Origin of the sequence: Paraburkholderia fungorum (genome assembly GCF_046026025.1) — a bacterium.
Taxonomy (GTDB): domain Bacteria; phylum Pseudomonadota; class Gammaproteobacteria; order Burkholderiales; family Burkholderiaceae; genus Paraburkholderia; species Paraburkholderia fungorum_E.
On sequence record NZ_JAQQFL010000017.1, the window covers coordinates 1 to 56051 of the forward strand.

General features: G+C 59.9%; 61 protein-coding genes and 4 tRNA genes (1 of these 65 running past the window's edge). 60 read left to right on the top strand and 5 right to left on the bottom strand.

Features of this window, described 5'->3' with window-relative positions; all coding sequences use genetic code 11:
• Positions 1-102: 102 nt before the first annotated feature.
• The 49 genes from PQR67_RS19270 to dsbD all read left to right on the top strand — a co-directional run bounded on the left by PQR67_RS19270 (position 103) and on the right by dsbD (position 38125).
• Positions 103-188, top strand: a tRNA-Tyr gene (locus PQR67_RS19270).
• A 47-nt stretch (positions 189-235) separates the two neighbouring features.
• A tRNA-Gly gene (locus tag PQR67_RS19275) sits at positions 236-309 on the top strand.
• Between the two features lie 16 nt (positions 310-325).
• Positions 326-400 (top strand) — tRNA-Thr (locus tag PQR67_RS19280).
• 63 nt (positions 401-463) lie between these two features.
• Positions 464-1654 (top strand): elongation factor Tu, encoded by a 1191-nt coding sequence (gene tuf / locus PQR67_RS19285; RefSeq protein WP_063497539.1) that lies wholly within the window; start codon positions 464-466, stop codon positions 1652-1654.
• Positions 1655-1719: 65 nt separating this feature from the next.
• A tRNA-Trp gene (locus tag PQR67_RS19290) sits at positions 1720-1795 on the top strand.
• Positions 1796-1831: 36 nt separating this feature from the next.
• Entirely contained in the window at positions 1832-2212 is a 381-nt protein-coding gene (gene secE, locus PQR67_RS19295; protein WP_046567533.1) for a preprotein translocase subunit SecE, read from the top strand.
• 1 nt (position 2213) lies between these two features.
• Positions 2214-2771: a transcription termination/antitermination protein NusG gene (nusG, locus tag PQR67_RS19300; protein ID WP_007180147.1), complete on the top strand. Its 558-nt coding sequence runs from the start codon at positions 2214-2216 to the stop codon at positions 2769-2771.
• Between the two features lie 166 nt (positions 2772-2937).
• Positions 2938-3369 carry a 50S ribosomal protein L11 gene (gene rplK / locus PQR67_RS19305; protein ID WP_120348451.1) on the top strand — a complete coding sequence of 144 codons (432 nt, stop codon included), beginning with the start codon at positions 2938-2940 and terminating at the stop codon, positions 3367-3369.
• Positions 3370-4068 (top strand): 50S ribosomal protein L1, encoded by a 699-nt coding sequence (gene rplA / locus PQR67_RS19310; protein WP_408462570.1) that lies wholly within the window; start codon positions 3370-3372, stop codon positions 4066-4068.
• A 302-nt stretch (positions 4069-4370) separates the two neighbouring features.
• Complete coding sequence (gene rplJ, locus PQR67_RS19315; protein ID WP_408462573.1) at positions 4371-4874, top strand: 50S ribosomal protein L10; 504 nt, start codon at positions 4371-4373, stop codon at positions 4872-4874.
• Between the two features lie 63 nt (positions 4875-4937).
• Complete coding sequence (gene rplL / locus PQR67_RS19320; protein WP_054043372.1) at positions 4938-5312, top strand: 50S ribosomal protein L7/L12; 375 nt, start codon at positions 4938-4940, stop codon at positions 5310-5312.
• 370 nt (positions 5313-5682) lie between these two features.
• Complete coding sequence (gene rpoB, locus PQR67_RS19325) at positions 5683-9789, top strand: DNA-directed RNA polymerase subunit beta (protein WP_408462576.1); 4107 nt, start codon at positions 5683-5685, stop codon at positions 9787-9789.
• A gap of 21 nt (positions 9790-9810) precedes the next feature.
• Positions 9811-14049 carry a DNA-directed RNA polymerase subunit beta' gene (gene rpoC / locus PQR67_RS19330; RefSeq protein WP_408462579.1) on the top strand — a complete coding sequence of 1413 codons (4239 nt, stop codon included), beginning with the start codon at positions 9811-9813 and terminating at the stop codon, positions 14047-14049.
• A gap of 255 nt (positions 14050-14304) precedes the next feature.
• Positions 14305-16152: a DNA helicase RecQ gene (gene recQ / locus PQR67_RS19335; RefSeq protein WP_408462582.1), complete on the top strand. Its 1848-nt coding sequence runs from the start codon at positions 14305-14307 to the stop codon at positions 16150-16152.
• A 221-nt stretch (positions 16153-16373) separates the two neighbouring features.
• Positions 16374-16754: a 30S ribosomal protein S12 gene (gene rpsL, locus PQR67_RS19340; RefSeq protein ID WP_035935550.1), complete on the top strand. Its 381-nt coding sequence runs from the start codon at positions 16374-16376 to the stop codon at positions 16752-16754.
• Between the two features lie 180 nt (positions 16755-16934).
• Complete coding sequence (gene rpsG / locus PQR67_RS19345) at positions 16935-17405, top strand: 30S ribosomal protein S7 (protein ID WP_006053291.1); 471 nt, start codon at positions 16935-16937, stop codon at positions 17403-17405.
• A 134-nt stretch (positions 17406-17539) separates the two neighbouring features.
• A complete protein-coding gene (gene fusA / locus PQR67_RS19350) occupies positions 17540-19642 on the top strand; it encodes an elongation factor G (RefSeq protein ID WP_408462585.1) in 2103 nt (700 codons plus the stop codon).
• A 47-nt stretch (positions 19643-19689) separates the two neighbouring features.
• Positions 19690-20880 carry an elongation factor Tu gene (tuf, locus tag PQR67_RS19355; protein ID WP_063497539.1) on the top strand — a complete coding sequence of 397 codons (1191 nt, stop codon included), beginning with the start codon at positions 19690-19692 and terminating at the stop codon, positions 20878-20880.
• Between the two features lie 166 nt (positions 20881-21046).
• Positions 21047-21358 carry a 30S ribosomal protein S10 gene (rpsJ, locus tag PQR67_RS19360; RefSeq protein WP_006998489.1) on the top strand — a complete coding sequence of 104 codons (312 nt, stop codon included), beginning with the start codon at positions 21047-21049 and terminating at the stop codon, positions 21356-21358.
• 201 nt (positions 21359-21559) lie between these two features.
• A complete protein-coding gene (rplC, locus tag PQR67_RS19365) occupies positions 21560-22219 on the top strand; it encodes a 50S ribosomal protein L3 (RefSeq protein ID WP_007180137.1) in 660 nt (219 codons plus the stop codon).
• A complete protein-coding gene (rplD, locus tag PQR67_RS19370; RefSeq protein WP_007180136.1) occupies positions 22219-22839 on the top strand; it encodes a 50S ribosomal protein L4 in 621 nt (206 codons plus the stop codon). Before rplC ends, rplD begins: the two co-directional genes overlap by 1 nt.
• A complete protein-coding gene (gene rplW / locus PQR67_RS19375; RefSeq protein WP_007180135.1) occupies positions 22836-23150 on the top strand; it encodes a 50S ribosomal protein L23 in 315 nt (104 codons plus the stop codon). Before rplD ends, rplW begins: the two co-directional genes overlap by 4 nt.
• A 2-nt stretch (positions 23151-23152) precedes the next feature.
• Complete coding sequence (gene rplB / locus PQR67_RS19380; RefSeq protein ID WP_063497538.1) at positions 23153-23980, top strand: 50S ribosomal protein L2; 828 nt, start codon at positions 23153-23155, stop codon at positions 23978-23980.
• A gap of 10 nt (positions 23981-23990) precedes the next feature.
• Positions 23991-24266 carry a 30S ribosomal protein S19 gene (gene rpsS / locus PQR67_RS19385; protein WP_054036552.1) on the top strand — a complete coding sequence of 92 codons (276 nt, stop codon included), beginning with the start codon at positions 23991-23993 and terminating at the stop codon, positions 24264-24266.
• A 7-nt stretch (positions 24267-24273) separates the two neighbouring features.
• Positions 24274-24606: a 50S ribosomal protein L22 gene (rplV, locus tag PQR67_RS19390; protein WP_197070230.1), complete on the top strand. Its 333-nt coding sequence runs from the start codon at positions 24274-24276 to the stop codon at positions 24604-24606.
• Between the two features lie 11 nt (positions 24607-24617).
• On the top strand, positions 24618-25424 hold the full coding sequence (rpsC, locus tag PQR67_RS19395) for a 30S ribosomal protein S3 (protein WP_011490053.1): 807 nt from the start codon (positions 24618-24620) through the stop codon (positions 25422-25424).
• A 2-nt stretch (positions 25425-25426) separates the two neighbouring features.
• Positions 25427-25843 carry a 50S ribosomal protein L16 gene (gene rplP / locus PQR67_RS19400; protein WP_007180131.1) on the top strand — a complete coding sequence of 139 codons (417 nt, stop codon included), beginning with the start codon at positions 25427-25429 and terminating at the stop codon, positions 25841-25843.
• Positions 25844-25853: 10 nt separating this feature from the next.
• Positions 25854-26048, top strand: a complete 195-nt coding sequence (gene rpmC / locus PQR67_RS19405) for a 50S ribosomal protein L29 (RefSeq protein ID WP_007180130.1) — start codon at positions 25854-25856, stop codon at positions 26046-26048.
• Positions 26045-26317 (top strand): 30S ribosomal protein S17, encoded by a 273-nt coding sequence (rpsQ, locus tag PQR67_RS19410; RefSeq protein ID WP_007180129.1) that lies wholly within the window; start codon positions 26045-26047, stop codon positions 26315-26317. The genes rpmC and rpsQ overlap by 4 nt, the downstream gene beginning before the upstream one ends.
• Positions 26318-26606: 289 nt before the next feature.
• Positions 26607-26975: a 50S ribosomal protein L14 gene (rplN, locus tag PQR67_RS19415; protein WP_006052212.1), complete on the top strand. Its 369-nt coding sequence runs from the start codon at positions 26607-26609 to the stop codon at positions 26973-26975.
• A gap of 9 nt (positions 26976-26984) precedes the next feature.
• Entirely contained in the window at positions 26985-27293 is a 309-nt protein-coding gene (gene rplX / locus PQR67_RS19420) for a 50S ribosomal protein L24 (RefSeq protein WP_028199569.1), read from the top strand.
• A 17-nt stretch (positions 27294-27310) separates the two neighbouring features.
• On the top strand, positions 27311-27850 hold the full coding sequence (gene rplE, locus PQR67_RS19425; protein WP_006052214.1) for a 50S ribosomal protein L5: 540 nt from the start codon (positions 27311-27313) through the stop codon (positions 27848-27850).
• A 7-nt stretch (positions 27851-27857) separates the two neighbouring features.
• Positions 27858-28163 carry a 30S ribosomal protein S14 gene (rpsN, locus tag PQR67_RS19430; RefSeq protein WP_120289167.1) on the top strand — a complete coding sequence of 102 codons (306 nt, stop codon included), beginning with the start codon at positions 27858-27860 and terminating at the stop codon, positions 28161-28163.
• A 14-nt stretch (positions 28164-28177) separates the two neighbouring features.
• On the top strand, positions 28178-28573 hold the full coding sequence (gene rpsH, locus PQR67_RS19435; protein ID WP_006052216.1) for a 30S ribosomal protein S8: 396 nt from the start codon (positions 28178-28180) through the stop codon (positions 28571-28573).
• 18 nt (positions 28574-28591) lie between these two features.
• On the top strand, positions 28592-29122 hold the full coding sequence (rplF, locus tag PQR67_RS19440; RefSeq protein WP_370711630.1) for a 50S ribosomal protein L6: 531 nt from the start codon (positions 28592-28594) through the stop codon (positions 29120-29122).
• A 12-nt stretch (positions 29123-29134) separates the two neighbouring features.
• A complete protein-coding gene (gene rplR, locus PQR67_RS19445; protein ID WP_006052218.1) occupies positions 29135-29500 on the top strand; it encodes a 50S ribosomal protein L18 in 366 nt (121 codons plus the stop codon).
• Between the two features lie 14 nt (positions 29501-29514).
• The gene (gene rpsE, locus PQR67_RS19450) at positions 29515-30033 is read left to right on the top strand and encodes a 30S ribosomal protein S5 (RefSeq protein WP_006052219.1); all 519 of its coding nucleotides are present in this window, start codon (positions 29515-29517) and stop codon (positions 30031-30033) included.
• A 10-nt stretch (positions 30034-30043) separates the two neighbouring features.
• The gene (gene rpmD / locus PQR67_RS19455) at positions 30044-30226 is read left to right on the top strand and encodes a 50S ribosomal protein L30 (RefSeq protein ID WP_028199571.1); all 183 of its coding nucleotides are present in this window, start codon (positions 30044-30046) and stop codon (positions 30224-30226) included.
• 29 nt (positions 30227-30255) lie between these two features.
• The gene (gene rplO, locus PQR67_RS19460; protein ID WP_370711629.1) at positions 30256-30690 is read left to right on the top strand and encodes a 50S ribosomal protein L15; all 435 of its coding nucleotides are present in this window, start codon (positions 30256-30258) and stop codon (positions 30688-30690) included.
• A gap of 46 nt (positions 30691-30736) precedes the next feature.
• Complete coding sequence (gene secY, locus PQR67_RS19465) at positions 30737-32083, top strand: preprotein translocase subunit SecY (protein WP_408462589.1); 1347 nt, start codon at positions 30737-30739, stop codon at positions 32081-32083.
• A gap of 8 nt (positions 32084-32091) precedes the next feature.
• Positions 32092-32310 carry a translation initiation factor IF-1 gene (gene infA / locus PQR67_RS19470; protein WP_004521905.1) on the top strand — a complete coding sequence of 73 codons (219 nt, stop codon included), beginning with the start codon at positions 32092-32094 and terminating at the stop codon, positions 32308-32310.
• A 20-nt stretch (positions 32311-32330) separates the two neighbouring features.
• Complete coding sequence (rpmJ, locus tag PQR67_RS19475) at positions 32331-32447, top strand: 50S ribosomal protein L36 (protein ID WP_004199844.1); 117 nt, start codon at positions 32331-32333, stop codon at positions 32445-32447.
• A gap of 41 nt (positions 32448-32488) precedes the next feature.
• A complete protein-coding gene (gene rpsM, locus PQR67_RS19480) occupies positions 32489-32854 on the top strand; it encodes a 30S ribosomal protein S13 (RefSeq protein WP_012434566.1) in 366 nt (121 codons plus the stop codon).
• 28 nt (positions 32855-32882) lie between these two features.
• A complete protein-coding gene (gene rpsK, locus PQR67_RS19485) occupies positions 32883-33287 on the top strand; it encodes a 30S ribosomal protein S11 (protein ID WP_006052224.1) in 405 nt (134 codons plus the stop codon).
• A 154-nt stretch (positions 33288-33441) separates the two neighbouring features.
• The gene (gene rpsD / locus PQR67_RS19490) at positions 33442-34065 is read left to right on the top strand and encodes a 30S ribosomal protein S4 (RefSeq protein WP_027800372.1); all 624 of its coding nucleotides are present in this window, start codon (positions 33442-33444) and stop codon (positions 34063-34065) included.
• Between the two features lie 124 nt (positions 34066-34189).
• On the top strand, positions 34190-35167 hold the full coding sequence (locus tag PQR67_RS19495) for a DNA-directed RNA polymerase subunit alpha (RefSeq protein ID WP_006052226.1): 978 nt from the start codon (positions 34190-34192) through the stop codon (positions 35165-35167).
• 181 nt (positions 35168-35348) lie between these two features.
• Positions 35349-35741, top strand: a complete 393-nt coding sequence (rplQ, locus tag PQR67_RS19500) for a 50S ribosomal protein L17 (RefSeq protein ID WP_006052227.1) — start codon at positions 35349-35351, stop codon at positions 35739-35741.
• Between the two features lie 184 nt (positions 35742-35925).
• Positions 35926-36258 (top strand): divalent-cation tolerance protein CutA, encoded by a 333-nt coding sequence (cutA, locus tag PQR67_RS19505; RefSeq protein WP_408462592.1) that lies wholly within the window; start codon positions 35926-35928, stop codon positions 36256-36258.
• Positions 36251-38125 (top strand): protein-disulfide reductase DsbD, encoded by a 1875-nt coding sequence (dsbD, locus tag PQR67_RS19510; RefSeq protein WP_408462595.1) that lies wholly within the window; start codon positions 36251-36253, stop codon positions 38123-38125. The genes cutA and dsbD overlap by 8 nt, the downstream gene beginning before the upstream one ends.
• A 125-nt stretch (positions 38126-38250) precedes the next feature.
• On the opposite strand, the gene hemB is transcribed toward dsbD, so the two are convergent.
• Positions 38251-39249, bottom strand: coding sequence for a porphobilinogen synthase (gene hemB / locus PQR67_RS19515; protein ID WP_408462598.1), 999 nt, complete (start codon positions 39247-39249; stop codon positions 38251-38253).
• 250 nt (positions 39250-39499) lie between these two features.
• Positions 39500-40153 carry a ribosome biogenesis GTP-binding protein YihA/YsxC gene (gene yihA / locus PQR67_RS19520; RefSeq protein WP_120345288.1) on the bottom strand — a complete coding sequence of 218 codons (654 nt, stop codon included), beginning with the start codon at positions 40151-40153 and terminating at the stop codon, positions 39500-39502.
• A gap of 217 nt (positions 40154-40370) precedes the next feature.
• Between yihA and PQR67_RS19525 the strand changes: the two genes are divergently transcribed.
• From PQR67_RS19525 to msrQ, 5 genes are all read left to right on the top strand, one after another.
• Positions 40371-41024 (top strand): c-type cytochrome, encoded by a 654-nt coding sequence (locus PQR67_RS19525; protein ID WP_408462601.1) that lies wholly within the window; start codon positions 40371-40373, stop codon positions 41022-41024.
• 116 nt (positions 41025-41140) lie between these two features.
• Positions 41141-43345 (top strand): cytochrome c biogenesis protein ResB, encoded by a 2205-nt coding sequence (locus PQR67_RS19530; RefSeq protein ID WP_408462604.1) that lies wholly within the window; start codon positions 41141-41143, stop codon positions 43343-43345.
• A 4-nt stretch (positions 43346-43349) separates the two neighbouring features.
• On the top strand, positions 43350-44561 hold the full coding sequence (gene ccsB / locus PQR67_RS19535) for a c-type cytochrome biogenesis protein CcsB (protein WP_408462607.1): 1212 nt from the start codon (positions 43350-43352) through the stop codon (positions 44559-44561).
• Between the two features lie 196 nt (positions 44562-44757).
• The gene (gene msrP / locus PQR67_RS19540) at positions 44758-45753 is read left to right on the top strand and encodes a protein-methionine-sulfoxide reductase catalytic subunit MsrP (RefSeq protein ID WP_408462610.1); all 996 of its coding nucleotides are present in this window, start codon (positions 44758-44760) and stop codon (positions 45751-45753) included.
• 11 nt (positions 45754-45764) lie between these two features.
• Positions 45765-46466: a protein-methionine-sulfoxide reductase heme-binding subunit MsrQ gene (gene msrQ / locus PQR67_RS19545; RefSeq protein WP_408462897.1), complete on the top strand. Its 702-nt coding sequence runs from the start codon at positions 45765-45767 to the stop codon at positions 46464-46466.
• 78 nt (positions 46467-46544) lie between these two features.
• Here the strand turns inward: msrQ and lysA are convergent, their stop codons facing one another.
• Together lysA and lptM are read right to left on the bottom strand one after the other, a co-directional pair.
• A complete protein-coding gene (lysA, locus tag PQR67_RS19550) occupies positions 46545-47807 on the bottom strand; it encodes a diaminopimelate decarboxylase (RefSeq protein ID WP_408462613.1) in 1263 nt (420 codons plus the stop codon).
• A gap of 9 nt (positions 47808-47816) precedes the next feature.
• Positions 47817-48170, bottom strand: a complete 354-nt coding sequence (gene lptM, locus PQR67_RS19555) for an LPS translocon maturation chaperone LptM (protein ID WP_408462616.1) — start codon at positions 48168-48170, stop codon at positions 47817-47819.
• 35 nt (positions 48171-48205) lie between these two features.
• Here lptM and cyaY point away from each other — a divergent pair, with 35 nt between their 5' ends.
• Entirely contained in the window at positions 48206-48523 is a 318-nt protein-coding gene (gene cyaY / locus PQR67_RS19560) for an iron donor protein CyaY (RefSeq protein ID WP_211633109.1), read from the top strand.
• Between the two features lie 204 nt (positions 48524-48727).
• On the opposite strand, the gene PQR67_RS19565 is transcribed toward cyaY, so the two are convergent.
• The gene (locus PQR67_RS19565; RefSeq protein WP_408462619.1) at positions 48728-51130 is read right to left on the bottom strand and encodes a penicillin-binding protein 1A; all 2403 of its coding nucleotides are present in this window, start codon (positions 51128-51130) and stop codon (positions 48728-48730) included.
• Positions 51131-51383: 253 nt separating this feature from the next.
• On the opposite strand from PQR67_RS19565, the gene pilM reads away from it, so the two are divergent.
• The 5 genes from pilM to PQR67_RS19590 form a co-directional block, all read left to right on the top strand.
• The gene (gene pilM / locus PQR67_RS19570) at positions 51384-52376 is read left to right on the top strand and encodes a type IV pilus biogenesis protein PilM (protein ID WP_408462622.1); all 993 of its coding nucleotides are present in this window, start codon (positions 51384-51386) and stop codon (positions 52374-52376) included.
• The gene (locus PQR67_RS19575; protein WP_408462625.1) at positions 52373-53071 is read left to right on the top strand and encodes a fimbrial assembly protein; all 699 of its coding nucleotides are present in this window, start codon (positions 52373-52375) and stop codon (positions 53069-53071) included. The genes pilM and PQR67_RS19575 overlap by 4 nt, the downstream gene beginning before the upstream one ends.
• Positions 53072-53096: 25 nt before the next feature.
• Positions 53097-54023, top strand: a complete 927-nt coding sequence (locus tag PQR67_RS19580) for a hypothetical protein (RefSeq protein ID WP_408462628.1) — start codon at positions 53097-53099, stop codon at positions 54021-54023.
• On the top strand, positions 54023-55819 hold the full coding sequence (locus PQR67_RS19585) for a type IV pilus secretin PilQ (RefSeq protein WP_408462631.1): 1797 nt from the start codon (positions 54023-54025) through the stop codon (positions 55817-55819). The genes PQR67_RS19580 and PQR67_RS19585 overlap by 1 nt, the downstream gene beginning before the upstream one ends.
• 106 nt (positions 55820-55925) lie before the next feature.
• On the top strand, positions 55926-56051 hold the beginning of the coding sequence (locus PQR67_RS19590; protein WP_408462633.1) for a shikimate kinase. Its footprint extends 426 nt past the window's final position; 126 of the gene's 552 nt are visible here — the first part of the coding sequence; the start codon lies at positions 55926-55928; its stop codon lies off the right edge, out of view.

Below are 56051 nucleotides of genomic sequence, written 5' to 3' on the forward strand. Positions count from 1 at the left end.
GGTGGCGTTGGAATCACTATATAAGTGAGAGCTGTGAGTTTGGAACGGTCAAGCAAGCCTTGACAGCAAGCGGTTGTTCCCTCATAATCATCAGTTCTCTGCGGAGGGGTGCCCGAGTGGCTAAAGGGGGCAGACTGTAAATCTGTTGGCTTACGCCTACGTTGGTTCGAATCCAACCTCCTCCACCAGAATGCAAGCTGTAGCTGTAGCAGTAGTTGGGAATCCATGGATCCTTGCGGGTGTAGCTCAATGGTAGAGCAGAAGCCTTCCAAGCTTACGACGAGGGTTCGATTCCCTTCACCCGCTCCAGTAACAACGAAGTAGCGCCCATGTGGCTCAGTGGTAGAGCACTCCCTTGGTAAGGGAGAGGTCGGCAGTTCGATCCTGCCCATGGGCACCAGAAGTACTCGGTGATTGTTTGCGCGCGGCGCAACGTACGGATAAATCCTCTTAGGAGTCGAAAATGGCCAAGGGTAAGTTTGAGCGGACCAAGCCGCACGTGAACGTCGGCACGATCGGTCACGTTGACCACGGCAAGACCACGCTGACGGCAGCGATCACGACGGTGCTGACCAAGAAGTTTGGCGGCGAAGCGAAGGCATACGACCAGATCGACGCGGCGCCGGAAGAAAAGGCACGTGGTATCACGATCAACACGGCACACGTCGAGTACGAAACGGCTAACCGCCACTACGCACACGTCGACTGCCCGGGCCACGCTGACTATGTGAAGAACATGATCACGGGCGCAGCGCAGATGGACGGCGCAATCCTGGTGTGCTCGGCAGCAGACGGTCCGATGCCGCAAACGCGTGAGCACATCCTGCTGGCGCGTCAGGTTGGCGTTCCGTACATCATCGTGTTCCTGAACAAGTGCGACATGGTGGACGACGCTGAGCTGCTGGAGCTCGTCGAGATGGAAGTTCGCGAACTTCTGTCGAAGTACGACTTCCCGGGCGACGACACGCCGATCATCAAGGGTTCGGCCAAGCTGGCGCTGGAAGGCGACACGGGCGAGCTGGGCGAAGTGGCGATCATGAACCTGGCCGATGCGCTGGACACGTACATCCCGACGCCGGAGCGCGCAGTTGACGGTGCGTTCCTGATGCCGGTGGAAGACGTGTTCTCGATCTCGGGTCGCGGCACGGTGGTGACGGGTCGCGTTGAGCGCGGCGTGGTGAAGGTCGGCGAAGAAATCGAAATCGTCGGTATCAAGCCGACGGTGAAGACGACGTGCACGGGCGTGGAAATGTTCCGCAAGCTGCTCGACCAGGGTCAGGCAGGCGACAACGTTGGTATCCTGCTGCGCGGCACGAAGCGTGAAGACGTGGAGCGTGGCCAGGTTCTGGCGAAGCCGGGTTCGATCAACCCGCACACGCACTTCACGGCTGAAGTGTACGTGCTGAGCAAGGACGAAGGCGGCCGCCATACGCCGTTCTTCAACAACTATCGTCCGCAGTTCTACTTCCGTACGACGGACGTGACGGGCTCGATCGAGTTGCCGAAGGACAAGGAAATGGTCATGCCGGGCGACAACGTGTCGATCACGGTGAAGCTGATCAACCCGATCGCGATGGAAGAAGGTCTGCGCTTCGCAATTCGCGAAGGCGGCCGTACGGTCGGCGCAGGTGTGGTTGCCAAGATTCTCGAGTAACGCCAGATAGTTCTCGTTGATCGGTAGTTTCGGGGTTGGCGGTGTCGTCAGCCCCAAAATGGTTTAGGGGTATAGCTCAACTGGCAGAGCGTCGGTCTCCAAAACCGAAGGTTGGGGGTTCGATTCCCTCTGCCCCTGCCAACTCTCGCGTCGTATATGACGCTTCGTTAAGGTGTTATGGCGAATCCTTCCGTCGAAACTGTAAATACATCCGGCGACAAGCTGATGCTCGTCGCGGGCGTATTGTTGGTCTTGGCCGGGTTCGTGGGGTTCTTCTGGCTCAGCGGCCAGGAATGGTACGTCCGCGGAGCCGCCTTGGCTGTTGGCGCTATCGCGGGTGTTGCAGTCGGTCTTCTCTCCGCGCCTGGCAAGGGTTTCATCGCTTTCGCCAAAGACTCGTACAAAGAAGTTCGTAAGGTTGTCTGGCCGACTCGCAAAGAGGCCACCCAGACAACGCTGGTAGTGTTCGGCTTCGTGTTCGTCATGGCGATCTTTCTTTGGATTAGCGACAAATCCATCGAATGGGCGATTTTCTCGGTGATTCTGGGTTGGAAATGATATGAGCGATACTCCGGCATCCCCGAGCGGCAAACGTTGGTACGTAGTGCACGCCTACTCCGGCATGGAGAAGAGCGTGCAACGTGCGCTTCAGGAGCGTATCGAACGTGCTGGCATGCAAGACCAATTTGGTCAAATCCTCGTTCCGACTGAAGAAGTGGTCGAGGTGAAAGGCGGTCACAAATCGGTGACCGAGCGTCGTTTCTTCCCGGGCTACGTCCTTGTGGAAATGGAAATGACAGACGAAACGTGGCACCTCGTGAAAAACACGGCAAAGGTGACGGGTTTCGTAGGCGGTGCGCGTAATCGCCCGAGCCCGATTTCCCCGCGGGAAGTCGAGAAAATCATGTCGCAAATGCAGGAAGGCGTGGAAAAGCCGCGCCCGAAGACCCTGTTCGAAGTAGGCGAGATGGTGCGGGTAAAGGACGGTCCGTTCACGGATTTCAACGGCAGCGTCGAGGAAGTGAATTACGAAAAGTCGCGCGTCCGTGTTTCCGTTACAATCTTCGGCCGCGCAACGCCGGTCGAGCTGGAATTCGGCCAGGTCGAAAAGTTGTAATCCAGAATTCTACGGGGCGCACCATTTGGTGCGCTCCGTATTTCGCGCTTACGGTCCGCGTAATGACCGTTGAGGAGCGTAAGTAGTCTGTTTTTCGGCGAACGCGCGCTACTACTCACTGAATGTCCGCTTGTATCGCGGCGGCGTTCCTAAGAGGTTTTCAAAAATGGCAAAGAAAATCATCGGCTTTATCAAGCTGCAGATTCCTGCAGGTAAAGCCAATCCGTCGCCGCCGGTCGGTCCGGCACTGGGCCAACGCGGCCTGAACATCATGGAGTTCTGCAAGGCGTTTAACGCGCAGACTCAAGCACTGGAGCCGGGTCTGCCGACTCCGGTCGTGATCACGGCGTTCGCGGACAAGAGCTTCACCTTCGTTCTGAAGACGCCGCCGGCTACCGTTCTGATCAAGAAGGCAGCGAAGATCGACAAGGGTTCAGCCAAGCCGCATACCGACAAGGTCGGCACGATCACCCGCGCTCAAGCTGAAGACATCGCCAAGACCAAGATGCCCGATCTGACGGCAGCTGATCTGGACGCAGCGGTTCGTACGATCGCTGGTAGCGCCCGCTCGATGGGCATCACCGTGGAGGGCGTGTAAATGGCTAAGCTTTCAAAGCGTCTGCAAGCATTTGCAGCCAAGGTTGATAGTCAAAAGCTGTACCCGATCGACGAAGCTCTGTCGCTCGTGAAGGAATGCGCAAGCGCGAAGTTTGACGAGTCGATCGACGTTGCAGTGCAACTGGGCATCGACGCGAAGAAGTCGGACCAAGTGGTTCGTGGCTCGGTCGTGCTGCCGGCTGGTACCGGTAAGTCGGTTCGCGTGGCCGTGTTCGCACAAGGCGAAAAGGCTGAGCAAGCTCGTGCAGCCGGTGCGGAAATCGTTGGTATGGAAGACCTGGCTGAACAAGTCAAGGCTGGCAAGCTGGACTTCGACATCGTGATCGCTTCGCCGGACACGATGCGCGTTGTCGGTACGCTCGGTCAGATCCTTGGCCCGCGCGGCCTGATGCCGAACCCGAAGGTTGGTACGGTCACACCGGACGTCGCGACGGCAGTCAAGAATGCCAAGGCTGGTCAAGTGCAATTCCGTGTCGACAAGGCCGGTATCATCCACGCAACGATCGGCCGCGCTTCGTTCGAGCCGACCGCTCTGCGTAGCAACCTGAACGCTCTGGTCGACGCGCTGCAAAAAGCGAAGCCGGCAACGAGCAAGGGTGTCTACCTGCGTAAGGTCGCGCTGTCGAGCACGATGGGTGTTGGCGTTCGCGTCGACCAGGCATCGATCGCAGCACAGTAATAGATTTCATCGCCTCGATGTGAATCGAGGCGGTTTTATGGGCTTTGGGCGGTCGCAAGATGGCAGTCTGCATCGAGCGGCCGGTTGTCAAAGACCGTTGGCGGGAAAGCAGCAGGCAGGCTGACCCTTAATGTAAAGCCAACGCAGATGGCGAACCCGAAAAGGTTTTGTAGTGATGAAACCGGTTGAGATTCGCAGCAATGTGGGTTTCAGGCGGTCGAAATACTCCTGACTGGTCGGACGCCGTTATTGAACGCGGTACACAAAGCGCACGCTGCGTGTATCGAATCTGGAGGTTAACCGTGCCACTTAACAAAGAAAGCAAGCAGGCCGTCGTCGCTGAGGTTGCCGCGCAAGTCGCGAAAGCCCAGACCGTGGTTCTGGCTGAGTATCGTGGAATCGCGGTTGGCGATCTGACCAAGCTGCGCGCGAAAGCGCGTGAGCAACAGGTTTACCTTCGCGTGTTGAAGAACACGCTGGCGCGTCGCGCTGTCGAAGGTACCCCGTTTGCTCCGCTGGCAGAGCAGATGACTGGTCCCCTGATCTACGGCATCTCGGAAGATGCAATTGCTGCTGCTAAGGTCGTCAATGACTTCGGCAAAACCAATGACAAGTTGATCATCAAGGCTGGTTCCTTCGACGGCAACGTGATGGACAAGGCTGGCGTGCAAGCGCTGGCTAACATCCCGAGCCGTGAAGAACTGCTCTCCAAGCTGTTGTACGTTATGCAAGCACCTGTTTCCGGCTTTGCGCGCGCTCTGGCCGCGCTGGCAGAAAAGAAACAAGGCGAAGAAACCGCTGCGTAACGCACTTCAGTCGAGCGTGATTGATCGCTGGCTGTATCCGAATTCAATTTAGGAGTATTTCAAATGGCAATCGCAAAAGATGACATCCTCGAGGCAGTAAGCTCGATGTCGGTTCTGGAACTGAACGAGCTGGTTAAGGCGTTCGAAGAAAAGTTTGGCGTGTCGGCAGCTGCTGTTGCAGTGGCAGGCCCGGCAGGCGGCGGCGCTGCTGCTGCTGCTGAAGAGCAAACCGAATTCACGGTCAACCTGACGGAAGTCGGCGCGAACAAGGTTTCGGTCATTAAGGCTGTTCGTGAACTGACGGGTCTCGGCCTGAAGGAAGCGAAGGACCTGGTCGACGGTGCACCGAAGCCTGTTAAGGAATCGGTACCGAAGGCTGCTGCTGAAGAAGCCAAGAAGAAGTTGGAAGAAGCCGGCGCGAAGGCTGAAATCAAGTAAGTTTCGGCGCGTTGTGCGAAGGCTGGCGGTTTTCCACCGCCGGCCTTTTTGTGCTTGTTGGGGGCCGTGGTTTTGCTGGATGTTTTCGGCAAAAACAAGGACCCCAGAAGCCAAAGAAAACCGCCTTTCGGCAACATTGACCGGCGTTTCTCTTTGTCTTCTGAAGCGACTGCAGAAGGCAAGTTTGGTCGGGTAGCGGGCAACATAGGCATCCGCTGCCGTCAGCCAGCGGTTGGTAGCGGCCAACCACCAAGCTTCTAGGCTCGTTCAGGCCATCGGACGGCCATCGGGTCTCAGTCGGTGAACACTCGGGTTGTCTCATCAAGGTATCCTGCCTCGACAACAATGCCCGCCGTGATTCGGAGATCGTATGCAATATTCCTTCACCGAGAAGAAGCGTATTCGCAAGAGTTTTGCGAAGCGCCCCATCGTTCACCAAGTACCTTTCCTGCTGGCTACCCAGCTTGAATCATTCAGCACGTTTCTGCAAGCAGACACGTCATCCACGCAACGCAAGCCGGAAGGCCTGCAAGCTGCGTTCACATCCGTTTTCCCGATCGTTTCGCACAACGGTTTTGCGCGTCTCGAGTTTGTCAGCTACATGCTGTCGCCGCCGGCTTTCAACATCAAGGAATGTCAGCAGCGCGGTTTGACGTACTGCTCGGCACTTCGCGCGAAAGTGCGCCTGGTGCTGCTCGACAAGGAATCGCCGAGCAAGCCGGTCGTCAAGGAAGTGAAGGAACAGGAAGTGTACATGGGCGAAATTCCGCTCATGACGCCGACGGGTTCGTTCGTCATCAACGGCACGGAACGAGTGATTGTTTCGCAGCTGCATCGTTCGCCGGGCGTGTTCTTCGAACACGACAAGGGCAAGACGCACAGCTCGGGCAAGCTCCTTTTCTCGGCTCGTATCATTCCTTACCGCGGTTCGTGGCTCGACTTCGAATTCGATCCGAAGGACGTGCTGTACTTCCGCGTTGACCGCCGTCGCAAGATGCCGGTCACGATCCTGCTGAAGGCAATCGGCCTGACGCCGGAACAGATCCTCGCAAACTTCTTCGTGTTCGACAATTTCACGCTGATGCCGGAAGGCGCGCAGATGGAATTCGTGCCCGAGCGTCTGCGTGGTGAAGTCGCACGTTTCGACATTTCGGATCGTGACGGCAATGTGATCGTCCAGAAAGACAAGCGGATCAACGCCAAGCACATTCGCGATCTCGACAACGCGAAGACGAAGTTCATCTCGGTGCCGGAAGACTATTTGCTCGGCCGCACACTGGCGAAGAACGTCGTCGACGGCGACACGGGTGAAGTCATCGCTAACGCGAACGACGAAATCACCGAAACCGTCCTCGAAAAGCTGCGCGAATCGAAGATCAAAGACATCCAGACGCTCTACACGAACGATCTGGATCAAGGTCCGTACATCTCGTCGACGCTGCGTATCGACGAAACCGCGGACAAGATGGCCGCTCGCATCGCGATCTACCGCATGATGCGTCCGGGCGAACCGCCGACCGAAGAAGCGGTCGAGGCGCTGTTCAACCGTCTGTTCTACAGCGAAGACGCATACGACCTGTCCAAGGTGGGTCGTATGAAGTTCAATCGCCGTGTCGGTCGCGACGAAATCGTCGGCCCGATGACGCTGCAAGACGACGACATCCTCGCCACGATCAAGATCCTGGTCGAGCTGCGTAACGGCAAGGGCGAAGTGGACGACATCGACCACTTGGGCAATCGTCGCGTGCGCTGCGTCGGCGAACTGGCGGAAAACCAGTTCCGCGCCGGACTCGTGCGTGTGGAACGTGCTGTGAAGGAACGCCTCGGCCAGGCCGAAAGCGAAAACCTGATGCCGCACGACCTGATCAACTCGAAGCCGATTTCGTCGGCGATTCGCGAGTTCTTCGGTTCGTCGCAGCTGTCGCAGTTTATGGACCAGACCAACCCGCTGTCGGAAATCACCCACAAGCGCCGTGTTTCGGCACTTGGCCCGGGCGGTTTGACGCGTGAGCGCGCTGGCTTTGAAGTCCGCGACGTGCACCCGACCCACTACGGCCGTGTGTGCCCGATTGAAACGCCGGAAGGTCCGAACATCGGCCTGATCAACTCGCTCGCACTGTACGCGCACCTGAACGAATACGGCTTCCTCGAAACGCCGTATCGCAAGGTGGTGGACAGCAAGGTGACCGATCAGATCGACTATCTGTCGGCGATCGAAGAAGGCCGTTACGTGATCGCTCAGGCGAACGCGGCGGTAGCGGCTGACGGCTCGCTGACCGACGAACTGGTGTCGTCGCGTGAAGCTGGCGAAACGCTGATGGTTACGCCGGACCGCATCCAGTACATGGACGTGGCGCCGTCACAGATCGTCTCGGTGGCGGCATCGCTGATTCCGTTCCTCGAGCACGATGACGCGAACCGCGCATTGATGGGTTCGAACATGCAGCGTCAGGCTGTGCCGTGTCTGCGTCCTGAAAAGGCCGTGGTCGGTACGGGTATCGAACGCACGGTGGCAGTCGACTCGGGTACGACAGTTCAGGCATTCCGCGGCGGTGTGGTCGACTACGTCGACGCAGGCCGCATGGTGATCCGCGTGAACGACGATGAAGCCGTTGCTGGCGACGTCGGCGTGGACATCTACAACCTGATCAAGTACACGCGTTCGAACCAGAACACGAACATCAACCAGCGCCCGATCGTGAAGGTCGGCGATATCGTGTCGCGTGGCGACGTGCTGGCTGACGGCGCATCGACCGACCTCGGCGAACTGGCTCTCGGCCAGAACATGCTGGTCGCGTTCATGCCGTGGAACGGCTACAACTTCGAAGATTCGATCTTGATCTCGGAGAAAGTGGTTGCTGACGACCGTTACACGTCGATCCACATTGAAGAACTGAACGTCGTAGCTCGCGATACGAAGCTCGGACCGGAAGAAATCACGCGCGACATCTCGAACCTGGCTGAAGTGCAACTCGGCCGTCTCGATGAGTCGGGCATCGTCTACATCGGTGCTGAAGTCGAAGCAGGCGACGTGCTGGTCGGTAAGGTCACGCCGAAGGGCGAAACCCAGCTGACGCCGGAAGAAAAGCTGCTGCGCGCGATCTTCGGTGAAAAGGCTTCGGACGTGAAGGATACGTCGCTGCGCGTGCCGTCGGGCATGAGCGGCACGGTCATCGACGTGCAAGTGTTCACGCGTGAAGGCATTCAGCGCGACAAGCGTGCGCAACAGATCATCGACGATGAACTGAAGCGTTATCGCCTCGACCTGAACGACCAGTTGCGTATCGTGGAAGGCGATGCATTCCAGCGTCTCGCACGTATGTTGACCGGCAAGGTCGCGAACGGCGGTCCGAAGAAGCTCGCGAAGGGTACGAAGATCGAACAGGCTTACCTGGAAGATCTCGACCACTACCACTGGTTCGACATCCGCCTCGCGGACGAAGAAGCAGCGGCACAGCTCGAAGCGATCAAGGACTCGATCGAACAGAAGCGTCACCAGTTCGATCTCGCGTTCGAAGAAAAGCGCAAGAAGCTCACGCAAGGCGACGAACTGCCGCCGGGCGTGCTGAAGATGGTCAAGGTGTATCTGGCTGTGAAGCGTCGTCTGCAGCCTGGCGACAAGATGGCCGGTCGTCACGGTAACAAGGGTGTGGTGTCGAAGATCGTTCCGATCGAAGACATGCCGTACATGGCCGATGGCCGTCCGGCTGACGTCGTTCTGAACCCCCTCGGCGTGCCGTCACGGATGAACGTGGGTCAGGTTCTCGAAGTGCATCTGGGTTGGGCCGCGAAGGGTCTCGGCTGGCGTATCGGCGAAATGCTGCAACGTCAGGCGAAGATTGCTGAATTGCGCGAATTCCTGACCAAGATCTACAACGAGTCGGGCCGCGCTGAAGAGCTGGACAGCTTCACGGACGACGAAATCGTCGAACTGGCGAAGAACCTGCGCGAAGGCGTTCCGTTTGCCACGCCGGTGTTCGACGGTGCGACGGAAGAAGAAATGTCGCGCGCGCTGGATCTGGCATTCCCGGACGACATCGCGAAGAACCTCGGCATGACGCCGTCGAAGAACCAGGTGCGTCTGTATGACGGCCGCACGGGTGAGATGTTCGAACGTACGGTGACTGTCGGCTACATGCATTACCTGAAGCTGCACCACTTGGTCGACGACAAGATGCACGCGCGTTCCACGGGCCCGTACTCGCTCGTGACGCAGCAGCCGTTGGGCGGTAAGGCGCAGTTTGGTGGCCAGCGTTTCGGTGAAATGGAAGTGTGGGCGCTCGAAGCGTACGGCGCATCGTACGTGTTGCAAGAAATGCTGACGGTGAAGTCGGATGACGTGGCGGGCCGGACCAAGGTGTATGAGAACCTGGTCAAGGGTGATCACGTGATCGACGCCGGCATGCCGGAATCCTTCAACGTGCTCGTGAAGGAAATCCGCTCGCTCGGTATCGACATCGACCTCGACCGCAACTAATCGGACTACGGAGAGAAAGCAATGAAAGCTCTGCTCGATCTATTCAAGCAAGTCCAACAGCCTGAAGTTTTTGACGCGATCAAGATCGGTCTGGCCTCGCCAGACAAGATCCGTTCGTGGTCGTTCGGTGAAGTCAAGAAGCCGGAAACCATCAACTACCGGACGTTCAAGCCGGAACGCGATGGTCTGTTCTGCGCCAAGATTTTCGGGCCGATCAAAGACTACGAATGCCTTTGCGGCAAGTACAAGCGCCTGAAGCATCGTGGCGTGATCTGTGAAAAGTGCGGCGTCGAAGTGACGCTCGCCAAGGTGCGTCGCGAACGGATGGGCCACATTGAGTTGGCCTCGCCGGTCGCTCACATCTGGTTCCTGAAGTCGCTGCCGTCGCGTCTGGGCATGGTGCTCGACATGACGCTGCGCGACATCGAACGCGTGCTGTACTTCGAAGCCTACGTGGTGATCGATCCGGGCATGACACCGCTGAAAGCGCGGCAGATCATGACGGAAGAGGATTACTACAACAAGGTCGAAGAGTACGGTGACGAATTCCGTGCCGAGATGGGCGCGGAAGGCGTTCGCGAACTGCTGCGCGCAATCAACATCGACGAACAGGTCGAAATGCTGCGCACCGAACTCAAGAACACGGGTTCGGAAGCGAAGATCAAGAAGTACGCGAAGCGCCTGAAGGTGCTCGAGGCTTTCCAGCGTTCGGGCATCAAGCCTGACTGGATGGTGCTCGAAGTGCTGCCGGTGCTGCCGCCGGAACTGCGTCCGCTGGTGCCGCTGGACGGCGGCCGCTTCGCGACGTCGGACCTGAACGACCTGTATCGCCGCGTGATCAACCGTAACAACCGGTTGAAGCGTCTGCTCGAACTGAAGGCGCCTGAAATCATCGTCCGCAACGAAAAGCGGATGCTGCAGGAAGCCGTCGATTCGCTGCTCGATAACGGCCGTCGCGGTAAGGCCATGACCGGCGCGAACAAGCGTCCGCTGAAGTCGCTCGCTGACATGATCAAGGGTAAGGGCGGTCGTTTCCGTCAGAACTTGCTCGGTAAGCGCGTTGACTACTCGGGTCGTTCGGTGATCGTGGTCGGCCCGACGCTCAAGCTGCATCAGTGCGGTCTGCCGAAGCTGATGGCGCTCGAACTGTTCAAGCCGTTCATCTTCAACAAGCTCGAAGTGATGGGTGTTGCTACCACCATCAAGGCTGCGAAGAAGGAAGTCGAGAACCAGACAGCCGTGGTGTGGGACATCCTCGAAGAGGTGATCCGCGAACATCCGGTCATGCTGAACCGTGCGCCTACGCTTCACCGACTTGGCATTCAGGCTTTCGAGCCGGTGCTGATCGAAGGTAAGGCGATCCAGCTGCACCCGCTCGTTTGCGCGGCGTTCAACGCCGACTTCGACGGTGACCAGATGGCTGTGCACGTGCCGCTGTCGCTCGAAGCGCAGATGGAAGCGCGTACGCTGATGCTGGCGTCGAACAACATCCTGTTCCCGGCCAACGGCGATCCGTCGATCGTGCCGTCGCAGGATATCGTGCTCGGCCTGTACTACGCGACGCGTGAAGCAGTGAACGCCAAGGGCGAAGGCCTGACGTTCACGGGCGTGTCCGAAGCGCTGCGTGCGTACGAGAACAAGGAAGTCGAGCTGGCCTCGCGCGTCAACGTGCGGATCACGGAAATGGTCCACAACGAAGACACGTCGGAAGGCGCGCCGAAGTTCGTGCCGAAGATCTCGCTGTACGCGACGACCGTCGGCCGTTCGATCCTGTCGGAGATTCTGCCGCCGGGTCTGCCGTTCTCTGTACTGAACAAGCCGCTGAAGAAGAAGGAAATCTCGCGCCTGATCAACACCGCATTCCGCAAGTGCGGTCTGCGCGAAACGGTGATTTTCGCCGACCAGTTGATGCAGTCGGGTTTCCGTCTGGCAACGCGCGCGGGTATCTCGATCTGCGTCGACGACATGCTCGTGCCGCCGCAGAAAGAGCAGATCGTCGGCGACGCTGCGAAGAAGGTGAAGGAATACGACCGTCAGTACATGTCGGGTCTCGTCACGTCGCAAGAGCGCTATAACAACGTGGTCGACATCTGGTCGGCAACGTCGGAAGCGGTCGGCAAGGCGATGATGGAACAGCTGTCGACGGAACCGGTGGTCGATCGCGACGGCAACGAAACGCGTCAGGAGTCGTTCAACTCCATCTACATGATGGCGGACTCGGGTGCTCGTGGTTCCGCGGTTCAGATTCGTCAGCTGGCCGGTATGCGTGGCCTGATGGCGAAGCCGGACGGCTCGATCATTGAAACGCCGATTACGGCGAACTTCCGTGAAGGCCTGAACGTGTTGCAGTACTTCATCTCGACCCACGGCGCACGTAAGGGTCTGGCTGATACGGCACTGAAGACGGCAAACTCGGGTTACCTGACGCGTCGTCTGGTCGACGTGACGCAGGATCTGGTGGTGGTCGAGGACGATTGCGGTACGTCCAACGGCGTCGCCATGAAGGCGTTGGTCGAAGGCGGTGAAGTCGTCGAAGCGCTGCGTGACCGTATCCTCGGTCGCGTGACGGTGGCTGACGTCGTCAATCCGGAATCGCAGGAAACGCTGTACGAAACGGGCACGTTGCTCGACGAAGACGCGGTCGAAGAAATCGAACGCCTCGGCATCGACGAAGTGCGCGTGCGTACGCCGCTGACTTGCGAAACGCGTTACGGTCTGTGCGCAGCCTGCTATGGCCGCGACCTGGGTCGTGGCTCGTCGGTCAACGTTGGCGAAGCAGTCGGCGTGATCGCTGCTCAGTCGATCGGCGAACCGGGCACGCAGCTCACGATGCGTACGTTCCACATCGGTGGTGCGGCATCGCGTGCAGCAGTGGCTTCGTCGGTTGAAGCCAAGTCGAACGGTACGGTGCGTTTCACGGCAACCATGCGTTACGTCACCAATGCGAAGGGCGAGCAGATCGTCATCTCGCGTTCGGGCGAAGCGATGATCACCGACGACCACGGCCGCGAGCGCGAACGTCACAAGGTGCCGTACGGCGCGACGCTGTTGCAGCTGGACGGCGCGCAGATCAAGGCCGGCACGCAACTGGCGACGTGGGATCCGATGACGCGTCCGATCATCACCGAGTACGGTGGTACGGTGAAGTTCGAAAACGTCGAAGAAGGCGTGACGGTTGCCAAGCAGATCGACGATGTGACGGGTCTCTCGACGCTGGTCGTGATCGACGTGAAGCGCCGCGGTTCGCAAGCGGCGAAGACGGTGCGTCCGCAGGTCAAGCTGCTCGACGCGAACGGCGAAGAAGTCAAGATCCCGAACACCGAGCACTCGGTGCAGATCGGCTTCCAGGTCGGCGCTCTGATCACCGTGAAGGACGGTCAGCAAGTGCAGGTCGGTGAAGTGCTCGCACGGATCCCGGTTGAATCGCAAAAGACTCGCGACATTACCGGTGGTCTGCCGCGTGTGGCCGAACTGTTCGAAGCGCGCTCGCCGAAGGACGCCGGTATTCTGGCGGAAGTCACGGGCACGACGTCGTTCGGTAAGGACACGAAGGGCAAGCAGCGTCTCGTTATTACGGACCTCGAAGGCAATCAGCACGAGTTCCTGATCGCGAAGGAAAAGCAGGTTCTGGTGCACGATGGTCAGGTCGTCAACAAGGGCGAAATGATTGTCGACGGGCCGGCTGATCCGCACGACATTCTGCGTTTGCAGGGCGTCGAAGCGCTGGCGCGCTACATCGTTGACGAAGTGCAGGACGTGTATCGTCTGCAGGGCGTGAAGATCAATGACAAGCACATTGAAGTGATCGTCCGTCAGATGCTGCGCCGCGTGCAGATCGTCGATAACGGCGACACGCGCTTCATCATGGGCGAACAGGTTGAGCGCTCGGATATGCTCGACGAAAACGACCGGATGGCTGCGGAAGGCAAGATCCCGGCAACCTACGACAACGTGCTGCTCGGTATTACGAAGGCATCGCTGTCGACCGATTCGTTCATCTCCGCGGCGTCGTTCCAGGAAACGACTCGCGTGCTGACCGAAGCGGCGATCATGGGCAAGCGCGACGATCTGCGCGGGCTGAAGGAAAACGTGATCGTTGGTCGTCTGATTCCGGCTGGTACGGGTCTCGCGTTCCACAAGGCACGCAAGAGCAAGGAACTGTCCGACCGCGAGCGTTTCGATCAGATCGCAGCGGAAGAGTCGTTCGAATTCGGTACGCCGGAAACCCCGGCCGCCGAACAGCAGCACTCAGGCGAGTAAGTTCCGGCGGCGCAAGCCGCTTGGGGCTCACCAGCCAGCGAAGCCGCTCAGTTTCGACTGAGCGGCTTTTTTTTGTCGACAGGAGTTGGTGCTTTAGCACTTACGCCGCCCGTCCCACGCACGGCGCGCGCCTCATTTTTGTGCCGTTTTGTGGATTTGCTGGCCAAACGGCTAACGTTTCTGCAAAGCGCGGGCGCATCACGAATGCGTTGGTAAAATTCGTGTCACCGGCATTACGCTGCTTCTCTCAAATTCATGTCCCGTCCGCTCGAAATCCTCAACGAAGTCTTTGGTTACCCCGCGTTTAGAGGACAGCAGGGCGAAATTGTCGAGCACGTCGCCGGCGGCGGGGATTGCCTCGTGCTGATGCCGACCGGCGGCGGCAAGTCGTTGTGCTATCAGATCCCGTCACTGGTGCGGCGAGAAGCGGGATGCGGAGCGGGGATCGTCGTGTCACCGCTGATCGCATTGATGCAGGATCAGGTCGCCGCGCTGAAGGAAGTGGGCGTGAGGGCCGCGTATCTGAATTCCACGCTGTCGAGCGCCGAAGCAATGGCCACTGAGCGCGCGCTGCGCGAAGGCGAAATCGATCTGCTGTACGTGGCGCCGGAACGGTTGATGACACCCCGTTTCCAGGAGTTGCTCGAACGCACGCGCATCGGCCTGTTTGCCATTGACGAAGCGCATTGCGTGTCGCAATGGGGCCACGATTTCCGTCCTGAGTACATTCAACTGTCGGTGCTACACGAGCGCTTTCCGAACGTGCCGCGCATCGCGCTCACCGCGACCGCCGACGCGATCACGCGCGACGAAATCATCCACCGTCTCGCGCTCGATGACGCGCGCATTTTTGTCTCCAGCTTCGATCGCCCGAACATCCGCTACCGCATCGTCGAAAAGGACAATGCGCGCACGCAATTGCTCGACTTCATTCGCGCCGAACACTCGAAACCGGACGGTACGACTGACGCCGGCGTTGTCTACTGCCTGTCGCGTCGCAAGGTCGAAGAAACGGCGGAGTGGCTCAAAGAGAAAGGCATGCGCGCGTTGCCCTACCACGCCGGCATGGAGTTCGAAATCCGCCAGAAACATCAGGAGATGTTCCAGCGCGAGGAGGGCATCGTGATGTGCGCGACGATCGCATTCGGCATGGGAATCGACAAGCCAGACGTGCGCTTTGTGGCCCACCTTGATTTGCCGAAGAGCGTCGAAGGCTACTACCAGGAAACCGGGCGCGCAGGCCGCGACGGCATGCCGGCGAACGCGTGGATGGCGTACGGTCTGGGCGACGTTGTGCAGCAGCGCAAGATGATCGACGAGTCCGACGCCGACGACGCGCATAAGCGTGTGCAGACTGGCAAGCTGGATGCGTTGCTCGGGTTGTGCGAGGCGGCGACCTGCCGGCGGGTGCGATTGCTCGCGTATTTCGGCGAATCGAGCAAGCCGTGCGGTAACTGTGACAACTGCATCGAGCCACCCGACACATGGGATGCGACGCGCGAAGCGCAGATGGCGCTGTCATGTGTGTTCCGCGCGCAGCGGGCGAGTGGATTTCACTTTGGCGCCGGGCATCTGATCGACATTCTGCGGGGCAACCGCAGTGAGAAGATCCTGCAACGCGGCCACGAGAAGCTCACCACCTTTGGGATCGGCGCGGCGCTTGGCGAGCCGGAGTGGCGCGCTATCTTTCGCCAACTCGTCGCTTTTGGCTACCTCACCGTCGACCACGAAGGTTTCGGCTCGCTGGTCCTGACCGAGGCTGCCAAAGCGGTGTTGAAGAGCGAGCAGAACGTGACGATGCGCCGCTACGTGAAGCCGACGCGTACCCGTCAGTCGTCCGGCCGCACCAGCGAGCGCGCTGACCCGACGATTGGTATGGGCCCGCGCGAACGCGCCCGCTGGGAGCGCCTGCGCGCCTGGCGCACCGAAACGGCGAAAAGCGACGGCGTGCCGGCCTACGTCATTTTCCACGACGCCACGCTGGCCGAAATTGCCCGCAACGGCCCCGATTCCATTGATGATTTGCGTGGTATTCCGGGTATGGGTGCCCGCAAACTCGACCGTTTCGGTGACGAGTTGCTGGAAGTCGTCGGCGCCGACTGAGCGCCAACGAGCGCTGTTTGAGGTCGGCAGGCTTGCGAAACAATGCAACCTGTTGACTCGCTTAGCATTTTCGGAATATTATGCTAGGTTCCGGTTCTTGGAATGCCGGTGTGCGGAGTGAATTCGTGCGCTGACAGCCCGGTCCGGAAGTTCGATGCGCAATCGTTTCTGCTTTGCCCGGAAACAGATGCGTCGATTTTGTTCAATTTCAGGAATAAACAATGCCAACCATCAATCAACTGGTTCGCAAAGGCCGCGCTTCGGAAACAGTGAAGAGCAAGAGCCCGGCTTTGCAGGACTGCCCCCAGCGTCGCGGCGTGTGCACCCGTGTGTACACCACGACGCCTAAGAAGCCTAACTCGGCACTGCGTAAGGTTGCCAAGGTTCGTCTGACGAACGGCTTCGAAGTCATTTCGTACATCGGTGGTGAAGGCCACAACCTGCAGGAACACTCGGTCGTGCTGATTCGCGGCGGCCGTGTTAAGGACTTGCCGGGTGTGCGTTACCACATGGTTCGCGGCTCGCTGGATACCCAGGGCGTCAAGGATCGTAAGCAGGCTCGCTCGAAGTACGGTGCGAAGCGTGCCAAGGCTGGCAAGTAATTAGCCGGTCAGCGTAGTTTCAGGTCGCCTGTAAAGGCGGTAATAGCGGTGGTGCCGGAATCGCCGGTGCTGTCGAGTAAGTGGTCACCCGACCAGGCTGGTAAGTCGTTAGAGATGAATCGGGTTAGTTGGTGGCCGCGGGGCTAAAAATAGCTCCAACTGAAAAGTAAAGGAAGAAACATGCCGCGTCGTCGCGAAGTCCCCAAGCGGGAAGTGTTGCCGGATCCGAAATTCGGTAACGTAGATGTTGCAAAGTTCATGAACGTGCTGATGCTCTCCGGCAAGAAGTCGGTTGCTGAGCGTATCGTGTACGGCGCTTTCGAACAGATCCAGACCAAGGGTGGCAAGGACCCGCTGGAAGTGTTCACGGTAGCGCTCAACAACGTCAAGCCGGTGGTCGAAGTTAAGAGCCGCCGCGTTGGTGGTGCGAACTATCAGGTTCCGGTAGAAGTGCGTCCGTCGCGTCGTATGGCATTGGCGATGCGTTGGTTGCGTGAAGCCGCGAAGAAGCGCAGCGAGAAGTCGATGGCTCTGCGTCTGGCAGGTGAACTCTCCGAAGCGGCCGAAGGCCGTGGCGGCGCGATGAAGAAGCGCGACGAAGTTCACCGGATGGCAGAAGCCAACAAGGCGTTCTCGCACTTCCGTTTCTAAGCTTCCCGAACCCGGGTTTAGCAGAAAAAGCGGAAAGAAATTCCGGGCGGGTGCGCTTACAAAGCGCCTCGCCCGTTTGTGTTACAGCGCGATGGGTATTTTCTCGCATCGCGTCATCCCAATAGAGGATCAAAGTGGCTCGCAAGACACCTATCGAGCGCTACCGTAACATCGGTATTAGCGCTCACATCGACGCCGGCAAAACGACGACGACCGAGCGCATTCTGTTCTACACCGGCGTGAACCACAAGATTGGTGAAGTTCACGACGGCGCTGCCACCATGGACTGGATGGAGCAGGAGCAGGAACGCGGTATCACGATCACGTCCGCTGCTACCACGGCATTCTGGAAAGGCATGGCCGGCGACCGCGCTGAGCACCGCATCAACATCATCGACACCCCGGGCCACGTTGACTTCACGATTGAAGTTGAGCGCTCGATGCGCGTGCTCGACGGCGCATGCATGGTGTATTGCGCAGTGGGCGGCGTGCAGCCCCAGTCGGAAACCGTGTGGCGTCAGGCTAACAAGTACAAGGTTCCCCGTCTCGCGTTCATCAACAAGATGGACCGTACCGGCGCGAACTTCTTCAAGGTCTACGACCAGCTCAAGTTGCGTCTGAAGGCGAACCCGGTTCCGGTCGTGGTGCCTATCGGCGCTGAAGAATCGTTCACGGGCGTGGTCGATCTGCTGAAGATGAAGGCGATCATTTGGGACGAAGCGTCCCAAGGCACGAAGTTCTCGTACGAAGAAATCCCGGCGGAACTCGTTGACACGTGCAATGAATGGCGTGAAAAGATGATCGAAGCTGCGGCCGAATCGAGCGAAGAACTGATGAACAAGTACCTCGAGTCGGGTGAGCTGACCGAGGCAGAAATCGTCAAGGGTCTGCGCGACCGTACGATCGCTTGCGAAATCCAGCCGATGCTGTGCGGTACCGCGTTCAAGAACAAGGGCGTGCAACGGATGCTGGACGCCGTGCTCGACTTCCTGCCGTCGCCGATCGACATTCCGCCGGTTACGGGCGAACTCGAAAACGGTGAAAAGGCTGAGCGTCGCGCAGCTGACGACGAGAAGTTCTCGTCCCTCGCATTCAAGATCATGACCGACCCGTTTGTCGGCCAGCTGATCTTCTTCCGTGTGTACTCCGGCACGACGAAGTCGGGCGACACGCTGCTGAACGCGACCAAGGACAAGAAGGAACGTCTCGGCCGTATTCTGCTGATGCACGCAAACCAGCGTGAAGAAATCAAGGAAGTGCACGCAGGCGACATCGCTGCTGCAGTTGGCCTGAAAGACGCGACCACGGGCGACACGTTGTGCGATCCGCTGCACCCGATCGTGCTCGAGCGCATGATTTTCCCGGAGCCGGTGATTTCGCAGGCTGTTGAGCCGAAGACGAAACCGGACCAGGAAAAAATGGGTCTGGCGCTGAACCGTCTGGCTCAGGAAGATCCGTCGTTCCGCGTTCAAACGGACGAAGAATCGGGTCAAACCATTATTTCGGGGATGGGCGAGCTCCACCTGGAAATTCTGGTTGACCGGATGAAGCGTGAATTCGGCGTCGAAGCAACCGTCGGCAAGCCGCAAGTGGCGTATCGTGAAACGATTCGCGGCAAGGCGGAAGACGTTGACGGCAAGTTCGTCAAGCAGTCGGGTGGTCGCGGCCAGTACGGTCACGCGGTCATCACGCTCGAGCCGAATGAGCAGGGCAAGGGCTACGAGTTCCTGGACGAAATCAAGGGCGGTGTGATTCCGCGTGAATACATCCCGGCAGTCGACAAGGGTATCCAGGAAACGCTGAAGGCTGGCGTGCTGGCAGGCTTCCCGGTCGTTGACGTGAAGGTTCACCTGACGTTCGGTTCGTACCACGACGTTGACTCGAACGAAAATGCGTTCCGCATGGCCGGTTCGATGGCGTTCAAGGAAGCAATGCGCAAGGCTCAACCGGTCATCCTCGAACCGATGATGGCTGTGGAAGTCGAAACGCCTGAAGATTACATGGGCAACGTGATGGGCGATCTGTCGGGTCGTCGCGGTATCGTTCAGGGCATGGACGACATGGTTGGTGGCGGCAAGATCGTTCGCGCCGAAGTGCCGCTGTCGGAAATGTTCGGCTACTCGACGTCGCTGCGTTCGCTGACCCAAGGTCGTGCAACGTACACGATGGAGTTCAAGCACTACTCCGAAGCACCGCGTAACGTGTCGGAAGCGATCATCAACGCCAAGTCGAAGTAATCGCGCGGCAAGTCATTCAACGATTAACTTTTTGAAAGAAGAGAAACATGGCTAAAGGTAAATTCGAACGGACCAAGCCGCACGTGAACGTCGGCACGATCGGTCACGTTGACCACGGCAAGACCACGCTGACGGCAGCGATCACGACGGTGCTGACCAAGAAGTTTGGCGGCGAAGCGAAGGCATACGACCAGATCGACGCGGCGCCGGAAGAAAAGGCACGTGGTATCACGATCAACACGGCACACGTCGAGTACGAAACGGCTAACCGCCACTACGCACACGTCGACTGCCCGGGCCACGCTGACTATGTGAAGAACATGATCACGGGCGCAGCGCAGATGGACGGCGCAATCCTGGTGTGCTCGGCAGCAGACGGTCCGATGCCGCAAACGCGTGAGCACATCCTGCTGGCGCGTCAGGTTGGCGTTCCGTACATCATCGTGTTCCTGAACAAGTGCGACATGGTGGACGACGCTGAGCTGCTGGAGCTCGTCGAGATGGAAGTTCGCGAACTTCTGTCGAAGTACGACTTCCCGGGCGACGACACGCCGATCATCAAGGGTTCGGCCAAGCTGGCGCTGGAAGGCGACACGGGCGAGCTGGGCGAAGTGGCGATCATGAACCTGGCCGATGCGCTGGACACGTACATCCCGACGCCGGAGCGCGCAGTTGACGGTGCGTTCCTGATGCCGGTGGAAGACGTGTTCTCGATCTCGGGTCGCGGCACGGTGGTGACGGGTCGCGTTGAGCGCGGCGTGGTGAAGGTCGGCGAAGAAATCGAAATCGTCGGTATCAAGCCGACGGTGAAGACGACGTGCACGGGCGTGGAAATGTTCCGCAAGCTGCTCGACCAGGGTCAGGCAGGCGACAACGTTGGTATCCTGCTGCGCGGCACGAAGCGTGAAGACGTGGAGCGTGGCCAGGTTCTGGCGAAGCCGGGTTCGATCAACCCGCACACGCACTTCACGGCTGAAGTGTACGTGCTGAGCAAGGACGAAGGCGGCCGCCATACGCCGTTCTTCAACAACTATCGTCCGCAGTTCTACTTCCGTACGACGGACGTGACGGGCTCGATCGAGTTGCCGAAGGACAAGGAAATGGTCATGCCGGGCGACAACGTGTCGATCACGGTGAAGCTGATCAACCCGATCGCGATGGAAGAAGGTCTGCGCTTCGCAATTCGCGAAGGCGGCCGTACGGTCGGCGCAGGTGTGGTTGCCAAGATTCTCGAGTAAAATCGAGGGTTGAAGTTGCAGTAAGTGGTGCCCGGAGCCGGGCGCCAGCACCATAGCGTGTCGATAGGAGTTGGCGCTTTAGCGCTTCCTCCTATCTCAAGCCCGGCTCTACGTTCTTTTACCATCTGGCGGCGCAATACCGCCTCGCTCTTTCCAAGGAATTGTCATGCAGAACCAGAAAATCCGCATTCGCCTGAAGGCTTTCGACTATCGCCTGATCGATCAATCGGCAGCTGAAATCGTCGACACCGCAAAGCGGACTGGCGCAATCGTTCGTGGTCCGGTGCCCCTGCCGACCCGCATTCAACGTTTCGACATCCTGCGTTCGCCGCACGTCAACAAGACGTCGCGCGATCAGCTCGAAATCCGTACGCACCAACGCCTGATGGACATCGTCGATCCGACGGACAAGACCGTTGACGCACTGATGAAGCTGGACCTGCCGGCTGGCGTGGACGTGGAAATCAAGCTCCAATAAGGCTTGCAGCGGTTGCCTGGCGTGCCGGGCAACGCTAAGTCATTGATTGCTTGCGGAAAACGAAAAGCCTCGCTATAATGCAAGGCTTTTCGCGCATTTGCGCAAAAAAGTCGGTGTGCTGCAGCATGAATTCATGCCCGAAACGGCACCGGCATTTTGTAAATTAGCCCCGACCAATCGCAGTCGGGAATGGAGAAAACGATGAGCCTTGGACTCGTAGGTCGCAAGGTTGGCATGACCCGTATCTTCACGGCAGAAGGGGATTCGATTCCCGTTACCGTGCTGGACGTGTCCGACAACCGCGTGACGCAGATCAAGACTGTTGAAACCGACGGCTATACCGCCGTGCAGGTTGCATTCGGTACGCGCCGTGCATCGCGTGTGACGAAGCCGTTGGCCGGTCATCTCGCCAAAGCCGGTGTTCAAGCCGGTGAAATCCTCAAAGAATTCCAGATCGATGCTGCCAAGGCTGCCGAGTTGTCGAACGGCACCGTGGTCGGTCCCGACCTGTTCGAAGTAGGCCAGAAGGTCGACGTGCAAGGCGTGTCGATCGGTAAGGGCTACGCCGGTACCATCAAGCGTTACAACTTCGCATCCGGCCGTGCATCGCACGGTAACTCGCGCTCGCACAACGTGCCGGGTTCGATCGGTATGGCGCAGGATCCGGGTCGTGTTTTCCCGGGTAAGCGCATGACCGGTCACATGGGTGACGATACGGTAACCGTGCAAAACCTCGAAATCGCTCGTATCGACGCTGACCGCAAGCTGTTGCTGGTCAAGGGCGCCGTTCCGGGTGCGAAGGGTGGCAAGGTATTCGTTACGCCGGCCGTGAAAACGCGTGCCGTGAAAGGAGCGAAATAATGGAACTTAAGCTCCTGAATGCCAATGGTCAGGAAGGTGCAGGCGTTAGCGCGTCGGACGTAGTGTTCGGTCGCGATTACAACGAAGCCCTGATTCACCAGGTCGTGGTGGCGTATCAAGCGAATGCCCGTAGCGGCAACCGCGCGCAGAAGGACCGTGAGCAAGTTAAGCACACGACCAAGAAGCCGTGGCGCCAGAAGGGTACGGGCCGCGCCCGTGCCGGTATGTCGTCGAGCCCGCTGTGGCGCGGCGGTGGCCGGATCTTCCCGAATTCGCCGGAAGAAAACTTTTCGCACAAGGTCAACAAGAAGATGCATCGCGCAGGTCTCTGCTCGATCTTCTCGCAGCTGGCCCGCGAAGGCCGTATCTCGGTGGTCGACGAGCTGACGCTCGAAGCGCCGAAGACCAAGCTGCTGGCCGAAAAATTCAAGGCGATGGGTCTCGACTCCGTGCTGGTGATTACCGACACGGTTGACGAAAACCTGTACCTCGCGTCGCGCAACCTCGCCCATGTGGCAGTTGTCGAGCCGCGTTACGCCGACCCGCTGTCGCTGATCTACTTCAAGAAGATCCTGATCACGAAGGCTGCGGTCGCCCAGATCGAGGAGTTGCTGTCATGAGCGAGATTCGCAAAAACGATCATCGTTTGATGCAGGTCCTGCTCGCGCCGGTGATCTCCGAAAAGGCGACGCTGGTGGCCGACAAGAACGAGCAAGTTGTGTTCGAAGTCGCGCCCGATGCCACGAAGCAGGAAGTGAAAGCTGCAGTCGAGCTGCTGTTCAAGGTGGAAGTCAATTCCGTCAACGTGCTGGTCTCGAAGGGCAAAGCCAAGCGCTTTGGCCGCTTCATGGGCAAGCGCAAGGACGTGAAGAAGGCGTACGTCTGTCTGAAGCCCGGCCAGGAAATCAACTTTGAAGCGGAGGCCAAGTAATCATGGCAATCGTTAAAGTTAAGCCGACTTCGCCGGGTCGCCGTGCGATGGTCAAGGTGGTCAACAAGGATCTGCATAAGGGCAAGCCGTTCGCACCGCTGCTCGATTCGCAATCCACGACTGCCGGCCGTAACAACAACGGCCACATCACCACGCGCCATAAGGGTGGTGGTCATAAGCATCACTATCGCGTCGTCGATTTCCGTCGCAACAAGGACGGCATTCCGGCGAAGGTCGAACGTCTTGAGTACGATCCGAACCGTAGCGCGAACATCGCGCTGGTTCTGTACGCAGACGGCGAGCGCAAGTACATCATCGCTCCGAAGGGTGTGACGGTTGGCCAGCAACTGATGTCGGGTTCGGAAGCTCCGATCCGCGCAGGTAACACGCTGCCGATCCGCAACATTCCGGTCGGTACGACGATCCACTGCATCGAAATGCTGCCGGGCAAGGGCGCGCAAATGGCGCGTTCGGCTGGTACGTCGGCGATGTTGCTGGCTCGTGAAGGCATCTACGCACAGGTCCGCCTGCGCTCCGGTGAAATCCGCCGCGTTCACGTTGAATGCCGCGCGACGATTGGTGAAGTTGGCAACGAAGAGCATAGTCTCCGTCAAATCGGTAAGGCTGGCGCGAATCGCTGGCGCGGTATCCGCCCGACGGTGCGTGGCGTTGCAATGAACCCGGTCGATCACCCGCACGGCGGTGGTGAAGGCAAGACGGCTGCAGGTCGCGATCCGGTGAGCCCGTGGGGCACGCCTGCTAAGGGTTATCGCACCCGCAGCAACAAGCGCACGACGAGCATGATCGTCCAGCGCCGTCACAAGCGTTAAGGAGTAGGCAATGGCACGTTCTGTAAAAAAAGGTCCGTTCTGCGACGCCCATTTGCTGAAGAAAGTTGAGTCGGCAGCCGCTGCGCGTGACAAGAAACCGATCAAAACCTGGTCGCGTCGTTCGACGATTCTGCCGGATTTCATCGGTTTGACGATTGCTGTGCACAACGGCCGTCAACACGTTCCGGTGTACATCTCGGAAAACATGGTCGGCCACAAGCTTGGCGAGTTTGCATTGACCCGGACGTTCAAGGGTCACGCAGCCGACAAGAAGGCTAAGAAATAAGGGGCTCATGATGGAAGTGAAAGCAATTCATCGCGGTGCCCGCATCTCGGCGCAGAAAACGCGCCTTGTGGCTGACCAGATCCGCGGTTTGCCGGTCGACAAGGCGCTGAACGTTCTGACGTTCTCGCCGAAGAAGGCTGCGGGAATCGTGAAAAAGGTCGTCCTGTCGGCGATCGCGAATGCGGAGCATAACGAAGGCGCCGATATCGACGAGCTCAAAGTAACGAGCATCATGGTCGACAAGGCTGCATCGCTGAAGCGTTTTACCGCGCGCGCTAAAGGCCGTGGTAACCGCATCGAGAAGCAATCCTGTCACATCACTGTGACGGTCGGGAATTAAGGGGTCATACGATGGGACAGAAAATTCATCCGACTGGCTTCCGTTTGGCCGTCAGCCGCAATTGGGCGTCGCGTTGGTACGCGAACAACAACAATTTCGCGGCGATGTTGCAGGAAGACATCGGTGTTCGTGAATACCTGAAGAAGAAGCTGAAAAACGCTTCGGTTGGTCGCGTCGTTATCGAGCGCCCGGCGAAAAACGCGCGCATCACGATTTATAGCTCGCGTCCGGGTGTCGTCATCGGTAAGAAGGGCGAGGATATCGAGCTGCTGAAGTCGGAACTGCAACGCCGCATGGGCGTTCCGGTCCACGTCAACATCGAAGAAATCCGCAAGCCGGAAACCGATGCGCAACTGATCGCGGATTCGATCACGCAACAACTCGAGCGTCGGATTATGTTCCGCCGCGCGATGAAGCGTGCGATGCAAAACGCAATGCGTCTGGGTGCTCAAGGCATCAAGATCATGAGCGCTGGCCGCCTGAACGGTATCGAAATCGCTCGTACGGAATGGTATCGCGAAGGTCGCGTTCCCCTTCATACGCTGCGTGCTGATATCGACTACGCAACTTCGGAAGCGAAGACGACGTACGGCATCATCGGTGTGAAGGTGTGGGTCTACAAGGGCGACACGCTCGGCCGCAACGACGCACCGGTGGTTGAAGAAGTCGCCGAAGAAAAGCGTCCGCGCCGTAACGCACGTCCGGGTGGCGATCGCCGTCCGCGTCGCGATGGTGAAGGTGGTGGCCCGGCAGGTGCACGCCGTGGCGCTCCTCGTCGTGCTGGCGGTGCCGGCGACGGCGGGAAGACTGGAGAATAACGATGCTGCAACCGAAACGCAGAAAGTATCGCAAAGAGCAGAAGGGTCGTAACACCGGTATCGCTACCCGCGGCAACGCGGTGTCGTTCGGTGAGTTCGGCCTGAAGGCTATCGGTCGTGGTCGCTTGACCGCGCGCCAGATTGAAGCGGCACGTCGTGCAATGACGCGTCACATCAAGCGTGGTGGCCGCATCTGGATCCGCATCTTCCCGGACAAGCCGATCTCGCACAAGCCGGCTGAAGTACGTATGGGTAACGGTAAAGGTAACCCTGAGTACTACGTCGCGGAGATTCAACCGGGCAAGATGCTGTACGAAATGGATGGCGTAACCGAAGAGCTGGCACGCGAAGCGTTCCGTCTGGCTGCAGCTAAGCTGCCGCTCAAGACGACGTTTATCGTGCGTCAGCTCGGCGCCTAAGGAGTAAATGATGAAGGCTTCCGAACTTCACCAGAAAGATCAGGCCGCGCTCAACAAGGAGCTGTCGGACCTGTTGAAGGCGCAATTCGGCCTGCGCATGCAACTCGCGACCCAGCAGCTCACGAACACGAGCCAGCTGAAGAAGGTTCGTCGCGACATCGCACGTGTGCGGACCGTCCTGACTGAGAAGGCGAACCAGAAATGAACGATAGCGTAAAAACCTCGCTCAAGCGGACGCTGGTCGGCAAGGTCGTCAGCAACAAGATGGACAAGACGGTCACCGTGCTGGTTGAGCACCGCGTGAAGCACCCGATCTACGGCAAGTACGTTGTGCGTTCGAAGAAGTACCACGCGCACGACGATGCGAACACATATAACGAGGGTGACCTCGTTGAAATCCAGGAAACGCGTCCGATTTCGAAGACGAAAGCTTGGGTTGTGGCTCGCCTGGTCGAGGCTGCTCGCGTCATCTGACGCCGCAAGTTGTAGAAGTAGTTGAAATCGCAGTAAGTTTCGCTTGCAAGACCGGGATTATGTGATATGATCTCGGTCTTCCCTCTTTTATGGGAGCCCCGTCGCGGGCGAAGTTGGTGGGGGAAGCGGTTCGGGCGCCAGTCTGTTCCGAAGGATTCACCGGATTGCGATGGCGGGTTTCGTTTGCCGTCGCTGCTGTTCATACCCAAGCAGCCGATTGGCTGACGGGACCAAGACTGACCGGGTGCGCCATGGTGGTGTGACCGGATTAAGTTGGGAAAGATAAACCATGATCCAGACCGAAACTCGGCTTGAAGTGGCCGACAACACCGGTGCGCGTGAAGTCATGTGCATCAAGGTTCTCGGCGGCTCGAAGCGTCGTTATGCCAGCATTGGCGACATCATCAAGGTGACCGTCAAAGAAGCAACGCCGCGCGGGCGCGTGAAGAAAGGCGAAATTTACAACGCCGTGGTGGTTCGCACCGCCAAGGGCGTGCGCCGTCAGGACGGCTCGCTGATCAAGTTCGACGGCAATGCTGCAGTGCTGTTGAATGCCAAGCTTGAACCTATTGGCACCCGTATTTTCGGGCCTGTTACGCGCGAGTTGCGCAGCGAACGATTCATGAAGATCGTTTCGCTGGCACCTGAAGTGCTGTAAGGAGTCGCGATGAACAAGATTCGCAAAGGTGACGAAGTTATCGTCATCACCGGCAAAGACAAAGGCAAGCGCGGCGTCGTGCTGTCCGTTGGCGAAGACAAAGTTATTGTCGAGGGTATCAACCTCGTCAAGAAGCACGTCAAGCCGAACCCGATGAAGGGTACGACGGGCGGTGTGGAAGCCAAGACGATGCCGCTGCAAATTTCGAACGTCGCATTGGTCGACGCGAATGGCAAGGCGTCGCGTGTAGGCATCAAGGTCGAAGGGGACAAGAAAGTTCGTTTCCTTAAGACGACCGGTGCTGTGCTGAGCGCCTGACGCAGCGGAGTAAAAAAATGGCTCGTTTGCAAGAGTTTTACAAAGAAAAGGTTGTACCCGGCCTCATCGAGAAGTTCGGTTACAAGTCCGTGATGGAAGTGCCGCGCATCACCAAGATCACCCTGAACATGGGCCTTGGCGAAGCGGTTGCTGACAAGAAGATCATCGAAAACGCCGTTGGCGACCTGACGAAGATCGCAGGCCAGAAGCCGGTGATCACGAAGGCACGCAAGGCAATCGCTGGCTTCAAGATCCGTCAGGGCTATCCGATCGGTGCAATGGTCACGTTGCGTGGTCAGGCAATGTACGAATTTCTGGACCGTTTCGTGACGGTCGCGCTCCCCCGTGTGCGTGACTTCCGTGGCGTGTCGGGTCGTGCGTTTGATGGCCGTGGCAACTACAACATCGGTGTGAAAGAGCAGATCATTTTCCCCGAAATCGACTACGACAAGATCGACGCACTGCGTGGGCTGAACATCAGCATCACGACAACTGCGAAGACCGACGACGAAGCAAAGGCTCTGCTCGCCAGCTTCAAGTTCCCGTTCAGAAACTGAGGTTACCGTGGCTAAACTGGCACTGATCGAACGTGAAAAGAAGCGTGCTCGCCTGGCCGCTAAGTACGCTCCCAAGCGTGCTGAGCTGAAAGCGATCATCGGCGATATGAGCAAGTCGGACGAAGAGCATTACGTAGCACGTCTGGAACTGCAACAACTGCCGCGCAACTCTAACCCGACCCGTAAGCGCAATCGTTGCGCAATTACCGGTCGCCCGCGTGGCACGTTCCGTAAATTCGGGCTGGCGCGTAACAAGATTCGCGAAATCGCGTTCCGCGGCGAGATCCCTGGCCTGACCAAGGCGAGCTGGTAATAGGAGAAACGTAAATGAGCATGAGTGATCCTATCGCCGATATGCTGACTCGCATCCGCAATGCGCAGATGGTTGAGAAAGTTTCGGTGACAATGCCCTCGTCGAAAGTCAAGGTTGCGATTGCGCAGGTCCTGAAGGACGAAGGCTATATCGATGATTTCGCAGTGAAGTCTGAAGGTGCGAAGTCTGAATTGAACATCGTGTTGAAGTACTACGCTGGCCGTCCGGTGATCGAGCGCATTGAACGCGTTTCGAAGCCTGGTCTGCGTGTGTACCGCGGCCGTAACGACATCCCCGTGGTCATGAATGGCCTCGGCGTGGCAATCGTGTCGACGCCGAAGGGCGTGATGACGGACCGCAAGGCGCGTGCAACGGGCGTTGGCGGCGAAGTCATCTGCTACGTCGCTTAAGGCCGAAAGGAGAGAAACATGTCTCGAGTAGGTAAAAGCCCGATCGCGCTGCAAGGCGCAGAAGTGGCCCTGAGCGACGAACGCATTACCGTCAAGGGTCCGCTGGGTACGATTTCGCAGGCTGCAAACAGCCTCGTGAAAGTGGTGAACGACAACGGCACGCTGAAGTTCGAGCCGGTGGGCGAAAGCCGCGAAGCGAATGCGATGTCGGGCACGATGCGCGCACTGGTTGCGAACATGGTGAACGGCGTGACGAAGGGTTTCGAGCGCAAGCTGACGCTGGTTGGCGTCGGTTACCGCGCACAGGCGCAAGGCGACAAGCTGAACCTGTCGCTGGGTTTCTCGCACCCCGTGGTGCACCAGATGCCGGAAGGCGTTAAGGCTGAAACCCCGACGCAAACCGAAATCGTGATCAAGGGGATCAATAAGCAACAAGTTGGCCAAGTCGCTGCAGAAGTGCGCGGCTATCGCCCGCCGGAGCCCTACAAGGGCAAGGGTGTGCGTTACGCCAACGAGGTTGTGATCCTCAAAGAAACGAAGAAGAAGTAAGGGTGCGCAATCATGGATAAGACTCAATCTCGCCTGCGCCGCGCTCGTCAGACGCGTATCAAGATCGCTGAGCTGCAGGTCGCGCGTCTCGCCGTGCATCGCACGAACACGCACATCTATGCGCAAGTGTTCTCGCCGTGCGGCACCAAGGTGCTCGCCAGCGCGTCGACGCTCGAAGCCGAAGTGCGTGCGCAACTGGCTGATCAGACGGGCAAGGGCGGCAACGTCGCTGCTGCGACCCTGATCGGTAAGCGCATTGCAGAAAAGGCTAAGGCTGCCGGCATCGAATCCGTCGCCTTCGACCGTTCGGGTTTCCGTTACCACGGCCGCGTGAAAGCGCTGGCTGATGCGGCGCGCGAAGCCGGACTCAAGTTCTAAGGGAAGAATTCGTCATGGCAAAGATGCAAGCGAAAGTTCAGGCTGACGAACGCGACGACGGCCTGCGCGAAAAGATGATTTCGGTCAACCGCGTGACCAAGGTTGTGAAGGGCGGCCGGATTCTCGGTTTTGCCGCACTGACCGTGGTTGGCGACGGTGATGGCCGCGTCGGTATGGGCAAGGGCAAGGCGAAGGAAGTGCCGGTCGCTGTTCAGAAGGCGATGGAACAGGCTCGCCGCAACATGTTCAAGGTGCCGCTTAAGAACGGTACCCTGCAACACGAAGTGCACGGTAAGCACGGCGCATCGATGGTCCTCCTGGCTCCGGCCAAGGACGGTACCGGTGTGATCGCTGGTGGCCCGATGCGCGCAGTGTTCGACGTGATGGGCGTGCAGAACGTTGTGGCCAAGAGCCACGGTTCGACGAACCCGTACAACCTCGTTCGTGCAACGCTCGACGGTCTGCGCAAGCAGTCGACGCCGGGTGATATCGCGGCGAAGCGCGGCAAGTCCGTCGAAGATATTCTGGGCTAAGGTGGACACCATGTCTGATAAAACTGTCAAGGTCCAGCTCGTCAAGAGCCTGATCGGCACCCGTGAAACGCACCGTGCAACGGTGCGTGGCCTGGGTCTGCGCCGACTCAATTCGGTTAGCGAGTTGCAGGACACGCCGGCTGTGCGCGGCATGATCAACAAGGTTTCGTACCTCGTTAAGGTCATCGGCTAAGCGGCTGACCAGGACTCAAGGAGTTGATAATGGAATTGAATAACCTGAAGCCGGCTGAAGGCTCGAAGCACGCTAAGCGTCGCGTCGGCCGTGGTATCGGCTCCGGTCTGGGCAAGACTGCTGGCCGTGGTCACAAGGGTCAGAAGTCGCGTTCGGGCGGCTTTCACAAGGTTGGCTTCGAAGGCGGTCAAATGCCGCTGCAACGTCGCCTGCCGAAGCGTGGCTTCACCTCGCTGACGAAGGAATTCGTCGGTGAAGTGCGTCTCTCTGATCTGGAAAAGCTGCCGGTCGACGAAATCGATCTGTTGGCTCTGAAGCAAGCCGGCCTGCTCGGCGAGCTGATCACGAGCGCCAAGATCATCGCGACGGGCGAGCTCAAGCGCAAGGTCGTTGTGAAGGGTCTGGGTGCGACGAAGGGTGCGCGCGCTGCTATTGAAGCAGCCGGCGGCTCTTTTGCCGAGTAACGTGCAAGTTATTTGCCGTCACTAGCATTTGCATCGGAGAAGGTACTTGGCTAACAGTCCGAGTCTCGCAAAACCCGGTCGCAGCGCGGCGAAGTTTGGCGATCTGCGTCGGCGGGCAGTATTCCTGCTGCTGGCGTTGATCGTCTATCGTATCGGCGCGCACATTCCGGTGCCGGGTATTGACCCGGACCAACTGGCGAAGCTGTTTCAAAGCCAGTCGGGCGGCATCCTTGGCATGTTCAACATGTTCTCGGGTGGTGCACTTTCGCGGTTCACGATTTTTGCGCTGGGGATCATGCCGTACATTTCGGCGTCGATCATCATGCAGTTGCTGGCGATTGTTTCGCCGCAGCTGGAAGCGCTTAAAAAGGAAGGGCAAGCTGGGCAACGGAAGATTACGCAGTACACGCGTGTCTTTACGGTCCTGCTGGCGACGTTCCAGGCGTTCGGCATTGCCGTCGCGCTGGAAAATCAGCCGGGCCTGGTGATCGATCCGGGGATGGTGTTTCGGTTGACGACGGTCGTGACACTTGTGACCGGCACGATGTTCCTGATGTGGCTGGGTGAGCAGATCACGGAACGCGGGCTCGGTAACGGTATCTCGATCATCATTTTCGGCGGTATTGCGGCCGGCTTCCCGAACGCGATCGGTGGTCTTTTCGAACTGGTGCGAACCGGCTCGATGAGCATCATCTCGGCGATTATTGTGGTCGCGCTGATTGCTGCAGTGACGTATCTGGTTGTGTTCATCGAACGCGGTCAGCGCAAGATTCTTGTGAACTACGCCAAGCGGCAAGTCGGTAACAAGATTTACGGCGGACAGTCTTCGCATCTGCCGCTGAAGTTGAATATGTCGGGCGTGATTCCGCCGATCTTTGCATCGTCGATCATTCTCTTCCCGGCAACCATCCTGAACTGGTTTAGTTCGGGGTCACGTGCCAGCTGGTTCGCAGACACGTTGCACAACGTGGCCGAAGCCATTAAGCCCGGTCAACCCGTGTACGTGTTGCTGTACGCGTTGGCGATCGTCTTCTTCTGCTTTTTCTACACCGCACTGGTGTTCAACAGCAGGGAAACGGCCGACAACCTGAAAAAGAGTGGCGCTTTCGTCCCAGGCATCCGCCCGGGCGATCAAACCGCGCGATACATCGACCGCATCCTGACGCGTCTGACGCTGGCTGGTGCGATCTACATCGTGTTTGTTTGTCTGCTGCCTGAATTTTTGGTACTGCGCTGGAACGTGCCGTTTTATTTTGGTGGAACGTCGTTGCTGATCATTGTCGTCGTCACAATGGATTTCATGGCGCAGGTGCAGTCGTACGTTATGTCGCAACAGTATGAATCGCTGCTGAAGAAAGCTAACTTCAAAGGCGGCGGCGTCCCGATGCGTTGAAAGGACTTATGGCCAAAGACGATGTTATCCAGATGCAGGGTGAAGTCATCGAAAACCTGCCTAACGCTACCTTTAGGGTGAAGCTGGAAAACGGCCATGTCGTATTGGGACACATATCCGGCAAGATGCGGATGCACTACATCCGAATCCTGCCGGGCGACAAGGTGACGGTTGAATTGACGCCTTACGATCTGTCGCGTGCGCGGATCGTGTTCCGGGCGAAGTGATTTGAAAAAAGGGTAATATCATGAAAGTGATGGCATCGGTTAAGCGCATTTGCCGCAATTGCAAGATCATCAAGCGCAAAGGCGTTGTGCGCGTGATTTGCAGCTCTGATCCGCGCCACAAACAGCGTCAAGGCTGAACGCCGCGCTTTTTGCTGCGCTTTTTGTTTGAGGAAAAACAATGGCTCGTATCGCAGGGGTTAACATCCCGAATCACCAGCATACCGAAATCGGCCTGACGGCAATTTACGGTGTCGGCCGCACGCGCTCGCGCGACATTTGCGTCGCTGCTGGTGTGGCATTTTCGAAGAAGGTCAAGGACCTGAACGACGCAGACCTCGAAAAGCTGCGTGAAGAAGTCGGCAAGTTCATCGTTGAAGGCGATCTGCGCCGTGAAACGACGATGAACATTAAGCGCCTGATGGATCTCGGCTGCTACCGTGGCGTGCGTCATCGCAAGGGCTTGCCCCTGCGTGGCCAACGCACGCGTACGAATGCCCGTACGCGCAAGGGTCCGCGTCGTGCAGCGCAATCGCTGAAGAAGTAAGCGGAACTGACAGTTACAGGAAAACGTAATGGCTAAGGCTTCGAACAACTCCGCGGCGCAACGCGTTCGCAAGAAGGTCAAGAAGAACGTCGCCGAGGGCGTGGTTCACGTTCACGCGTCGTTCAACAACACCATCATCACGATCACCGATCGTCAAGGCAATGCACTTGCCTGGGCAACGTCGGGTGGTCAGGGCTTCAAGGGTTCGCGTAAATCGACCCCGTTTGCAGCCCAGGTGGCAGCCGAATCGGCTGGCCGCGTGGCGATGGAATACGGCGTGAAGAACCTCGAAGTGCGGATCAAGGGCCCCGGTCCTGGCCGTGAGTCCGCGGTGCGCGCGCTGCATGGTCTTGGCATCAAGATCACCGCGATCTCCGACGTGACGCCGGTACCGCACAACGGCTGCCGTCCGCCGAAGCGTCGTCGTATCTAAGACGCGTGTTTCGCTAGCGCCTGTTGCCGCCGGGTTGTGTGCCGGCGACGACGGGCTGCTTGCGTTATTGAATTGACTAAGCCCACCGTTCGACCCAAAGGGTTCGGACTAGCGTGAACGCGAGTTCACGTGATTAATCATAGAAGGAATCAACGTGGCACGTTATATCGGCCCTAAGGCCAAGCTGTCCCGCCGTGAAGGCACTGACCTCTTCCTGAAGAGCGCCCGTCGTTCGCTCGCTGACAAGTGCAAGCTTGACAGCAAGCCCGGCCAACATGGCCGCACGTCGGGTGCACGTACGTCCGACTACGGCACGCAGCTGCGCGAAAAGCAAAAAGTGAAGCGCATCTACGGTGTCCTCGAGCGTCAATTCCGCCGTTACTTCGCTGAAGCCGACCGCCTGAAGGGCAACACGGGTGAAAACCTGCTGCAATTGCTCGAATCGCGCCTCGACAACGTCGTGTATCGCATGGGCTTCGGCTCGACGCGTGCTGAAGCACGTCAGCTCGTGAGCCACAAGGCGATCACGGTGAATGGCGTTGTGTCGAACATCCCGTCGATGCAAGTGAAGGCAGGCGACGTCGTCGCAGTGCGCGAACAAAAGAAGAAGCAGGCGCGTATTCTCGAAGCGCTGTCGCTGGCTGAGCAAGGCGGTCTGCCGAGCTGGGTCGCTGTCGATTCGAAGAAGTTCGAAGGCACGTTCAAGAGCAAGCCGGAACGCAGCGACATCGCTGGCGATATCAACGAAAGCCTGATCGTCGAATTGTATTCGCGGTAATCGGATTAACGGCCGGGGCACCCCGATTGCGATGCGCAAGGGGGCGTCTCGGCTGTTTATTTTCAGGTTGTTACCGGTCAGCCTTATCGGTGTAACGAGCCGAGGGTATTGAAAAGGAAAACCTATGCAAACCAGTTTGTTGAAGCCCAAGATCATCGCAGTTGAATCGCTTGGTGAGAGCCACGCGAAAGTGGTCATGGAACCGTTTGAACGCGGTTATGGCCACACCTTGGGTAACGCGCTTCGGCGCGTGCTGCTGTCGTCAATGATCGGCTATGCGCCGACCGAAGTGACGATCGCAGGCGTCGTACATGAGTATTCGACGCTCGACGGTGTGCAAGAGGATGTGGTCAACCTGTTGTTGAACCTGAAGGGCGTCGTGTTCAAGCTGCATAACCGTGACGAAGTGACGGTTACGCTGCGCAAGGAAGGCGAAGGTGTTGTCACCGCTGGCGACATCGAACTCGCGCACGATTGCGAAGTGATCAACCCGGATCACGTGATTGCGCATCTGTCGAAGGGCGGTAAGCTCGACGTGCAGATCAAGGTCGAAAAGGGCCGTGGTTATGTGCCGGGCAACGTGCGTCGTTACGGCGAAGAGTCGGCCAAGATCATCGGCCGTATCGTGCTGGATGCGTCGTTCTCGCCGGTTCGCCGCGTGAGCTACGCCGTTGAAAGCGCGCGCGTCGAACAACGTACTGACCTCGACAAGCTCGTGATGAACATCGAGACCAACGGTGTGATCTCGCCGGAAGAAGCGATCCGTCAATCGGCGCGTATTCTGGTTGATCAACTGTCGGTGTTCGCTGCTCTGGAAGGCACCGAAGCAACGGCGGAAGCGCCGTCGCGTGCGCCGCAGATCGATCCGATCCTGCTGCGTCCGGTTGATGATCTCGAACTGACGGTTCGTTCCGCGAACTGCCTGAAGGCCGAGAACATTTACTACATCGGCGACCTGATCCAGCGTACGGAAAACGAGTTGCTCAAGACCCCGAATCTGGGTCGCAAGTCGTTGAACGAAATCAAGGAAGTATTGGCGTCGCGTGGTTTGACGCTCGGCATGAAACTCGAAAACTGGCCGCCGGCAGGTTTGGACAAGTAAGTCGAGAAGTAATCTCGGGACAGAACCCGTCGCTGCACTGGCAAAGACGCGGATTTTCCTTTAAAATCCGCGTCTTGTCTTTTTTCACTACCGGCCCGTGCACTCGTCACCGTTGGGAAACCGAGGGTAGATTGAGCGCGATAGAAGAGCTGGACCAAAACTTTGAATCAAAGGAATTAACATGCGTCACCGTCATGGTCTGCGGAAACTGAACCGCACGAGCAGCCACCGTCTGGCAATGCTCCGTAACATGTCCAACTCGTTGATCGAGCACGAAGTCATCAAGACGACGCTGCCGAAGGCGAAAGAACTCCGTAAAGTCGTCGAGCCGCTGATCACGCTCGGCAAAAAGCCGTCGCTGGCAAATCGCCGTCTGGCGTTCAACCGCCTGCGCGATCGTGATTCGGTCACGAAGCTGTTCGAAGTCCTCGGCCCGCGTTACGCTACCCGTCCGGGCGGCTACCTGCGCGTCCTGAAGTTCGGCTTCCGCGTCGGCGACAACGCACCGATGGCACTGGTCGAATTGCTGGACCGTCCGGAAGTCGAAGAAGTTGAAGTGCAAGAAGCTGAGTAAGCTTTTTAGCATCGAAGAAAAAGCCAGGCACCGAGCCTGGCTTTTTTGTTTATTGCGGCGAGTTTCCGTGCGGCATGCCGGCTGCGGCGGCCAAATGCCGCATGCTTACAGGAGCAGCGTCTGCGGCATCGCAAGGCTAGGTGATACGATATCGGCACTTGAATCGTGCCGGTCCGGAGCCTTTGTGAGCGTGAATGTAACCTTGATTCTGACGACGGTACCGGATCCCACCGTTGCTCAGAAGCTCGCTGCGGGTGCATTGGCCGCGCGGCTATGTGCGTGCGTCACTCAGTTGGGGGCGGTGCAGTCCAGTTACCATTGGCAGGGCACGATCGAAGCGGCGCAGGAGATTCAGTTATTGTTCAAGACGAGCAATGCACGCGCGCTGGAACTCGAGCAGTACATTCAGGCGCACCATCCCTACGACACGCCGGAAATCCTCTCGTGGCAAGCTACGGCCTCTGCCGCGTACGGCCAGTGGCTCACAGCTGAAACCCAACGTCCTCTCCATGTTTAACGGTTCCACCCGAGTTGCGCGCAATGCGCTGCGCACGTTCATTTTTCTGCTTGGCTGTCTGGTTTCCACGCAGTTCGGCACGCTTGCGCACGCTGCGGACGACTTTCTCGATCCTGCCGTCGCCTTCAAATTCAGCGCGACCGAGAAGCCCGGCGAAGTCGACGTCACCTACAAGATCGCGGACGGCTACTACATGTACCGCGAACGTTTCGCCTTCGCGACGCGCAACGGCGCGGCGACGATCGGCGAACCGCAGTTGCCGGCTGGCCACGTCAAGTTCGATCAGACCTTCAACAAGAATGTCGAGACCTATCGGAATGAGCTGACGATCCGTATCCCGGTGAAACAGGCGGCAGGGCCGTTTGATCTCGCTGTTACGTCTCAAGGCTGTGCCGATGCCGGTATCTGCTACCCGCCCATGGAGCGCGTGTATCGCGTGAGTGGTGAGGCGTTGCAGCCGGCTGGGAGTGCCGCAGCGGCGACCGCCACGCAGCAATCCGCAGCAACGGGCGCCTCATGGTATGAGCGCGCCACCAGCGCTGACTATGCCCAATCGCTACTTCAAGGCGGCGGCTTCTTTGCGATCATCGGGCTCTATTTCGTGGCAGGCGTCGTGCTTAGTCTGCTGCCGTGCTCGTATCCGATGATTCCGATCCTGTCCGCGATCATCATCGGCGAAGGCGCGCGAGTGACGCGCGCTCGCGGTTTTGCGTTGTCGCTGGCATACGTGATCGGCATGGCGCTCGTGTACACGGCGCTTGGCATTGCCGCAGCGCTGGTTGGGCAGAGTCTCGGTGCCTGGTTGCAGAATCCGTGGGTGCTCGGCACGTTCGGCGTACTGCTGACGGTTTTTGCGTTGACCCTGATCGCGGGCTTCGACATCGCGTTGCCGCAGCGCTGGCAGGACGGCGTGTCGCGCGCATCGAGCGGGCGTTCCGGCGGCAAGTTTGCCGCAGTGGCCGTCATGGGCGCGCTGTCCGCGTTAGTAGTCGGCGCCTGCATGACTGCGCCGCTATTTGCCGTGCTGGCCTTCATCGCGCATACGGGCGACGCATTGCTCGGCGGCGCAGCGCTGTTTTCGATGGGACTCGGGCTCGGTGTGCCGCTCCTGATCATCGGACTTGGCGCCGGCACGGTGCTGCCGCGCGCCGGCGCATGGATGAATGGCGTCAAGGTGTTTTTCGGTGTGGTGCTGCTTGCCGCTGCTTTGTGGATTGTCTGGCCGGTGCTCGGTGCGTCCGCGGCAATGCTGTTAAGCGCGCTGTGGTTGCTGATTGCCGCCGCCGGACTCGGTCTTTTCTCGGCCCCGGCGGTGGGCGTTAGCATCTGGCGCCGGCTTGGCCGGGGTATTGGCGCGGCGCTGGCAATCTGGGCGGCGGTGTTGCTGGTTGGTCTCGCCGCAGGCTCATCCGATCCGCTGCGTCCACTAGCAGTGCTGGCCGCGCGCGGCGGCGGTGGGGCTAACGTACCAGGGGCCTCCACAGCGGCGGATACCACCTCAGAGGGTGATCTGACGTTCGCGTCCGTGCGGTCTTCGACCGAGTTGGATGAGGCCGTCAAAACGGCTGCGCAGCCCGCTATGCTCGATTTTTACGCAGACTGGTGCGTGAGCTGCAAGGAGATGGAGAAGTTCACGTTTAGTGATCCGCGTGTGCAGGCGAAGTTGAAGCAGATGAACCTGCTGCGCGCCGACGTCACCGCGAATAACGCCGACGATCAGATGCTGCTTAAACGGTTCAGCCTGTTTGGGCCGCCTGGCATCATCTTCTTCGATCAAGGCGGCAAGGAAGTGTTGCGCGTCGTTGGATACGAGTCCGCTGACAAGTTCTTGCGCAGCCTCGATCGCGTGAGTGCGCCCGGCGCCTAGTCGGTGGCGCGGTTCGTCCGCGCGGGCCTGCACAAAAAAACGGAGGCGTGACTGAAAAGTCCGCCTCCGTTTCTTTTTAAGCGTTCAGACTAGCGCCGCCCGCCAGGACGGCATGCCGGGTCAGATCACTTTTCCGAGCGCAAAATCCGCGCGGCATCCAGCGCGAAGTAGGTCAGCACACCATCCGCGCCAGCCCGCTTGAACGCCAGCAGCGATTCCATCATCGCTTTGTCGTGATCGAGCCAGCCGTTCTGCGCGGCGGCCTTCAACATCGCGTATTCGCCGCTGACCTGGTACACGTAGGTCGGGAACTTGAACTCATCTTTCACCCGGCGCACGATGTCCAGATACGGCATGCCGGGCTTGACCATCACCATGTCCGCGCCTTCTTCGATGTCTGCTTGCACCTCGCGCAGTGCTTCATTCGAATTTGCCGGGTCGATCTGGTAGGTCATCTTGTTGCCCTTGCCGAGGTTCGTCGCGGAACCGACGGCATCGCGGAACGGGCCGTAAAACGCCGACGCGAACTTGGCCGCGTAAGCCATGATCCGCGTGTGGATATAGCCTTCGCTCTCGAGCATTTCGCGGATCGCGCCGATGCGGCCGTCCATCATGTCAGAAGGCGCGACGATATCGACGCCCGCTTCAGCTTGCGCACGGGCCTGTTCCACGAGGATCTCGACGGTTTCGTCGTTGATCACATAACCGGCTTCGTCGAGCACGCCGTCCTGGCCGTGGCTCGTGTACGGATCGAGCGCGACGTCGGTCAGCACGCCGAGATCGGGGAAATTCTTTTTCAGTTCGCGGACCGCGCGCGGAATCAACCCGGCGGGATTCGTCGCTTCGCGGCCATCGGGCGTCTTCAAGGAAGGTTCGATGGCCGGGAAGAGCGACAGCACCGGCACGCCCAACTCGACGCATTGCTCGGCCACGCCCATCAGCAGATCCACCGAGACGCGTTCGACGCCCGGCATCGACGGCACGGCTTGCCGCACGTTGGTGCCTTCGACGACAAACACGGGATAGATCAGATCGTTCGTGGTGAGGATGTTTTCTCGCATCAGACGGCGCGAGAAGTCGTCACGGCGCATGCGGCGCGGACGGTAGTGCGGATAGAAGCTCATAAACGAATCGAAGAAACGTGGATGTGTGGAGTGGACAAGTAGCGCCTGCCTCCGCTCCCGGAAACTTTTCGAGACAATGGTATATCATACCGATCGAGCAAGGCGCCCTGCGCTGACCTCCCCGCTTCTCCTCCCTGAGCGGGTGCCTGTCGTTTTTTCGATTAGGCTGTTTGACCCGCCGTTAATGCGGCGGGTTTTTTTATGGGCGGCCGGAAAGGCGCTTTTTCGATGGCGGGGATAAGCCTGGCGGTTACTGCGGCGCGTCTGCTTCGCCTTTTGCGTTGGGGATCAGCCAGCTTTCAATCAGTTCGTGCGCTTCGTCGATGCCGACGCGTTTGAGCGCCGAGAAGAGCTGCGCCGTCAATTCGCCCTGGTAACCGGCGGTACGATATTCGGCCAAGCCTTTCTGCGTCGCGCGCAAGGCGTTGACGCTCTCTTGGCGCGTCAATTTGTCGCACTTGGTCAGCAGCGTGTGGATCGGCTTGCCGGTCGGCGCGAACCACTCGATCATGCGGCGGTCCAGATCCGTCAACGGGCGGCGCGAATCCATCATCAGGATCATGCCGCGCAATTGCGAGCGCGATTGCAGGTAGGTGGAGAGCAGCGCTTCCCAGTGCGCCTTGGCCGCGCCCGGCACTTCCGCATAACCGTAACCCGGCAGGTCGACCAGGTGCGCGGTCGGCTCGTCCGCTTTGCCCACCGAGAAATAATTGATGTGCTGCGTGCGGCCAGGCGTCTTACTGGCGAAGGCGAGGCGCTTCTGATTGCACAGAATATTGATGGCCGTGGACTTGCCCGCGTTCGAGCGTCCCGCAAAGCAGATTTCGGGCTGCGCAGTGGCCGGCAGATCACGCAAGTGATTGACGGTCGTGAAAAAGCGGGATTGGTGGAGCAGGAAGGACATGATCAGGCCAGGATTCGAGACGCCGGGGAACCCGGTAGTGGGGACGGGTCAAGCCCGACTGGCGTCTTAGCGATTAGCGAGTTATTGTACAATACGATGGTTTACTGAAAACCTGAGGGGACCAGCCAGCGTGCCTTGGCGGCTCTTAGCGGTCACTCAGTCGCTGTCGTATCTTGCAAAACCTCTAAAATCCCACAAGACGAGACAGGGTGTGCGAATGAATCGACTGTGCAAGAGTCTGATGGTGCTTCAAGTAGCAGCGGGTCTTTCAGGTTTGGCAATTCAGGCACGAGCAGCAGATCCGGCAAAGCCGGACGTCAATCGGGGGCAGGCAATCGCAATGCAGGTTTGCGCGTCGTGTCACGGAGCAGACGGCAACAGTGCTGGTGGTGCCTATCCGAAGCTGGCGGGCCAACACCCCGAGTATCTCGTCAAGCAGTTGATGGATTTCAAGACGCAGCCTGGCGCCAAGCAACCCGCGCGCAACAATGCGATCATGGCGGGCATGGCTGCGGCGCTGTCCGACCAGGACATGGCCAATGTGGCTGCCTATTTTTCGACGCAGACCCCGAAGCCAGGCTACGCGCATAACAAAGATACCGTTGCGCTCGGTCAGAAGATTTATCGCGGTGGGATTGCCGATAAGGGCGTGCCGGCGTGCGCGAGCTGCCACGGGCCGACCGGTCAGGGGATTCCGTCCCAGTATCCGCGGCTGTCGGGGCAGTGGGCCGAATACACGGTGGCGCAGTTGACCGCGTTCACGCAGGGCCCGGGCGCACGTAACAACAATGAGGCGATGCATGCAGTCGCGTCGCGTCTGTCGGACAGCGAGATCAAGGCTGTAGCCGATTACATCGCGGGCTTGCACTAGGAAGTCCGCACGCAAGTGCAACCGGTCCGGCGAGGCCGGTACAAAACAAGAAAAGGGTGAGGGCGTCGTGTCTACGACAGCCCTTCACCCTTTTTTGCTGTTCAGTCGGAGTATGAATGAGCGTCACCACGTCGGGTTTGCAGTCGAAGTCGGGCAATCGCATCGCGCGCAGCATCATCGAGGTCTTGAGTTCGATGCGTTTCGCGATTGCGCTGCTCGTGATTTTGTCGATCGCCAGCATCATCGGCACCGTCCTCACGCAGGACGATCCCTATCCCAACTACGTCAATCAGTTCGGCCCGTTCTGGGCGGACATCTTCCGCTCGCTGAGCCTGTACACGGTGTACAGCTCATGGTGGTTCATGCTGATTCTCGGTTTCCTGATGGTGTCGGTGTCGCTGTGCGTGATCCGCAATGCGCCAAAGATGGTCGCGGACGCGAAGAGCTGGAAGGACAAGGTCCGCGAAGGCAGCTTGCGCGCGTTCCATCATAAGGGCGAGTTCGCGGTGCACGGCTCACGTGCGCAGACCGCGGCGGTGCTTGCCAAACTCTCGGCGAAACTCGGCTACAAGTTCGTCACGCGTGAGTCGGACGGTGCCACGCTGATCGCCGCCAAGCGCGGTGCACTGACCAAGTTCGGCTACATCTCCGCGCACATCGCGATTGTGGTGATCTGTCTGGGCGGGCTGCTCGACAGCAATTTGCCGATCAAGCTGCAAATGTGGCTGTTCAATAAGTCGCCGATCAGTGCCAATACGGTGATCAATGACATTCCGCCGGAACATCGCCTGTCGCAATCGAACCCGACGTTCCGCGGCTACGCGTGGGTGCCGGAAGGGCAGCATGTGTCGACGGCGATTCTGAACCAGCCGAACGGCTCGCTGATCCAGGATCTGCCGTTTTCGATCGAGCTGAACAAGTTCATCGTCGACTATTACTCCACGGGCATGCCGAAGCTGTTCGCGAGCGACATTGTCGTGGTCGACCATCAGACGGGCGCGCGCGTGCCGGCGCGCGTCGAGGTGAACAAGCCGTTCACTTACGACGGCGTATCGATTTACCAGTCGAGCTTCCAGGACGGCGGCTCGCAGATGCAGATGACCGCGTACCCGATGTCCGGCGCGAGCGCGAAGACCGCGCCGTTCGGCGGCACGATCGGCGGCAATGCGCCGCTGAGCACGGCCACGCCGCTGGCTGACGGGCAGACTGTCGAATTCACCGATTTCCGTGCAATTAACGTCGAAAACGTCTCGAACGGTAGCGGTCAGACCGATGCCCGTGGCGTCGCCGCGCATCGCACGTTGAAGGAGGCGTTCGACGAGCGTCTCGGCTCAGGCGCCAAGACTTCGAAGCCACTCGACCTGCATAACGTCGGACCGTCGGTGCAATACAAAGTGCGCGACAAGGACGGGCAGGCGCGCGAGTACAACAACTACATGCTGCCGGTGGACGTTGCGGGCGAAAAAATGTTCCTCGCCGGCATGCGTCTGAATCCGGACGACCCTTTCCGCTATCTGCGGATTCCCGCCGACACGGGCGGTACCGTCAAGGAATGGATGAACCTGCGCGCCACGCTTGAAAATCCGGCTATGCGGGCGGCCGCCGCTCATCGTTTCGCGCTGCGCTCGGTGCCGGGTTCGAATACCGAACTGCAACAGCATCTGGAAGAAAGCGCGCTGCGTGTCCTGACCCTGTTTGCCGGTGCGGATAACAGCATCAAGATGCCGAACGGCCAGATGGTCGGCGGCTTCCAGGCGGTCGCCGGATTCATCGATCATTCGGTGCCGAAGGGCGAGCAGGAAAAGGCCGCGGGCCTGCTGCTGCGCATGCTGGAAGGCGCGACGTGGGACTTGTGGCAACTGTCGCGCGAGCAGCTGGGCGAGCCGGATGCCGTGGCCAATGCGGACGCCAGCCGCTTCATCCAAAGCTCGATCAACGCGATATCCGACAGCTTTTTGTATGGATCGCCGGTCTACTTGCAGCTTGACTCATTCAAGCAGGTGCAAGCTTCGGTATTTCAGTTGACGCGCGCGCCGGGCAAAAAAGTCGTGTATCTTGGCAGCCTGCTCCTCGTGTTGGGCATCTTTTCGATGTTCTACGTCCGCGAACGGCGCCTCTGGTTCTGGCTCAAAGATACCGATCACGGCACGAATGTCGTGATGGCGATGTCGAGTGCACGCAAAACGCTCGATTTCGAAAAGGAGTTCGTCCAAACGCGCGACGCTGTCGGCGCCGCGTTGGGCGCGAAGCTCACCGAAGCACCCGACGCCTCCGGCAAGGCCGGCGCGCCGTCCGCACGCTCACAAGATTCGACCCGGTAAGAACATGGACTTGACTCAGGTTTCCTCATCCTCCTCTTCACCCTCGCGGCCGCAGAAGACGTTCGCGAATGAGGCACTCAACGTCGCGCAGTATGACGAGCGGCCGTTTCTGAAACGGCTCGGTATCGTCGACTGGCTGTTCGCCGCCCTGCTGGTCGCGGGTGCCGGGTTCGCGCTGATGCGCTATTACCCGTTCATGAATTACTACGACAAGCTGGTGCTGTGCTGCGCAGTGCCGGTATTCGTCGTGCTGGGCTGGCGCTGGAAGCCCGTGCGCCCGCTGATGGTGGCCATCGCCGCGCTGTCGCTGCTGGCGATCCAGATCTATCACGGCGATCTCAGCCGTGCGGACAACGCGTTCTTCCTCAAGTATTTCCTGTCGAGCCAGTCCGCGATTCTGTGGATGAGCGCGCTCTTCGTGTTCGCCACCGTGTTTTACTGGATCGGCCTGCTGTCGCGTTCGCCGACCGGCGCCGCGATCGGTTCGAAAATGACGTGGGCCGCCGTGGTGATGGGCTTCGTCGGTTTGATGGTGCGCTGGTACGAGTCGTATCTGATTGGCGCGGACGTCGGTCATATTCCAATCTCGAACCTGTACGAAGTGTTCGTGCTGTTCAGCCTGATCACGGCGTTGTTCTATCTGTACTACGAGCAGCACTACAACACGCGTGCACTCGGCGCATTCGTGCTGCTGGTGATCGGCGCGGCGGTCGGTTTCCTGATGTGGTACTCGGTTGCGCGTGACGCACAGCAGATTCAGCCGCTCGTACCGGCGCTGCAAAGCTGGTGGATGAAGATTCACGTGCCGGCTAACTTCATCGGTTATGGCAGCTTCGCGCTGTCGGCCATGGTCGGCGTCGCGTATCTGGCCAAGGAGCGCGGCATACTGGCAGACCGCCTGCCGCCGCTCGACGTGCTCGACGACCTGATGTACAAGTCGATCGCCGTCGGCTTCGCGTTCTTCACGATCGCGACAATCCTCGGCGCGCTGTGGGCCGCTGAAGCATGGGGCGGTTACTGGAGTTGGGACCCGAAGGAAACGTGGGCGCTGATCGTCTGGCTGAACTACGCGGCGTGGCTCCATATGCGCCTGATGAAGGGCCTGCGCGGCGCGGTGGCGGCATGGTGGGCGTTGACCGGCCTGCTGGTGACGACCTTTGCGTTCCTCGGCGTCAATATGTTCCTGTCGGGGCTGCATAGCTACGGCAAGCTGTAAGATCCGCCGTTTTGATCCGACCAAGAACCGCCGCGTGTTTCGCACCGGCGGTTTTTTTACGTCTGGCGGAATATTTGCTGCATCCAGGGTGTTCGTTAGAACAGTACCTAGGGATGCTGGGCGTGTGGCGAAACGAGTCGATCATCAATATGGCCCCGTAAGATAGACAACCGATGGGCCGGCAAGGAGCAGCACGATGTGGATCAAGCGAAGCGACAGAATTCAACTTATCGGCGATGACATCGCGCGTAGCGAAATCACGCCGCAACGCGTCTTCGAGAATCGGCGGCGCGTTTTGCAAGCGGCGGGCGCATTGGCGCTCGGCGGGCTGATCGGCGTGAATGGCGAAGCGCTGGCGGCGTATTCGTCACCGGATCCGAAGGCGCAGAAGCTCGCCGCGAAGACCAATGCGAAGTTCGTCGCGCTCGACAAGATCACGCCGTACAAGGACATCACCACGTACAACAACTACTACGAGTTCGGCACCGACAAGGCGGATCCCGCGCAAAACGCCGGCACGTTGCGCTCGCGTCCGTGGAAGGTGAGCGTCGAAGGCGAGATCAGGAACCCGAAGGTGTACGACATCGACGAGTTGCTGAAGCTCGCGCCGCTCGAGGAGCGCGTGTATCGCTTGCGTTGTGTCGAAGGCTGGTCGATGGTGATTCCGTGGATCGGCGTGCCGCTCTCGGAGTTGATCAAACGTGTGCAGCCGACCGGCAACGCGAAGTACGTGCAATTCATCACGCTGGCCGATCCGTCGCAAATGCCCGGCCTGTCGACGCCGGTACTCGACTGGCCCTACACCGAAGGCCTGCGGATGGACGAAGCGATGAATCCGCTGACGCTGCTGACGATGGGCCTCTACGGGCAGGTGTTGCCGAATCAGAATGGTGCGCCGATCCGGGTGGTGGTGCCGTGGAAATACGGCTTCAAGAGCGCGAAGTCGCTGGTGAAGATCCGCTTCATCGACAAGCAGCCACCGACCAGTTGGAATACGTATGCGTCAAACGAATACGGTTTCTATTCGAACGTGAATCCGAACGTCGATCACCCGCGGTGGAGCCAGGCTACCGAGCGGCGTATCGGTGAAGACGGTTTCTTCACGCCCAAGCGCAAGACGTTGATGTTCAACGGCTACGGCGATCAGGTTGCGTCGCTGTATCAAGGCATGGATTTGAAGAAGAATTTTTGAGCGATGTGAACATGGCTTCCGATACGCAACCTGTTACCCGGACCGAACGCGGAGTGCCGCGAGCCGCGCAGGCGTCGGCCACGGTCGCCGCAAAGCGGCCCGCAAGCGGTGCGCGCTGGATCGTGCCGGCCAAGATCGTGGTATTTATTGCGGCGTGGTTTCCGCTCGCCCGCATCGTTCTGTTCGGCATGACCGATCGGCTGGGCGCGAATCCGATCGAGTTCATCACGCGTTCGACCGGGCTGTGGACGCTCGTTTTTCTTTGCATCACGCTGGCCGTGACGCCGTTGCGCCGACTGACCGGTGTTCCCGCATGGGTCCGGTTTCGCCGGATGCTTGGCCTTTACGCATTCTTCTACGCGACGCTCCATTTCACCACTTACCTGTGGTTCGACAAATGGTTCGATGTTGCCGCGATTCTCAAGGACATCGGCAAGCGGCCGTTCATTACCGTGGGCTTCGCTGCGTTCGTGTTGCTGATCGCGTTGGCGGTTACGTCACCGCGCGCGATGGTGCGCAAACTTGGGCGCCGCTGGCAGACGTTGCACCGCGCGATATATGTGATCGGCGGGCTCGCGATCCTGCACTTCTGGTGGATGAAGGCGGGCAAGCACGACCTGGTTTTGCCGAAGATTTACGGCGCGATCATGCTCGCGTTGTTGGGATGGCGTTTGATCGTCTGGCTGCGCGAGTGGAGGTTGAAGACGCGCTGACCACCCGGTACAGTGCACAAATGAAAAAGGCGATGCCGCAATGGCATCGCCTTTTTCATTTTGCTTGAGCGTTGATGTTTACGCCGGGAGAATTGTTTCGCCCGAAAACAGCTGCTTGACCTCTTCACGAGCGCGAACGACATACGCCTGTGTACCATCCACCATCACCTCGGCCGCACGCGGACGGGTGTTGTAGTTCGAGCTCATCACGAAGCCATACGCGCCAGCCGAGCGAATCGCCAGCAGATCGCCGGGTTCGACGGCGAGCAGACGCTCACGACCCAGCCAGTCGCCGCTTTCGCAAACCGGGCCGACCACGTCGTACACGTGCGCGGACATGTCGCGCTTAACGACGGCTTCGATCGCGTGATAGGCCTCGTACATCGCCGGGCGTGCAAGATCGGTCATCGCCGCGTCGACGATGGCGAAGTTCTTTTCCGCGCCCGGTTTCAGAAACTCGACCCGCGTCAGCAACACACCCGCATTGCCGACCAGTGAACGGCCCGGCTCGAAATACACTTCACGGTGCCCGTGGCCGCGCGCTTCGATACGATCCAGCACGGTGCGCACGAACTCGCCGATTTCGGGTGGGGTTTCGTCGTCGTATGTGATACCGAGACCGCCGCCGACGTCGATGTGGCGGATCTTCACACCGTCCTGCTCGATCTGCTCAACCAATTCGAGAACCTTGTCGACCGCGTCCAGATACGGTGAGACTTCAGTGATCTGCGAGCCGATATGGCAATCGATACCAACCACCTCGAGATGCGTCATCGCCGCGGCGGCTTGATACGTAGCGCGAGCATCTTCGAACGCGACGCCGAACTTGTTCGACTTCAGGCCGGTGGAAATATACGGATGTGTTTTTGCGTCGACATCCGGATTCACGCGCAGCGAGACGGGCGCCTTCTTGCCCATTTCCGCCGCGACCGCATTCAGGCGGTCGAGCTCGGGAATCGATTCGACGTTGAAGCACTTGACGCCCGCCACGAGGGCCTGGCGCATCTCGTCCGCATGCTTGCCGACGCCGGAAAATACGGTGTTTTCCGCTTTGCCGCCCGCAGCCAGCACGCGTGCCAGTTCGCCGCCCGACACGATGTCGAAGCCGGCGCCGAGACGCGCGAATACGTTCAGCACCGCAAGATTGCTATTGGCCTTGACGGCGACGTGCACGGTCGCGCGGCGGCCGGCGCAAGCGCCTGCATAGGCATTCCACGCTTCGGTGAGCGCGGCGCGCGAATAGACGTACAGCGGCGTGCCAAACTGCTCGGCGAGTGAGACGGCGGACACGCCCTCGGCGTGCAGCACACCGTCGACGTAATCAAATGCGGATCGAGTCATGCGAAAGTCTTATTGAACGGGAGTGGCGGCGGAGGCAGGTTGCACAGGCGTAGCAGCGGAGGCGCCAGCGGCGGGCGGCGCGGCAAGTTCGGTTTCCGGCGACAACGAGAGCGGCGCGCCGGAGGTATCCGGTATCTCACCTGCCGGGGAGGCATTCGGCGTACCCGATTTCACTTCACCCGATGACGCTGATGGCAGCGCTTGCGTGCGATCGACCGGCTTGGCCGGTAGCGGCGGTACGACGGGTAAATAGAGCGAACCTCGTTGTCCGCAGCCGGCAAGTGCACAACCTGCGAGAATGGCTAAACCCGCTACAATCGCGCGGCCGGGCGCCGCCGCGCGCATCCGAGATACGACTCGCATGACTGTCCCTGTATAAATAATCGATGGAGTTTAGCATGTCCGATAGTGATTACCTGACCCGCGCGGAAGCCGCGCTAGCCGCCATCGAACGCGCGCTCGACGACACGGAAGCCGACATCGAACTCGAGCGCAGCGGCAATGTCCTGACCCTCGAATTCGAGAACCGCACGAAGATCATCGTCAACCTGCAGCCGCCCATGAGCGAGATCTGGATCGCCGCGAAGGCGGGTGGTTTCCACTTCCGTTTCGTCGACGGTGAATGGCGCGATACCCGCAGCGGCACGGAGTTTTTCGCCGCGCTGTCGGAGTACGCAACGCAGCAGGCTGGCGAGCCGGTTCACTTTGAGGCGTAGAGCCGGCGGCTGAATCTGGTGCTGGCGAGGTTGCTCTGAGCGACCGCCGAAGCGAGCGCTCGACGGACACTTGCGCGCTGCTGGAGCCGCGGCTAAAACGGAGCGTCAGACACCCCCCCGAAGCTACCGTCCAAACGAAAACCGCCGCGCATTCAGCGCGGCGGTTTTTTTACGGATTTTGACGTCTCGTTCGAGACGCCTCGTTTAGTGCCCCTTGAACAGATTCATGATGTCCTGCTTTTCCTGTTCGCCGACTTGCTCGGGCGCCGCCGCCGCGGACGCGCCGCTCGCGTCGGCATCCAGCGCTGCCTGACTGATGCCGACAGTGGCGACGAAGCCATGGCCCGGCGTGAAATCCTCGAAATACAGTTCCGATCCCAGTTCAGTCACGCCGTCGGGCATGGGCATCTTGTATTCGGGCACGCCCTTGAGCGCGCGCGCCATGTAGTCGATCCACACCGGCAGCGCGAGGCCGCCGCCGGTTTCCTTGTCGCCGAGGCTGCGCGGATTGTCGTAGCCGATCCACGCGATGGCCGTGAGCGTGTGCTGATAGCCGGCGAACCAGGCATCGCGCGAGTCGTTGGTCGTGCCGGTCTTGCCGCCGAGATCGGTACGCTTGAGCACGTTGGTCTTCGCGCCCGTGCCACGTTGCGCGACGCTTTGCAGCAGGCTGTTCATCACATACGCATTGCGTGGTTCGATTGCGTGCGGCGCGCTCTGTTCGGCAACCAGCGGCTGCGCGTGCGCCACGACGATGCCGCGCTGATCGGTGACTTCAGCAATCAGATACGGGTTGACGCGATAGCCGCCGTTAGCGAACACCGAGAACGCGCCTGCCATCTGCAAGGGCGTGACCTGGCCCGCGCCGAGCGCCATCGGCAGATAGGCCGGGTGACGCTCCGCATCGAAGCCGAAACGCGTGATGTATTGCTGCGCGTACTTGGTGCCGATCTGGTTCAGGATGCGAATCGACACAAGGTTCTTTGACTTCTGCAGCGCGGTGCGCATGGTCATCGGACCGTCGAAACCGCCGCCGTAGTTCTTCGGTTCCCACGCCTGGCCACCCGTTTCCGCAGCGCTGAAAAAGAGCGGTGCGTCATTGATCACCGTGGCCGGTCCGAGCCCCTTTTCGAGCGAGGCCGAGTAGATGAAAGGCTTGAAGCTCGAACCCGGTTGACGCCACGCCTGGGTCACGTGGTTGAACTTGTTTTTGTTGAAGTCGAAACCGCCGACCAGCGCGCGAATCGCGCCATCTTGCGGCACCACCGAAACAAATGCGCCTTCCACTTGCGGCAGTTGCGTGACCGACCAGTTGCCGTCGTCGTCCTTCACGAGGCGGATGATCGCGCCGGGCCGCACGCGCTGATTCGGCTGCGCACGCGGGCCGAGCGCGAACTGCGCGAAGCGCAGCCCGTCGCCCTGAATGGTCACGGCGTTGCCGTCGATGAAGGTGGCCTGCACCTGCTTCGGGCTCGCCGACGTCACCACCGCGGCGACGATTTCGCCATTGTCAGGATGCTCGAGCAGCGCGTCGTCGATGGCCTGTTCGCGGTCGTCCGCATCGGACGGCAAATCGATGAACGCCTCCGGGCCGCGATAGCCGTGGCGCCGTTCGTAGTCCATGAGACCCTTGCGCAGCGCCCGGTAAGCAACGTCCTGATCGGCCGAGTCGATGGTGGTCACGACGTTCAGACCGCGCGTGTACGCTTCCTCGCGATACTGCGCGTACATCATCTGCCGCACCATTTCCGCGACGTACTCGGCGTGCACGCTGAACTCCTTGCCCGCGCCCTTGACGACAAGCGGCTGCTTGCTTGCCTCGTCGTATTGCTCCTGGGTGATGTAGTGCAATTCGTACATGCGCTGCAGGATGTACTCCTGACGGATCTTCGCGCGCTTCGGATTGACCACCGGGTTATACGCGGACGGCGCCTTCGGCAGACCCGCCAGCATGGCGGATTCCGCCAGAGTCAGGTCCTTCAGATCCTTGCCGAAGTACACTCGCGCCGCGCTCGCGAAGCCGTACGCGCGCTGACCGAGATAGATCTGATTCATGTACACCTCGAGAATCTGATCTTTCGTCAGCTTCGACTCGATCTTGTACGCGAGCAGCATCTCGTAGATCTTGCGCGTGTAGGTCTTCTCACTCGAAAGGAAGAAGTTGCGCGCCACCTGCATGGTGATCGTGCTGGCGCCTTGCGTGGCGTGACCATTGGTCAGTGCGACGAAGCCGGCTCGCGCGATGCCTGTGAGGTCGACGCCGCCGTGATCGTAGAAGCGTGCGTCTTCGATTGCCAGCACGGCTTTCTTCAGACTGTCCGGCACGTCCTGGATATGGACGACGTCGCGCCGTTCTTCGCCGAACTCGCCGATCAGCACGTGGTCGGCGGTGTAGATGCGCAAGGGCACCTTCGGCCGGTAGTCGGTTAGCGCGTCGAGCGACGGCAGGTTCGGTGTTGCTACCACCAGCGCATAGCCAAGCACCAGCAGCACGCACAGGATGCCGGCGACGATCAGACCCACAAAGCCCATGATGAGCTTGAGCCACAAGGGGCGTTTGCGCTTCTGCGGCGCGGGCGGCGGGGACGTAGGAGACGTGGATTGCATATGGACACCAAAAAACAGTCCCGCGATTATAGCCGCCTCGCTTTTCAGCTTTCGGCATGCTTACTGACAGTTCTTGACAAGTCAGTGTGCCGCGCAGGAATGACTTCACTGTAGACGCTTTGATGGCGTGCGGGGCACGCGTCACGCAACGTTAGCCATTTGGCTGAGTGTCGCGCGACGGCGCGGCTACGCACAATCCCTCCCTGTTACTCGCGCTCGAATGGTTCGTCGCGTGAGTGTGAAGGAGGGCGTGATGACGTTCAAAAATTCGTGGCTTCAAGATGTGCGACTCGGGGCGCAGCGCTTTGCTGCGGGGATCGATGTAGGTTCCCAGGCGGTGCGTCTGGTCGTGGTGAGTCAGCATTCGCGCACACGTGCCGCGCTGCGTATCGAATATGCGAGCACCGTGCCGCTTGGCGCCGGCGCGATGGCCGGCGCGGAGATCGCCGACCGCCACGCGGTGACGCGTGCATTGCGTGACGCATTCGCGGGTCTGCCGCGCGCGTGTGCGCCGCATGCCTTGAGCTGCGCGATGGCGCTGCCCGCCGCGGCCACATTGACCACCACCGTGCCGCTTACACGGCTCGCCGAGCTGAGCGGTTGCGCTGAAGACTGCGGGTATGAACTCGCCGAACTGGAACCGGCGGTGATGAGCGAAGTCGAGCGTATCGCAGGTCTCGAGAGGCACGCGCTGGCCGTCGACTGGTTCGTCGACGAAACGCGTTCGCCGGTTCGTTCCGTGACGATCGCCGCAACCGCCCGTCAGCATCTCGAAGCGCGCATCGAGTGCGCGGCGAGCGCGGGCATCTCGCTTACCGCGATTGACGGCGAGCCGCATGCAGCCTTGCGCGCAATGCGCTACGCGGCGAGCCAGGAACTCGATCCGCACGAGGCCTACGTCGCGCTCTGGATCGGCACGGACGGCGTCTATGGCTGGCGCATCGTCGACGACTGCGTGGTCCGCGAAATGCGTTACCCCGCGCCCGAGCACGCCGATCTCGCCGACGCGTTGCGCGACCTCGTGCAGGGCCCCGTACTCGACTGCGCGTTGTTGAGCGGTGAGGTCGACTTGCTCGACGGCGTGGGTTTCTCGATTGCGGATATTACCGACGTACTGGCTTGCACGGTGCTGCCGTTCGAATGTGCGGCGCTGGGTGCGCTTGCACCTCAACTGCACGACCCGCTGTTGCATGAGCCTGCCGCGGCGGTCGCATTCGGGCTGGCCTTGCGCGGGGTGCTCGAATGACGCGCGAACCGCGCTCCGGTTTGGATCTGGCGGAACCGAACACGCGGGCCTCTGCGCGGGGCGCACGCTTCGCACGGCCGTGGCTCGGCGGCTTCAATCTGCTGCCGTACAGGCAGCGCAATGCGCGACTCGCTCGCCGGCGGCGTCTGCTCGAATGGGTTGCTGCTGCGCTTGCCGGTCTTGTGGCCGTGCTCGCGTTGGTTGGGTGGCAGGCGTTCGAAAGGGCGCGGCTCGATGCGCAGCGCGCGTCGATCGAACAATCGCTCACGCAACTGGCCAAGCCGCTCGCGGAACACGCCCGGTTACTGCGGGCACAAGACGAACAGCGTCGAGGCGCGGCGCGCGCGCTGAGCTTGTCCGAGCCGCTTACGTATTTGCGCGACCTGCTGGACGCATTGAGTTTCGAACCAGGCGACGGCGTGGTGCTACAGCAGTTGCGGCAGCGCGAGCACGAAACGGAGTTGCTCGCGACCTCGCGCGGACATATCGCGTCGGCTGAGTGGCTCAAACGCCTGAGCGCGATCCGTGGCGTGCAGGGCGCGGAGGTGAGCGATCTGCATCGTTCGGCGCCCCGCAGCGGTGCTGTCGCGGCGGCTGGCGTGAGCGGCCCGATCGAATTCGGAGCGCATCTGCGCTGGGGCGACCCACCAAAGAAAACGGTCCCACCATCCGGCCCGCGGCGCAGCGTCCCATGAAGTCTGAACAATCTGGAGGTACGAAATGAGTACGACTTTTGCCGGGCTCGGCGGCGCGTCGAGCGCGCGGTTTTCTTTTTCCCAGTGGATCAAAGATGTGCGTTTGCCGCTCGTTGCGTGGAGCCGCCGGCGCCGTTGGGTGGTTGCGTTGCTGATCGCGGCGGTAGTGTTCGGACTTGGCTCGCATGGCTGGGTAGTGGCCGATCTCGGCGGGGTCGAGGCGAGCCGCACGGCACTGGAGGCGGCCACGCGGCATCTCGTGGATGCGCGCCGCGCGCTGGCGCAATTGCCTGCGCTGCGTCGGGAAGTTGCCGCGAGGCCAGGCGCGCAGCTGCCTGCGTCGTCGTGGACCTCCGCGGACGATGTTCAAATCGTGTCCGAACTGGCAGTGCAGAACGGTGTCTCGTTGCTCACGCTGGAACCGGGTGCCGCCAACGGTTCGGGTGCCGAAAGCATGCGCCCTGTGCAGCTCACCGCGCACACGGATTTCGTTCACCTGATGGCGTTTCTGCGCGGCCTGTCGGACTTGCCGGTGCTGATCGTTCCCGTCGACGTGACGGTCAACCGCGATGCCGCGTCGCTAGCGGTGAAGGCAACGCTGCATATTTTCGGTGCACTGAGGCCGGTGCCGTCAACCCCGGCTGCGGCCGCGTTTGCCGACGAGAGTCTCGATTCGGATGACGAAGAAGATATCGTGTTCTTCGATCCGTTCGCGCTCGTTCAGATGCGCGCGCCCGGCGAGCCGCAGGCTGACGCTTCTGAACTGCGCCTCGTCGGCTTGCTGCACGAGCGCACACGCGGACTCGCCTTGCTCGATACGCCGGATGGCGCGACCACGGTTGTGTCCGGACAGCAACTCGGTACCGAGCGCGTCACGCGACTCGACGCGCTCAGCATCACTTTGGCCAATGGTGGTGCGACGCGCACGCTGGCGTTGGCGGAGGCGTCCTGATGAGACTGATGAAGTCGCTCGGTCTGGCATTGTCGCGCGTTGGCGTTCGTGGCAACTCTGCTTTGGGCGTGTGTCGCGGCCTGCCCGCGCCAGCGCGTGGAGGCGTGTTTTGCGGTCCGCTTTACACGCCGGTCCGCAGCCTTTTTAGCAGCCTCGTCGCCGGCGTGGCGATAATTACGGGCATTGCGCATGCTTCGACCTCGCCGCCACCGCTGCCCGCCTACATGCCGCTCGACGACGCCTTTGCGCCAGCCGATGCCCGATACGACGTACCACCGCTGCCGCGCGGCGTCGTCGCCGAAGTGCCTAACCCGTTCCGCGACGAATCCGTCGACGAACCTGGCATATCGCGAGCCGCGGCAACCGCCGGGATCGAAAACGCCGCCGACGTGGCCGGCGGCGCAAATGCAAACGCAGAGGTAACCGCTGACACAGACGGCTCGGCGCCGCTGCGCAGGCAATCTGGAGCATCGGCGCGCGACGTCGCGACGGGAACCGCGACGCTCGAAGGGCCGCCGGTGCCGCTGCCTCCACTCGCGCGGCTGAGCAACACACTGAGAACGCCCGCCGACGCCAGACTCGCTGCCGACGACAAACCGATCTCGCTCAACTTCCAGCGTGCCGAACTTGGCGCGGTACTCAACGCATTCGCCCAGTTCACCGGACTGAACATCGTCGCGAGCGAGAGAGTGCGCGGCGCCGTTTCGCTGCGGCTCGACAAGGTGCCGTGGCGCACGGCGTTCGATACCTTGCTCGACGTCAATGGGTTGGCAATGGAGCGCCAGGGCAACGTGATCTGGGTCGCGCCGATCGCGGAGCTGGCCGCGCGTGAACGGCAGCGCTTTGAAGCGCATGCGAGAGCTGCGGACCTTGAGCCGCTCGCAAGCCGCACGTTCGAACTGCACTACGCGCGCGCCGAGGACGTGCGGCGTCTGCTGGCCGGTGCCGGCAACCAGCGGGTGCTGTCCAAACGTGGCGCCGCGACTGCCGATCCGCGCACCAATCTGCCGTTCGTCACCGATCTCGAAGCACGCCTCGCGCAAATCGCGGCGTTGCTTGCGTCCGTCGACCGGCCGACCCGTCAGGTGTTGATCGAAGCGCGTATCGTCGAGGGCGAGCATGGTTTTTCGCGCAATCTCGGGGTGCGGCTTGCCATGGCGGCCACCAATGCCGACGGTACTGCCCGGGGTTTGACAGGCGGCAAGGACGGGACCGTCTACGACCTGTCGGCCCGGCCGATTTCCGGTTTTGACGCCGCCACCGCCGGGCTGACCTTGTTCGCAGCCGGGGCGACGCGACTCCTGAACATCGAACTGAGCGCGCTGGAGGCCGAAGGGCGCGGCGAGATCGTCTCAAGCCCGCGGGTCGTGACGGCGGACCGGATGAAAGCGGTCGTCGAGCAGGGCACTGAGCTGCCCTATCAGGCGAAAGTCGGGCAGGGCGTGTCGGGCGTGCAGTTTCGCCGCGCCACGCTCAAACTGGAAGTCGAGCCGCAAATCATGCCGGACGGCAGAGTGGTGCTGGACCTTGATGTGGCGAAAGACAGCGTGGGCGAGCAGACCGATGCCGGCCCGGCGATCAACACCAAACACGTGCAAACGCGCGTCGAAGTCGAAGATGGTGGTACGGTGTCGATCGGCGGAATTTATGCGACCGACGACCGGGACGATGTGACGCGGGTGCCGGTCCTGGGCAAAATACCTGTTTTAGGTGCGCTTTTTCGCCATCGCGCCCATCGCGACCAGCGCAGTGAACTGGCAGTTTTCATCACGCCGCGCGTTGTTCAGACAAATTAGGGTCACGCTGCCGCCGCTGTCCAGCAGCGGCTTGCAGGCTCGACAAGGCGGCCGCTTTGCCAGTAAGCTGCGGCACGTACCATACCGGATTAGCCAGAGGACACCGTTGCAAGCGCGGGACGCACACGCCAATGTATTTTTTGTAGGACTCATGGGGGCAGGCAAAACCACCGTGGGCCGGGCCATTGCGCGCCGCCTCGATCGCCCGTTCTTCGATTCCGATCATGAAATC

Bases quoted from the DNA above. Each gene is read 5' to 3' on its own strand.
- rplB (WP_063497538.1), top strand. From the start codon at position 23,153: ATGGCAATCGTTAAAGTTAAGCCGACTTCGCCGGGTCGCCGTGCGATG.
- rplV (WP_197070230.1), top strand. From the start codon at position 24,274: ATGATGGAAGTGAAAGCAATTCATCGCGGTGCCCGCATCTCGGCGCAG.
- PQR67_RS19575 (WP_408462625.1), top strand. From the start codon at position 52,373: ATGACGCGCGAACCGCGCTCCGGTTTGGATCTGGCGGAACCGAACACG.
- rpsQ (WP_007180129.1), top strand. From the start codon at position 26,045: ATGAACGATAGCGTAAAAACCTCGCTCAAGCGGACGCTGGTCGGCAAG.
- dsbD (WP_408462595.1), top strand. From the start codon at position 36,251: ATGTTTAACGGTTCCACCCGAGTTGCGCGCAATGCGCTGCGCACGTTC.
- rpsL (WP_035935550.1), top strand. From the start codon at position 16,374: ATGCCAACCATCAATCAACTGGTTCGCAAAGGCCGCGCTTCGGAAACA.
- rpsG (WP_006053291.1), top strand. From the start codon at position 16,935: ATGCCGCGTCGTCGCGAAGTCCCCAAGCGGGAAGTGTTGCCGGATCCG.
- rplX (WP_028199569.1), top strand. From the start codon at position 26,985: ATGAACAAGATTCGCAAAGGTGACGAAGTTATCGTCATCACCGGCAAA.
- lysA (WP_408462613.1), bottom strand. From the start codon at position 47,807: ATGACTCGATCCGCATTTGATTACGTCGACGGTGTGCTGCACGCCGAG.
- nusG (WP_007180147.1), top strand. From the start codon at position 2,214: ATGAGCGATACTCCGGCATCCCCGAGCGGCAAACGTTGGTACGTAGTG.
- rpsJ (WP_006998489.1), top strand. From the start codon at position 21,047: ATGCAGAACCAGAAAATCCGCATTCGCCTGAAGGCTTTCGACTATCGC.
- PQR67_RS19565 (WP_408462619.1), bottom strand. From the start codon at position 51,130: ATGCAATCCACGTCTCCTACGTCCCCGCCGCCCGCGCCGCAGAAGCGC.
- rpoB (WP_408462576.1), top strand. From the start codon at position 5,683: ATGCAATATTCCTTCACCGAGAAGAAGCGTATTCGCAAGAGTTTTGCG.
- hemB (WP_408462598.1), bottom strand. From the start codon at position 39,249: ATGAGCTTCTATCCGCACTACCGTCCGCGCCGCATGCGCCGTGACGAC.
- rpmD (WP_028199571.1), top strand. From the start codon at position 30,044: ATGTCTGATAAAACTGTCAAGGTCCAGCTCGTCAAGAGCCTGATCGGC.
- tuf (WP_063497539.1), top strand. From the start codon at position 464: ATGGCCAAGGGTAAGTTTGAGCGGACCAAGCCGCACGTGAACGTCGGC.
- rpoC (WP_408462579.1), top strand. From the start codon at position 9,811: ATGAAAGCTCTGCTCGATCTATTCAAGCAAGTCCAACAGCCTGAAGTT.
- ccsB (WP_408462607.1), top strand. From the start codon at position 43,350: ATGGACTTGACTCAGGTTTCCTCATCCTCCTCTTCACCCTCGCGGCCG.
- rplR (WP_006052218.1), top strand. From the start codon at position 29,135: ATGGATAAGACTCAATCTCGCCTGCGCCGCGCTCGTCAGACGCGTATC.
- rplW (WP_007180135.1), top strand. From the start codon at position 22,836: ATGAGCGAGATTCGCAAAAACGATCATCGTTTGATGCAGGTCCTGCTC.
- PQR67_RS19525 (WP_408462601.1), top strand. From the start codon at position 40,371: ATGAATCGACTGTGCAAGAGTCTGATGGTGCTTCAAGTAGCAGCGGGT.
- rplO (WP_370711629.1), top strand. From the start codon at position 30,256: ATGGAATTGAATAACCTGAAGCCGGCTGAAGGCTCGAAGCACGCTAAG.
- rpsM (WP_012434566.1), top strand. From the start codon at position 32,489: ATGGCTCGTATCGCAGGGGTTAACATCCCGAATCACCAGCATACCGAA.
- rpsH (WP_006052216.1), top strand. From the start codon at position 28,178: ATGAGCATGAGTGATCCTATCGCCGATATGCTGACTCGCATCCGCAAT.
- rplA (WP_408462570.1), top strand. From the start codon at position 3,370: ATGGCTAAGCTTTCAAAGCGTCTGCAAGCATTTGCAGCCAAGGTTGAT.
- msrQ (WP_408462897.1), top strand. From the start codon at position 45,765: ATGGCTTCCGATACGCAACCTGTTACCCGGACCGAACGCGGAGTGCCG.
- PQR67_RS19585 (WP_408462631.1), top strand. From the start codon at position 54,023: ATGAGACTGATGAAGTCGCTCGGTCTGGCATTGTCGCGCGTTGGCGTT.
- rplQ (WP_006052227.1), top strand. From the start codon at position 35,349: ATGCGTCACCGTCATGGTCTGCGGAAACTGAACCGCACGAGCAGCCAC.
- rplD (WP_007180136.1), top strand. From the start codon at position 22,219: ATGGAACTTAAGCTCCTGAATGCCAATGGTCAGGAAGGTGCAGGCGTT.
- secE (WP_046567533.1), top strand. From the start codon at position 1,832: ATGGCGAATCCTTCCGTCGAAACTGTAAATACATCCGGCGACAAGCTG.
- lptM (WP_408462616.1), bottom strand. From the start codon at position 48,170: ATGCGAGTCGTATCTCGGATGCGCGCGGCGGCGCCCGGCCGCGCGATT.
- rpmC (WP_007180130.1), top strand. From the start codon at position 25,854: ATGAAGGCTTCCGAACTTCACCAGAAAGATCAGGCCGCGCTCAACAAG.
- rpsS (WP_054036552.1), top strand. From the start codon at position 23,991: ATGGCACGTTCTGTAAAAAAAGGTCCGTTCTGCGACGCCCATTTGCTG.
- pilM (WP_408462622.1), top strand. From the start codon at position 51,384: ATGACGTTCAAAAATTCGTGGCTTCAAGATGTGCGACTCGGGGCGCAG.
- rplK (WP_120348451.1), top strand. From the start codon at position 2,938: ATGGCAAAGAAAATCATCGGCTTTATCAAGCTGCAGATTCCTGCAGGT.
- rpsK (WP_006052224.1), top strand. From the start codon at position 32,883: ATGGCTAAGGCTTCGAACAACTCCGCGGCGCAACGCGTTCGCAAGAAG.
- rplP (WP_007180131.1), top strand. From the start codon at position 25,427: ATGCTGCAACCGAAACGCAGAAAGTATCGCAAAGAGCAGAAGGGTCGT.
- rplC (WP_007180137.1), top strand. From the start codon at position 21,560: ATGAGCCTTGGACTCGTAGGTCGCAAGGTTGGCATGACCCGTATCTTC.
- yihA (WP_120345288.1), bottom strand. From the start codon at position 40,153: ATGTCCTTCCTGCTCCACCAATCCCGCTTTTTCACGACCGTCAATCAC.
- rpmJ (WP_004199844.1), top strand. From the start codon at position 32,331: ATGAAAGTGATGGCATCGGTTAAGCGCATTTGCCGCAATTGCAAGATC.
- rplE (WP_006052214.1), top strand. From the start codon at position 27,311: ATGGCTCGTTTGCAAGAGTTTTACAAAGAAAAGGTTGTACCCGGCCTC.
- rpsE (WP_006052219.1), top strand. From the start codon at position 29,515: ATGGCAAAGATGCAAGCGAAAGTTCAGGCTGACGAACGCGACGACGGC.
- PQR67_RS19530 (WP_408462604.1), top strand. From the start codon at position 41,141: ATGAGCGTCACCACGTCGGGTTTGCAGTCGAAGTCGGGCAATCGCATC.
- rpsC (WP_011490053.1), top strand. From the start codon at position 24,618: ATGGGACAGAAAATTCATCCGACTGGCTTCCGTTTGGCCGTCAGCCGC.
- msrP (WP_408462610.1), top strand. From the start codon at position 44,758: ATGTGGATCAAGCGAAGCGACAGAATTCAACTTATCGGCGATGACATC.
- rplL (WP_054043372.1), top strand. From the start codon at position 4,938: ATGGCAATCGCAAAAGATGACATCCTCGAGGCAGTAAGCTCGATGTCG.
- cyaY (WP_211633109.1), top strand. From the start codon at position 48,206: ATGTCCGATAGTGATTACCTGACCCGCGCGGAAGCCGCGCTAGCCGCC.
- PQR67_RS19580 (WP_408462628.1), top strand. From the start codon at position 53,097: ATGAGTACGACTTTTGCCGGGCTCGGCGGCGCGTCGAGCGCGCGGTTT.
- recQ (WP_408462582.1), top strand. From the start codon at position 14,305: ATGTCCCGTCCGCTCGAAATCCTCAACGAAGTCTTTGGTTACCCCGCG.
- infA (WP_004521905.1), top strand. From the start codon at position 32,092: ATGGCCAAAGACGATGTTATCCAGATGCAGGGTGAAGTCATCGAAAAC.
- PQR67_RS19495 (WP_006052226.1), top strand. From the start codon at position 34,190: ATGCAAACCAGTTTGTTGAAGCCCAAGATCATCGCAGTTGAATCGCTT.
- rplF (WP_370711630.1), top strand. From the start codon at position 28,592: ATGTCTCGAGTAGGTAAAAGCCCGATCGCGCTGCAAGGCGCAGAAGTG.
- tuf (WP_063497539.1), top strand. From the start codon at position 19,690: ATGGCTAAAGGTAAATTCGAACGGACCAAGCCGCACGTGAACGTCGGC.
- rplN (WP_006052212.1), top strand. From the start codon at position 26,607: ATGATCCAGACCGAAACTCGGCTTGAAGTGGCCGACAACACCGGTGCG.